This window comes from Streptomyces sp. NPDC046876 (genome assembly GCF_040645035.1).
GTDB lineage: Bacteria > Actinomycetota > Actinomycetes > Streptomycetales > Streptomycetaceae > Streptomyces.
The window spans coordinates 1-48,935 of record NZ_JBEYXK010000050.1 but is presented as its reverse complement, the minus strand read 5'-3'; the positions used below and the strand labels follow the sequence as shown (position 1 = coordinate 48,935).

The 48,935-nt window shown below is 73.0% G+C and carries 49 protein-coding genes and 1 tRNA gene; 27 read left to right on the top strand and 23 right to left on the bottom strand.

Annotation, left to right across the window (positions count from 1 at the left end; translation table 11 throughout):
- Positions 1-241 precede the first annotated feature (241 nt).
- Positions 242-1,462 carry an aminotransferase class V-fold PLP-dependent enzyme gene (locus ABZ924_RS24070; RefSeq protein ID WP_361913368.1) on the top strand — a complete coding sequence of 407 codons (1,221 nt, stop codon included), beginning with the start codon at positions 242-244 and terminating at the stop codon, positions 1,460-1,462.
- Here ABZ924_RS24070 and cobF read toward each other — a convergent pair.
- Entirely contained in the window at positions 1,449-2,201 is a 753-nt protein-coding gene (gene cobF / locus ABZ924_RS24065) for a precorrin-6A synthase (deacetylating) (protein ID WP_361913366.1), read from the bottom strand. The genes ABZ924_RS24070 and cobF overlap by 14 nt on opposite strands.
- A gap of 18 nt (positions 2,202-2,219) precedes the next feature.
- Between cobF and ABZ924_RS24060 the strand changes: the two genes are divergently transcribed.
- The 4 genes from ABZ924_RS24060 to ABZ924_RS24045 all read left to right on the top strand — a co-directional run bounded on the left by ABZ924_RS24060 (position 2,220) and on the right by ABZ924_RS24045 (position 5,590).
- Positions 2,220-2,975: a (Fe-S)-binding protein gene (locus tag ABZ924_RS24060; RefSeq protein WP_361913363.1), complete on the top strand. Its 756-nt coding sequence runs from the start codon at positions 2,220-2,222 to the stop codon at positions 2,973-2,975.
- 119 nt (positions 2,976-3,094) lie between these two features.
- Positions 3,095-4,543, top strand: a complete 1,449-nt coding sequence (locus ABZ924_RS24055; RefSeq protein ID WP_361913361.1) for a lactate utilization protein B — start codon at positions 3,095-3,097, stop codon at positions 4,541-4,543.
- Positions 4,540-5,184: an LUD domain-containing protein gene (locus tag ABZ924_RS24050; RefSeq protein WP_361913358.1), complete on the top strand. Its 645-nt coding sequence runs from the start codon at positions 4,540-4,542 to the stop codon at positions 5,182-5,184. Before ABZ924_RS24055 ends, ABZ924_RS24050 begins: the two co-directional genes overlap by 4 nt.
- A gap of 4 nt (positions 5,185-5,188) precedes the next feature.
- Positions 5,189-5,590 carry a VOC family protein gene (locus ABZ924_RS24045; protein ID WP_361913355.1) on the top strand — a complete coding sequence of 134 codons (402 nt, stop codon included), beginning with the start codon at positions 5,189-5,191 and terminating at the stop codon, positions 5,588-5,590.
- A 1-nt stretch (position 5,591) separates the two neighbouring features.
- Here the strand turns inward: ABZ924_RS24045 and ABZ924_RS24040 are convergent, their stop codons facing one another.
- Positions 5,592-6,005, bottom strand: coding sequence for a DUF309 domain-containing protein (locus ABZ924_RS24040; RefSeq protein WP_361913352.1), 414 nt, complete (start codon positions 6,003-6,005; stop codon positions 5,592-5,594).
- A gap of 211 nt (positions 6,006-6,216) precedes the next feature.
- Here ABZ924_RS24040 and ABZ924_RS24035 point away from each other — a divergent pair.
- A tRNA-Pro gene (locus tag ABZ924_RS24035) sits at positions 6,217-6,290 on the top strand.
- Between the two features lie 781 nt (positions 6,291-7,071).
- Here the strand turns inward: ABZ924_RS24035 and ABZ924_RS24030 are convergent.
- Positions 7,072-10,626, bottom strand: coding sequence for a hypothetical protein (locus ABZ924_RS24030; RefSeq protein WP_361913349.1), 3,555 nt, complete (start codon positions 10,624-10,626; stop codon positions 7,072-7,074).
- A gap of 289 nt (positions 10,627-10,915) precedes the next feature.
- Between ABZ924_RS24030 and ABZ924_RS24025 the strand changes: the two genes are divergently transcribed.
- The 4 genes from ABZ924_RS24025 (at position 10,916) to ABZ924_RS24010 (ending at position 13,250) form a co-directional block, all read left to right on the top strand.
- On the top strand, positions 10,916-11,080 hold the full coding sequence (locus ABZ924_RS24025) for a hypothetical protein (protein WP_361913346.1): 165 nt from the start codon (positions 10,916-10,918) through the stop codon (positions 11,078-11,080).
- A gap of 829 nt (positions 11,081-11,909) precedes the next feature.
- Positions 11,910-12,188: a DUF6571 family protein gene (locus tag ABZ924_RS24020; RefSeq protein WP_361913343.1), complete on the top strand. Its 279-nt coding sequence runs from the start codon at positions 11,910-11,912 to the stop codon at positions 12,186-12,188.
- Between the two features lie 8 nt (positions 12,189-12,196).
- Positions 12,197-12,688 (top strand): hypothetical protein, encoded by a 492-nt coding sequence (locus tag ABZ924_RS24015; RefSeq protein ID WP_361913340.1) that lies wholly within the window; start codon positions 12,197-12,199, stop codon positions 12,686-12,688.
- 214 nt (positions 12,689-12,902) lie between these two features.
- Positions 12,903-13,250 (top strand): hypothetical protein, encoded by a 348-nt coding sequence (locus tag ABZ924_RS24010; protein ID WP_361913338.1) that lies wholly within the window; start codon positions 12,903-12,905, stop codon positions 13,248-13,250.
- Positions 13,251-13,496: 246 nt separating this feature from the next.
- On the opposite strand, the gene ABZ924_RS24005 is transcribed toward ABZ924_RS24010, so the two are convergent.
- Positions 13,497-14,027 (bottom strand): DUF6221 family protein, encoded by a 531-nt coding sequence (locus ABZ924_RS24005; protein WP_361913335.1) that lies wholly within the window; start codon positions 14,025-14,027, stop codon positions 13,497-13,499.
- A gap of 158 nt (positions 14,028-14,185) precedes the next feature.
- Positions 14,186-15,418 carry an MFS transporter gene (locus tag ABZ924_RS24000; protein WP_361913332.1) on the bottom strand — a complete coding sequence of 411 codons (1,233 nt, stop codon included), beginning with the start codon at positions 15,416-15,418 and terminating at the stop codon, positions 14,186-14,188.
- Positions 15,419-15,742: 324 nt separating this feature from the next.
- Between ABZ924_RS24000 and ABZ924_RS23995 the strand changes: the two genes are divergently transcribed.
- The 6 genes from ABZ924_RS23995 to ABZ924_RS23970 all read left to right on the top strand — a co-directional run bounded on the left by ABZ924_RS23995 (position 15,743) and on the right by ABZ924_RS23970 (position 20,456).
- The gene (locus tag ABZ924_RS23995) at positions 15,743-15,931 is read left to right on the top strand and encodes a hypothetical protein (RefSeq protein WP_361913374.1); all 189 of its coding nucleotides are present in this window, start codon (positions 15,743-15,745) and stop codon (positions 15,929-15,931) included.
- Positions 15,928-17,388 carry a condensation domain-containing protein gene (locus ABZ924_RS23990; RefSeq protein ID WP_361913329.1) on the top strand — a complete coding sequence of 487 codons (1,461 nt, stop codon included), beginning with the start codon at positions 15,928-15,930 and terminating at the stop codon, positions 17,386-17,388. The genes ABZ924_RS23995 and ABZ924_RS23990 overlap by 4 nt, the downstream gene beginning before the upstream one ends.
- Positions 17,389-17,449: 61 nt before the next feature.
- Positions 17,450-18,325 carry a diiron oxygenase gene (locus tag ABZ924_RS23985; protein ID WP_361913326.1) on the top strand — a complete coding sequence of 292 codons (876 nt, stop codon included), beginning with the start codon at positions 17,450-17,452 and terminating at the stop codon, positions 18,323-18,325.
- Positions 18,312-18,590 carry a phosphopantetheine-binding protein gene (locus tag ABZ924_RS23980; protein ID WP_361913323.1) on the top strand — a complete coding sequence of 93 codons (279 nt, stop codon included), beginning with the start codon at positions 18,312-18,314 and terminating at the stop codon, positions 18,588-18,590. Before ABZ924_RS23985 ends, ABZ924_RS23980 begins: the two co-directional genes overlap by 14 nt.
- A complete protein-coding gene (locus tag ABZ924_RS23975; RefSeq protein WP_361913320.1) occupies positions 18,577-19,455 on the top strand; it encodes an aminoacyl--tRNA ligase-related protein in 879 nt (292 codons plus the stop codon). The genes ABZ924_RS23980 and ABZ924_RS23975 overlap by 14 nt, the downstream gene beginning before the upstream one ends.
- Positions 19,452-20,456 (top strand): agmatine deiminase family protein, encoded by a 1,005-nt coding sequence (locus ABZ924_RS23970; RefSeq protein ID WP_361913317.1) that lies wholly within the window; start codon positions 19,452-19,454, stop codon positions 20,454-20,456. Before ABZ924_RS23975 ends, ABZ924_RS23970 begins: the two co-directional genes overlap by 4 nt.
- Positions 20,457-20,529: 73 nt before the next feature.
- Here ABZ924_RS23970 and ABZ924_RS23965 read toward each other — a convergent pair whose 3' ends face one another.
- Positions 20,530-21,015 (bottom strand): VTT domain-containing protein, encoded by a 486-nt coding sequence (locus ABZ924_RS23965; protein WP_361913314.1) that lies wholly within the window; start codon positions 21,013-21,015, stop codon positions 20,530-20,532.
- Positions 21,016-21,225: 210 nt separating this feature from the next.
- Positions 21,226-23,181, bottom strand: a complete 1,956-nt coding sequence (locus tag ABZ924_RS23960) for an amino acid transporter (RefSeq protein ID WP_361913311.1) — start codon at positions 23,179-23,181, stop codon at positions 21,226-21,228.
- A 306-nt stretch (positions 23,182-23,487) separates the two neighbouring features.
- Here ABZ924_RS23960 and ABZ924_RS23955 point away from each other — a divergent pair, with 306 nt between their 5' ends.
- Positions 23,488-24,993: an amino acid permease gene (locus tag ABZ924_RS23955; RefSeq protein ID WP_361913308.1), complete on the top strand. Its 1,506-nt coding sequence runs from the start codon at positions 23,488-23,490 to the stop codon at positions 24,991-24,993.
- A gap of 13 nt (positions 24,994-25,006) precedes the next feature.
- Here the strand turns inward: ABZ924_RS23955 and ABZ924_RS23950 are convergent, their stop codons facing one another.
- The 3 genes from ABZ924_RS23950 to ABZ924_RS23940 all read right to left on the bottom strand — a co-directional run bounded on the left by ABZ924_RS23950 (position 25,007) and on the right by ABZ924_RS23940 (position 28,676).
- A complete protein-coding gene (locus tag ABZ924_RS23950) occupies positions 25,007-26,866 on the bottom strand; it encodes a potassium transporter TrkA (protein WP_361913305.1) in 1,860 nt (619 codons plus the stop codon).
- A gap of 114 nt (positions 26,867-26,980) precedes the next feature.
- Entirely contained in the window at positions 26,981-27,700 is a 720-nt protein-coding gene (locus tag ABZ924_RS23945) for a sigma-70 family RNA polymerase sigma factor (RefSeq protein ID WP_361913302.1), read from the bottom strand.
- A gap of 145 nt (positions 27,701-27,845) precedes the next feature.
- On the bottom strand, positions 27,846-28,676 hold the full coding sequence (locus ABZ924_RS23940) for a hypothetical protein (RefSeq protein WP_361913299.1): 831 nt from the start codon (positions 28,674-28,676) through the stop codon (positions 27,846-27,848).
- A gap of 256 nt (positions 28,677-28,932) precedes the next feature.
- On the opposite strand from ABZ924_RS23940, the gene ABZ924_RS23935 reads away from it, so the two are divergent.
- Entirely contained in the window at positions 28,933-30,150 is a 1,218-nt protein-coding gene (locus ABZ924_RS23935) for an MFS transporter (RefSeq protein ID WP_361913297.1), read from the top strand.
- Positions 30,147-31,235 (top strand): sugar ABC transporter permease, encoded by a 1,089-nt coding sequence (locus ABZ924_RS23930; RefSeq protein ID WP_361913294.1) that lies wholly within the window; start codon positions 30,147-30,149, stop codon positions 31,233-31,235. The genes ABZ924_RS23935 and ABZ924_RS23930 overlap by 4 nt, the downstream gene beginning before the upstream one ends.
- Here the strand turns inward: ABZ924_RS23930 and ABZ924_RS23925 are convergent.
- Complete coding sequence (locus tag ABZ924_RS23925; RefSeq protein WP_361913291.1) at positions 31,222-32,412, bottom strand: acyl-CoA dehydrogenase family protein; 1,191 nt, start codon at positions 32,410-32,412, stop codon at positions 31,222-31,224. The genes ABZ924_RS23930 and ABZ924_RS23925 overlap by 14 nt on opposite strands.
- Positions 32,413-32,635: 223 nt before the next feature.
- Here ABZ924_RS23925 and ABZ924_RS23920 point away from each other — a divergent pair, with 223 nt between their 5' ends.
- Positions 32,636-34,453, top strand: a complete 1,818-nt coding sequence (locus ABZ924_RS23920; RefSeq protein ID WP_361913288.1) for a CoA transferase — start codon at positions 32,636-32,638, stop codon at positions 34,451-34,453.
- Positions 34,450-36,114 carry a class I adenylate-forming enzyme family protein gene (locus ABZ924_RS23915; protein ID WP_361913286.1) on the top strand — a complete coding sequence of 555 codons (1,665 nt, stop codon included), beginning with the start codon at positions 34,450-34,452 and terminating at the stop codon, positions 36,112-36,114. Before ABZ924_RS23920 ends, ABZ924_RS23915 begins: the two co-directional genes overlap by 4 nt.
- A gap of 85 nt (positions 36,115-36,199) precedes the next feature.
- Here the strand turns inward: ABZ924_RS23915 and ABZ924_RS23910 are convergent, their stop codons facing one another.
- From ABZ924_RS23910 to ABZ924_RS23900, 3 genes are read right to left on the bottom strand one after another with little or no spacing between them, the layout of a single operon-like run.
- Positions 36,200-37,024, bottom strand: coding sequence for a zinc ABC transporter substrate-binding protein (locus tag ABZ924_RS23910; RefSeq protein ID WP_361913283.1), 825 nt, complete (start codon positions 37,022-37,024; stop codon positions 36,200-36,202).
- Positions 36,982-37,848, bottom strand: coding sequence for a metal ABC transporter permease (locus ABZ924_RS23905; protein WP_361913371.1), 867 nt, complete (start codon positions 37,846-37,848; stop codon positions 36,982-36,984). Before ABZ924_RS23905 ends, ABZ924_RS23910 begins: the two co-directional genes overlap by 43 nt.
- Before the next feature lie 38 nt (positions 37,849-37,886).
- Complete coding sequence (locus ABZ924_RS23900; RefSeq protein ID WP_361913280.1) at positions 37,887-38,522, bottom strand: ATP-binding cassette domain-containing protein; 636 nt, start codon at positions 38,520-38,522, stop codon at positions 37,887-37,889.
- 199 nt (positions 38,523-38,721) lie between these two features.
- On the opposite strand from ABZ924_RS23900, the gene ABZ924_RS23895 reads away from it, so the two are divergent.
- Complete coding sequence (locus ABZ924_RS23895; protein WP_361913277.1) at positions 38,722-39,057, top strand: antibiotic biosynthesis monooxygenase family protein; 336 nt, start codon at positions 38,722-38,724, stop codon at positions 39,055-39,057.
- 84 nt (positions 39,058-39,141) lie between these two features.
- Here ABZ924_RS23895 and ABZ924_RS23890 read toward each other — a convergent pair whose 3' ends face one another.
- The gene (locus ABZ924_RS23890; RefSeq protein ID WP_361913274.1) at positions 39,142-40,242 is read right to left on the bottom strand and encodes a glutamate--cysteine ligase; all 1,101 of its coding nucleotides are present in this window, start codon (positions 40,240-40,242) and stop codon (positions 39,142-39,144) included.
- 147 nt (positions 40,243-40,389) lie between these two features.
- On the opposite strand from ABZ924_RS23890, the gene ABZ924_RS23885 reads away from it, so the two are divergent.
- The gene (locus tag ABZ924_RS23885; protein ID WP_361913272.1) at positions 40,390-40,716 is read left to right on the top strand and encodes a plasmid stabilization protein; all 327 of its coding nucleotides are present in this window, start codon (positions 40,390-40,392) and stop codon (positions 40,714-40,716) included.
- Positions 40,717-40,776: 60 nt separating this feature from the next.
- A complete protein-coding gene (locus ABZ924_RS23880; RefSeq protein ID WP_361913269.1) occupies positions 40,777-41,742 on the top strand; it encodes an LLM class F420-dependent oxidoreductase in 966 nt (321 codons plus the stop codon).
- A gap of 24 nt (positions 41,743-41,766) precedes the next feature.
- Here the strand turns inward: ABZ924_RS23880 and ABZ924_RS23875 are convergent, their stop codons facing one another.
- The 8 genes from ABZ924_RS23875 to ABZ924_RS23840 form a co-directional block, all read right to left on the bottom strand.
- Positions 41,767-42,771: an iron-containing redox enzyme family protein gene (locus tag ABZ924_RS23875; protein ID WP_361913266.1), complete on the bottom strand. Its 1,005-nt coding sequence runs from the start codon at positions 42,769-42,771 to the stop codon at positions 41,767-41,769.
- The gene (locus tag ABZ924_RS23870; protein ID WP_361913263.1) at positions 42,768-43,073 is read right to left on the bottom strand and encodes a CDGSH iron-sulfur domain-containing protein; all 306 of its coding nucleotides are present in this window, start codon (positions 43,071-43,073) and stop codon (positions 42,768-42,770) included. Before ABZ924_RS23870 ends, ABZ924_RS23875 begins: the two co-directional genes overlap by 4 nt.
- Positions 43,057-43,749 (bottom strand): HemK2/MTQ2 family protein methyltransferase, encoded by a 693-nt coding sequence (locus ABZ924_RS23865; protein WP_361913260.1) that lies wholly within the window; start codon positions 43,747-43,749, stop codon positions 43,057-43,059. The genes ABZ924_RS23870 and ABZ924_RS23865 overlap by 17 nt, the downstream gene beginning before the upstream one ends.
- Before the next feature lie 34 nt (positions 43,750-43,783).
- Positions 43,784-44,548 (bottom strand): metallophosphoesterase, encoded by a 765-nt coding sequence (locus tag ABZ924_RS23860; RefSeq protein ID WP_361913257.1) that lies wholly within the window; start codon positions 44,546-44,548, stop codon positions 43,784-43,786.
- The gene (locus tag ABZ924_RS23855) at positions 44,545-44,799 is read right to left on the bottom strand and encodes a hypothetical protein (protein WP_361913254.1); all 255 of its coding nucleotides are present in this window, start codon (positions 44,797-44,799) and stop codon (positions 44,545-44,547) included. The genes ABZ924_RS23860 and ABZ924_RS23855 overlap by 4 nt, the downstream gene beginning before the upstream one ends.
- Entirely contained in the window at positions 44,796-45,224 is a 429-nt protein-coding gene (locus tag ABZ924_RS23850) for a hypothetical protein (RefSeq protein WP_361913251.1), read from the bottom strand. The genes ABZ924_RS23855 and ABZ924_RS23850 overlap by 4 nt, the downstream gene beginning before the upstream one ends.
- Positions 45,225-45,502: 278 nt before the next feature.
- Positions 45,503-46,774 carry a cytochrome P450 gene (locus tag ABZ924_RS23845; RefSeq protein ID WP_361913249.1) on the bottom strand — a complete coding sequence of 424 codons (1,272 nt, stop codon included), beginning with the start codon at positions 46,772-46,774 and terminating at the stop codon, positions 45,503-45,505.
- Positions 46,775-46,880: 106 nt separating this feature from the next.
- Complete coding sequence (locus ABZ924_RS23840; protein ID WP_361913246.1) at positions 46,881-47,036, bottom strand: DUF6131 family protein; 156 nt, start codon at positions 47,034-47,036, stop codon at positions 46,881-46,883.
- Between the two features lie 156 nt (positions 47,037-47,192).
- Between ABZ924_RS23840 and ABZ924_RS23835 the strand changes: the two genes are divergently transcribed.
- The 3 genes from ABZ924_RS23835 (at position 47,193) to ABZ924_RS23825 (ending at position 48,801) form a co-directional block, all read left to right on the top strand.
- Positions 47,193-47,375 (top strand): CsbD family protein, encoded by a 183-nt coding sequence (locus ABZ924_RS23835; protein WP_361913243.1) that lies wholly within the window; start codon positions 47,193-47,195, stop codon positions 47,373-47,375.
- A gap of 176 nt (positions 47,376-47,551) precedes the next feature.
- Positions 47,552-48,112 carry a hemerythrin domain-containing protein gene (locus ABZ924_RS23830; RefSeq protein WP_361913240.1) on the top strand — a complete coding sequence of 187 codons (561 nt, stop codon included), beginning with the start codon at positions 47,552-47,554 and terminating at the stop codon, positions 48,110-48,112.
- Positions 48,109-48,801, top strand: coding sequence for a UdgX family uracil-DNA binding protein (locus tag ABZ924_RS23825; RefSeq protein WP_361913237.1), 693 nt, complete (start codon positions 48,109-48,111; stop codon positions 48,799-48,801). The genes ABZ924_RS23830 and ABZ924_RS23825 overlap by 4 nt, the downstream gene beginning before the upstream one ends.
- Positions 48,802-48,935 lie beyond the last annotated feature (134 nt).

Below are 48,935 nucleotides of genomic sequence, written 5' to 3'. Positions count from 1 at the left end.
CCGGGCTCTGCCCGGACCCGCGCCTCAATCGCCGGCGGGGCTGGAGTTGCCGGAGCTGGGCTTCGAAGCCGCGCGGGGCGGTGGGGCTGGAGTTGCCGGACCCCCGTCACAGGCATCGGGCCATCCGGTGGGGCGACGGGCCAGACCACCCTGGCGGAATTGGCTCTTCACGGCTGCCGCGCGGCGCCCGATCATCCGGGTAAAGGACGACCGCCCCCGCCCTACCCCTCCCGGAGGACCCGTGACCGAGCCGCGCAACCCGATCCGCACGACACCCGCCACCGCGGCCACGGCGGCCACCGTCTTCCCGGGCGGCCCGGCCCTGTTCCGGCTGGACCCCCGCATCGCCCACCTCAACCACGGCTCGTTCGGCGCCGTCCCCGTCCCCGTCCAGGAGGCCCAGGCGGCGCTGCGCGAGGAGCTCCACGCCGACCCCGACGCCTTCTTCATCGGCGCCGCCGACCGCATCGCCGCCGCCCGCGCCCGGGTCGCCGCCCACCTGGCGGCCGGCGGCGCGGCGGACGGCGCGGCACACGCCGCGGCCGACCCCGACGGGCTCGCCTTCGTCTCCAACGCCACCGAGGGCGCCAACCTCGCCCTCGACGCCATCACCTTCGACGACGGCGACGAGATCCTGGTTACCGACCACGGCTACGGCACCGTCACCGCGGCCGCCGCCCGCCGCGCACCCGTCACCACCGTCGGCCTGGACCCGTGCCTCCCGGACGAGGACGCCGTCCGCGAGACCGTGCTGGCCGCACTCACCCCCCGTACGAAGGTCGTCCTGCTCGACCACATCAGCTCGCCCACCGCCCGGCTCATCGCCTCGCCCCGGCTGCTCGCCGAGCTCAAGGCGCGCGGCGTGACCACCGTCGTCGACGGGGCCCACGCCCCCGGCATGCTCGCCGACCCGCTCGCCGGCGGCGCCGACTTCTGGTTCGGGAACCTGCACAAGTGGGGCTACGCCCCTTCCGGCACCGCCGTCCTCGCCGTCGCCCCCGCCCACCGCGGGCGCGTACGGGCCCTGGTCCCCTCCTGGGAGGACGCCCACGGATTCCCCCGCTCCGTCGAGAACCGGGCCACCGCCGACTACACCGGCTGGCTCGCCGCCCCCGAAGGCCTGGACCTGCTCGCCCGGCTCGACGCCGGCAAGGTCCGCGCCCACAACAGCGCGCTCGCCGCCCACGGTGCGGCCCTGCTCGCCGAACTCCCCGGGATCACCCCGCTCCCGTACACCGAGGGCCTGGCCATGCGCTCCCTGCGGCTGCCCCCCGGCTTCGCCGAAACCCCGGACGCCGCCCGCGCCCTGCGCGAGCGGATCGCCGCCGAGCACGGCATCCGGGTGCTCGTCTGGCCCTGGCCGGGCGGCGGCGGCATCCGCGTCTGCGGGCAGCTCTACAACCGCCCCGAAGAGTACGAACGCCTCGCCGCCGTCCTGCCGGCCTACCTCAGGCGCGCCTGAGCAGGTACGTGTCCATGATCCAGCCCTTGCGGGCGCGGGCCTCGGTGCGGAGCTCCTCGATCCGGCCGGCGACCTCCGCCAGCTTCCCCTGGACCAGGATCTCGTCCGGGGTGCCCACGTACGCACCCCAGTAGATGTACAGGTCCTGGTCGAGGTGGGCCGTGAAGGCGTGCCGGGCGTCCAGCATCACCACCACGTCGTCCACGTCGCCCGGCCAGCCCTCGGCCAGGCGCCGGCCGGTGGTGATCTGGACCGGCCGCCCCACCCGGTTGAGGGTGGTGCGGTGCCGGGCCAGCAGCGAGGAGATGCTGCTGATGCCGGGCACGACCTCGTGCTCGAACGCCACCCGGCCCCGCTCCAGCACCTCGTCGAGGATCGCGAGGGTGGAGTCGTACAGGGAGGGGTCGCCCCAGACCAGGAACGCGCCCGTCTCGCCGTCCGCCAGGTCCTCGGCGATGAACCGCTCGAAAATCTCGGCCCGCGCGCTGCGCCAGCCGTCCACCGTGGGCGCGTACCGCTCCGGGGTGCGGTCCCGGTCCGGGTCGCGGCCCTCCACGAGCCGGTGGCCGGGGCGGGCATGCGCATCGAGCATCGTGCGCCGCAGTCCGGTCAGGTCCGCCTTCTCCTCGCCCTTCTCCAGGATGAGGAACGCGTCCGCCGCGCCGATCGCCTTGACCGCCTGGAGGGTCAGGTGGTCCGGGTCGCCCGCGCCTATGCCGATCACTGAGAACTTCTTCACCCGGCTATTCTGCCCGTCATGCGCGCCGCCCTGTTCGTCACCTGCGTCAACGACGCGCTGTACCCCCGGACCGGCATCGCCGTCGTACGCCTGCTGGAGCGGCTCGGGGTCGAGGTGGACTTCCCGGCGGCCCAGAGCTGCTGCGGTCAGCCCCAGTACAACACCGGCTACCGCCGCGAGAGCGAACCGCTGCTGCGGCGCACCGCCGAGGCCTTCGCCGGCCACCGGTACGTGGTCACCCCGTCGGGCTCCTGCGCGGCGATGCTCCGCGCCCACTACCCGCGCATCGGCGCCCTGGCACAGCGGGAGGGCCGGGGCTCCGAGTTGGCTGAGCTGGCAGTGGACCTGGCCCCGCGGGTGCACGAGCTGACGGAGTTCCTGGTCGACGTCCTCGGGGTGACGGACGTCGGCGCGTACTTCCCGCACACCGTCACCTACCACCCGTCCTGCCACGGCCTGCGCCAGCTCGGGCTCGGGGACCGGCCGCGCCGGCTGCTCGCCGCCGTGAAGGGCCTGGAGCTGGTCGAGCTGCCGGGCGCCGGGGAATGCTGCGGCTTCGGCGGCACCTTCGCCGTGAAGAACCCGGACGTGTCCGCCGCGATGGGCACCGACAAGACGGCCGCCGCGGCGGCCACGGGAGCGGAGGTGCTGTGCGGAGCCGACAACTCCTGCCTGGCCCACCTCGACGGCATCCTGCGCCGCAGCGGCACGCCGCTGCGGACGCTGCACCTCGCCGAGATCCTGGCCTCGACGGAGGAGGAACCGTACGCATGACGGACAGCACGGACAGCACGGACAGGGCGGACGGGGCGGACAGGGCGGACGGAACCGGAACCGGAACCGGAATCGGAATCGGAACGGGGACGGGGACGGGGACGGGGACGTTCGTCGGTATGCCGGCTTTCCCCGCCGCCGCGCGGGAGGCGGTCCACAACGAGGTCCTGCGCGCCAACCTGCGGCACGCCACGCACACGATCCGGGACAAACGGGCCCGCGCCGTCGCCGAACTCGAGGACTGGGACCGGCTGCGCGCCGCCGGAAAGGCCGTCAAGGACCACACCCTGCGCCATCTCGACCGCTACCTGCTCCAGCTGGAGGAGGCGGTGACCGCCGCCGGCGGCACCGTCCACTGGGCGGCCGACGCCGCCGAGGCCAACCGGATCGTCACCGGCTTGGTCCTGGCCACCGGCGAGCGGGAGGTCGTCAAGGTCAAGTCGATGGCCACCCAGGAGATCGGCCTCAACGAGGCGCTGGAGGCCGCCGGGATCGCCGCGTACGAGACCGACCTCGCCGAGCTCATCGTGCAGCTCGGCCACGACCGCCCCTCCCACATCCTGGTCCCGGCCATCCACCTCAACCGCGGCGAGATCCGGGACGTCTTCGTGCGGGAGATGGGCCGCTGGGGCCGCCCCGCCCCCGACGGGCTCGGCGACGACCCGCGCGAGCTGGCCGAGGCCGCGCGCCGCCACCTGCGCGAGAAGTTCCTGCGTGCCAAGGTCGCCGTCTCCGGCGCGAACTTCATGGTCGCCGAGACCGGAACCCTGGTCGTCTTCGAGTCCGAGGGCAACGGCCGGATGTGCCTGACCCTCCCCGACACCCTCATCTCGGTCGTCGGGATCGAGAAGGTCGTCCCGACCTTCCGCGACCTGGAGATCTTCCTCCAGACGCTGCCGCGCTCCTCCACCGCCGAGCGGATGAACCCGTACACCACGATGTGGACCGCCGCCGCGGACGGCGACGGCCCCTCCGCCTTCCACCTCGTCCTCCTCGACAACGGCCGCACCGACACCCTCGCCGACGAGGTGGGCCGCCAGGCGCTGCGCTGCATCCGCTGCTCCGCCTGCCTGAACGTCTGCCCCGTCTACGAGCGCGCCGGCGGACACGCCTACGGCTCCGTCTACCCCGGCCCGATCGGCGCCGTCCTCAGCCCCCAACTGCGCGGCACCGCCAGTCCCGTGGACGCCTCGCTGCCGTACGCCTCCACCCTGTGCGGCGCCTGCTACGAGGTGTGCCCCGTCGCCATCGACATCCCCGAGATCCTGGTCCACCTGCGCGAACGGGTCGCCCAGGGCGGGCCGGTGACCCGCGAGGGCCTGCGTACGGTGATCCGGCCCGCCCGCGGCCACGCCGCCGAGCGGGCCGCGATGCGCGCCGCCCGGCTGCTGCTGGACCGCCCGGGCGCGCTGCGGGCGGGGGAGCGGCTCCTGGCCCGGGCCCGCAGGCTCCGGCCGCGTCGGCTGCCGGGGCCGGGGCGTGCCTGGACCGACAGCCGCGAGCTGCCCGAACTCCCGGAGCAGCCGTTCCGCGACTGGTGGGCCCGCGAGCGGGGAGGCCGCGCATGAGCAGCAAGGACGTCATCCTGGCCCGCATCCGCCGGGCCCTGGCCACCCCGGGGGCCGGGGCGGACGCGAACCCGGCCGTCCCGCGGGACTACCTCCGCGTGCACGGCGAGCGCACTCCCGCCGAGGCCGCGGACCTGCTCGCCGCCAACCTCACGGAGTACCGGGCGAAGGTCCACCGCACCGACGAGGAGGGCCTGCCGCTGCTGCTGATGCGGCTGCTCGCGCAGCGGGGGTCGGATACGGTCCTCGTACCGCCGGCGCTGCCCCCGCACTGGCTCGCGGCCGCCGACGCGACCCGCATCCACGACAGGGCGGTGTCCACCCCGTACGAACTCGACGCCGTGGACAGCGTGGTCACCGGCTGCGCCCTCGCCATCGCCGAGACGGGAACCATCGTCCTGGACGGCGGCCCCGACCAGGGCCGGCGGCGGATCACCCTGATCCCGGACCACCACATCTGCGTGGTCCGCGTCCCCGCCCAGGTAGTGGACTCCGTCCCGCAGGCCCTCGAACGGCTGGACCCGAGCCGCCCGCTGACCTGGATCTCCGGCCCGTCCGCCACCAGCGACATCGAACTGGACCGGGTGGAGGGCGTCCACGGTCCCCGCACCCTGGAGGTCGTCCTCCTCGGCGCACAATAGCGGCATGCCATCCCACATCGCCCTGACCGCCCTCGTCGTCCACGACTACGACGAGGCCGTCGACTTCTACACCCGCGCCCTCGGCTTCACCCTCGTCGAGGACACCCCGCGCCCGGACGGCTCCCGCTGGGTCGTCGTGCGCCCGCGCGGGGCCACCGAGTCCGCGCTGCTGCTGGCCCGCGCCAAGAACGACACCCAGCGCGCCCGGGTCGGCGACCAGACGGGCGGACGCGTCGGCTTCTTCCTCCACACGGACGACTTCGCCCGCGACCACGCCAGGATGACCGCCGAGGGCGTCCGCTTCCTGGAGGAGCCGCGGCACGAGCCGTACGGCTCGGTCGCCGTCTTCGAGGACCTCTACGGCAACCGCTGGGACCTGCTCCAGCCCGCCCCGGACGCCGGCTGACCTACTCCTCCTCCCCGGCGGGCGGTCGTACGCCGGGGAGGAGCCGGGGCGCCTCGTCGGCCGCGTCGACCTCCCGTCCGCCCTCCACCCGCACCGCCAGTTCCCGCGCCCAGCGCACCAGCCCCGGCACGTCGATCCCGTACGCGGCACCTTCCGCGCCCGACCCGTCCAACCCATCGGCCCCGCGCCGCAGCAGCCGCGCCCCGCCGACCGCGTTCCCGCGTGCGGCGTGCGTCAGCCCGACCGCCAGCTGCGCGAGCCCCCGCCAGAGCGGGGCCGCCTCCTCGGGCCCCGACTTCCAGGCGTCCTCGAACACCTCGTGCGCGTGGAACGGCATCCCGGCGTCCAGCAGCCGCTGCGCCTCCGCCACCGTCTCCGCCGGTGTCCGCACCAGCCCCTCGGGCTGACGCGCCACCCCCGGCTCCCCGTAAGGCAGCGGCCGCCCCAACCCGTCCCGCGGCCGCGCACTGCGCGCCCGCCCCTCGGCATCCCGATCCCGTCCGCTCACCCCGCCATCCTGCCCCGCCCCGGATACCCGTGCATGCGCACCCCTCAACGTGCGGTAATGTTCTGCATGTGCCGCCGGGACGGGAAGCCCCCAAACGGGCAGAACGCCGGAAGCACAACGGGACGTGGCGCAGCTTGGTAGCGCACTTGACTGGGGGTCAAGGGGTCGCAGGTTCAAATCCTGTCGTCCCGACTTGCGAATACGCAGGTCAGAGGCCGTATCGGAAGCATCCGATACGGCCTCAAGATCGTTTTGGGGACCAGTTGGGGACCTGACCCTCTTGGATGCGCTTGTGGCGCACCTTGACCGGGTCAAGGTGCGCCACAAGCGCATCGGCGCCGCAGCTGATTGACGCCGACGTGATCGGGCGCGACGACTTCCGACGGACACTCGAACGCATCCGACTCGAGGTCGCCCGGCTAACCCCACTGTGGACTTCCGTGGAGTAGCCCTGCGGCATTCGTCGTCGGCGTCACGCGGATGCCCTTCCGGCAAGCTTTCCTCCGGTCTGCTGGCCCATTCCCAAGGTGTCATCTTGGGGTGCAGACATCCGTGCCGCCCGCCCACCGGGATTTGGGCAGGGCCTTGTCGTTCATGTGCTCTTGGAGCGACACGGCCGTCTCCGCGTGGAACGGAGGAAGGCCCGTTGCCGCCAACGCTGTGGAACTCGGCAGGGTGGAGCGCGGCCTCGGGGCGGTCAAACGATGCTGTTCAGCTGGCCAGCGGAGCCAGCCGTTCAAGCAGCTCGTCACGTGATTCTGTTCTATCTGCTCCAGCTCACGGAGCGCATCGCTGCGGACGGTGGCCCTGGTCGGTGGGAGCAGGTGGTGGAGGAACTCGGGAAACCTCGCTTCCAGGCCGAGCTTGCGCTCGGAGATCTGGAGCGAGGCTGACATCGAGGCCAGCCAGGAAATCCGCTATCCGCAGGGGCTCGTCGGCCGTGAGCACGGTTGGCGCCTCGACGTAGTGCCTCTTAGCCCGGGCCCGTCCCGCCGCCCCTGGCGGGACCACGCCAGATTTCCCGGATCGTCTCGAGCGAGCCCAGCAGTCCGGCGTCCCGCACCACGGGCCGCAGGACGTCGGCGTCGCTCGCGCGCATCCGGAGCACGTCGGCCGGCCGCAGAGTCAGCAGGAGTGGCTCGGCATGCGCGCCAAGCCACTCCTGCTGTCCCAGTTCATGAGCCAGCCGCAGAAGTCCGATGACTAGCCCCGGGTCCCGCGTGTCCGCGGGCAGCTCCTCGAGCAGCCTGCGCCCCCGCTCCAATGCCGCGCTCCCCGGGCCCCACACCCCCTCCGCCCAGATCTGGGTGCTCCCCGCCTCCCTCAACATCTGCTGCAGGCGTTCCTGCGGTCCGCGGGACAGCGCCGCGTAACGGCGAAGGTGGCCGACCAGGGCCTTGAACTCCGCTTTCTCCTGCTCCGGATCCACCCGTTCCAACCCGCGGATCACGTACGCCTCAAGCACGGGCCAAAGTGCTCCCCATAGGGTCCCGTCGCTTGCGGCACCCGGTCGGATCACCTCAACGAGGAGAGACTGGACGATCTCCTCCGGCAGCCAAGCGGCGTCATGGACGAGGTGGCGTACGAGGAAATCCGTGACGGGCGGGCGCTCCGGCTCGGGCAGGTGTCGCAGCACATTCAGGACATCGGCATAGTGTGCGGCGAGAGGTTGATGCGCGTCCCGGCACAACAAGCCCAAGAGGGCGTGCGCCCCCGATACGGCCCGCTGCTCCTGGTCGACGCGGTACGTGCGAAGGGTGTTTGGCAAGCTCCGCAATAGAGGTGCCAGAGCGTGGAGTACGTGCTGCACGTCCGTGTCGCATAGGAGGGACAGCCGCCTGGTCAGATCGGCGGCGTCCACCCCTCGTGCGTCGTGGTAGGTGGCCGGCCCCAGCACACTGCGGCGTAGGATCCAGGACACGTCGCCCGCGAGTTCGGTGGTCCCCTGAAGGGAGATCTGTAGGTCGCCCGTGCGTGTGCCGTCGGCTGGGGTGGCGGCTCTCTCCACAGACACCGAACGGGCGAAGGCTTCCCAGGACGCCTCACCGAACTGGGAGCGCCAGAACTGTGCGCATCGCCACCACCGCTCGACGGGATCCGCGACCGCCAGGAAGTCCGCGGCCCGGACGCCGTCTTCGACGACAAGGGCGAGCAGGAGGAGGTTCGCCTCGTAGACCGCGTCCTGTTCGGTGCGCCTCCGAGGGGCTGGACGGTACGTGACGTCGGACAGCCCGTCACTGGCGCGGTCGTCCGTGTGGAACAGGGTCCGCAGGAGCCCCGGCAGGCCGCGGTGCCAGCGTGGTCCAGATGGTCCCGCCAGTTCCCGGAGGGTGTCGAGGACTTGGGTGCGGTCGCTGAGCGGGACGAACGACAATAGGGCTCGGAGCACCGCGTCGTCGCCCCCCGCCGCCGCGCCCCGCTCAGCTCCGGCGCGCATCCGTCCCAGCTCGTCGCAAACCAGCCGGGCGACCAGGTACTCACCGAACGTCGCATGCAGGAACTCGTACGAGCGCAGGCGTTCCTCCGCGACCACCGCCTGCGCCTCGTGTACGAAGAAGAACCGGCCGAAGAGCAGAGCGGAGCCGGCTTCGCCGAGCAGACCGCCGAGATCGTGATCCGCTTCGCCCGCCGTAAGGCTTTGGCTGCGGCGGTTGAACATCCCGATAGCGATCGCGCCCAGTCGCCCGAGCTCCTTCTCGACCGCTTCGGCTTCGGCAGAAGGTGGCAGCGGGTCGTCGTGTTTGACGACCTGGCGTCGGACGAACTCCACCAGGAGCCGCTCGTATAGATCGACGCGGCGGATGTCCCGGCCGCCCAGGCGACGGAGCGAATTCCCGGTCGCGTCGTACAGTGCGAGCATGAGTAAGAGTAGGGAATGGCGCGCCAGATCCCGGTACGGGCGCACCACGTCCCAGGAGAGCGGTTCGACGTTGTGTGCGGCGAAGTAACGCCGGTTCGTTGCCTGCCAGACCTCCAGCCAGCAAACGATGCGCGCGTCGTCGAAGGGCTCAAGGCGGAGGACCGTAGCGGCCGTGGGGGTCAGTACCTGGTCGGCGACCACGGTTCGGCTCGTCACGATGAAGATGACCGGTCGGCCCAGTTCGTATTCGTGCTGCTGGAGTTGCTCGATACTCCTCAGGTACCGCCACTGCCTGCTCATGTCGAGCCGGCCCGCGCCTGCCTGTAGCAGCTCGTCCAGCCCGTCCAGCAGGACGACTCGGACGGCCTCACCGGAGGGCAGCGCGTCCGGCCAAGTCGCCCGGCACCCGGACGATCTGAACAGGGCCCACTCGAGTTGTCCTTGGACGTCGAGTTCGGCAGGAACGTGCCGGAGCTCGACGTGCAGGCACGAGAACTCAGATTGCGGTAATCGGGCCGCGATGAGCTTCATGAGCAGTGACTTCCCCGAGCCCGGGTGGCCGAGCACCAGCAGGGGCGCCTGGGTGGCCTGGTGGCTGAGGAGGTGTGCGGCAAGGAATCCCGCGATGTCCTCTCTGAGGGGTCGGCCCTCCCACCAGGTGTCGGCGGACAGCCGCCAGTCGGCCGGGGGGCCGGCCACGCGGAAGGCCGGGTTTACGTAGCCGGCTGCCAGGGAGGGAATCACCGGCCCCGCCCCGTCAGCAGCGGCGATCGGCGCACGAAGCAGTTCTCGTTGCCGCGCGGTGGCCGGGTCGGCGTGTGCGAACTCCTTGAGGTGCACGCCCAGTCCGATGAGGCCGACCCGGTCCGCGGTCGCCTGCTGCCTCTCCGCCTCTTCGTCAGGGTCGTACGTCTCCGAGGTGAGGCGCAACTCAGGGGAGTCCCAGGTGACCGCGGCGTGCAGGGCCTCGTAGCGGCGCAGGGACAGGTGTGCGAGTTCGTCAGGTGACGATCCGCTGTAGCCGCCGAGTGCCATGAGGTCGGCGGATGCCGCGTAGGCGGTTGCGATCTCGGCACGGAGCTCGGACGGGGATCGGACACGGGTGGATCCGAGCGCCACCCGGCCGAGCTCTTCGAGCACCTGGGCCTGGAGGTCTACCTGCACCGTCGCCTCAGCCTCGCGTACGGCCCCGAGCCGCCCGACCGCGTCGCAGAATGCGCCTACGAGGAGGACCACGTCCGCCGCACACAGTAGCGCTGTCCTCGCGGTGCCACTGCAAGCACGGACCCGGGCGCCGAAGCTCTTGAAGAGTCTGGGTAGCTCGCTGGGCCCTGCACCGACCAGCCTGAGCGGTTCGAGGATCTCCGCGTCTATGCCCTTGAAACCGTCCTGATGCCCCACCAAGACCTTGACGGCTGATTCGAAGTCGAACGGGACGGCCTCCGGCAGCTCGATGGGTAACCGCTCCTGGGCATGCCTAGGCCGTCGGCGTCGCTGGCCCTCCGCCGTTTCCTCCAGTTCGGCGAGGCGTGCGCGCCACCACGCCGGGTCCAGGACGAGGCCGGGCGGGGGGTGGGTGCCTACCCGGTTGCGGCAGTGGTTCACGATAGGCAGGATCTCGTCCAGTTGGGGGGCCCTCGCGCGCTGGCCGTTCAGGAGCATGGACACGGCTGAGTCGCTCCGGTTCAGCACCCGGGCGAGCTCCGTCTGTGACACACCGCAGCCGCGCACGGTGCGGCGGAGCGTGGCGCAGAAGTCCGCCACGGCGCCCGTTGCATCCCCCATGCGGCACCCCCCGTTTCCGCTGCCTTTGGGAAAACCTTCGCCAGCGTATGACGTGACCTGCACTGATGCCACCGTCTTCGGCTTTTTTCAGCGATCGGTCCCATGGGAGCGCGGTGGTCGCAGACTCGGACCCCGGCCGCACTTGGCGGCCGTCCGAGAGGAAGGAACCTGCGTGCGCTGGCTGACCTCACACGCGATCGTGCTGCTTGCCCTGATGTTCATGGCGCTGTTCACCGGCGTGGTCCTCCCGGCAGTGTGGTCCTCGCGCCCGGCTCGCCGCCGTGCTGCGGCGGCCGTGCTGAGCCAGATCCTGATCACGGTGCGGCGGCGCCGTTGACGTGACGGACCTTCAGTGGTGGGCCGGGCGCCTAGCACTGAGATGCGCGTCCCCACGGTTTCGTGCGTGCGGGGCCCTCAAGGCCGGAGTGGTCGCGTACCTGTGCTGTGGCTGGTTTGCCGTAGCAGCCGCCAGTGGGGTAGCGGCGGTCCCTAACGCCCGGCTGCGTCGCGAGGGACGCCGAGTGCAATACGTCGGATGCTGGCGTGGGGGTGGGGCCAGGAGGTCGAGGGCTTGCAGGAGTGCGGGATGGAGCGGGGTGTCGCTTGCGCTGTGCGCTGCGGTCTCGGCCGCGGTGCGACGAATGGTGTAAGGCGGGGTCCTTCGCGAGGTTCCGGATGGTGTCACCGTGATGGTCGGCACGGCGCACAGCGAGGATGGCGCCCGCTTGCTGTGCGCGTCTGTCGGTGGGCGCGGCCAGGAGGCCGGGATCGATCGTGTGTGTTGCTGATGCAGGAAACCGGGTCAGAGTGATGGCCGCGTCGTAGATGTCCGAACGGGTGTCGCTGCATAGCAGGGTTACTGCCCGGTCTCCTCAGCTACAACGGTCGCGAGGACCAGGAGGCGGTGCTGCTGCTCGCCGGCAGCCTGGAGCACGGCGGCCGCGACGGCTCGGTCTCCGCGACCGACGCCCGCCTCTACAGGCCCTGTCGGGCACCCTCGCGACCGCCACCCAGCCCGACTCGCCGAACGGATCCCCGGGCGGGACGACGTCGGCCTGGACCGACCGACTCATCGGCCTGGCCCCCGCGACGGCAACGGCCTGCCGAACCAGCACCCCGGGCAGCTGAAGGGCGGAGCGGCCGGCCTGAGCGCGCTCGCCGACCTGATGGCCGCCGACGCCGGAGACAAGCCGTACGACCCGAAGGACCCCAAGGACGACCCGTTCTGCAAGGGCAAGGACGACCCGGTCTACAGCGAGGCGTTCCCCAGCGAGGTCGGCGACAGCATCCGCGAGTGGGAGACGAACGACAAGGATGCATACGACGGCATCATGAAGAACTGGCAGGGGACGCAGGAAGACCCGATGAAGGGCCTCCTCAACGCGATGAGCCGCAACCCTTCCGCCGCCACTCACTACTTCGACCCCCACACCACGGACAACTGAAGTACTTCATGGAGGACGGTGACTGGCCGGGCGCCGAGGAGGATCCGGAGCTGCGGGCGTGGATCAAGCAGTTCTCGGCCGTCCTCGGCCACATCGACGGAGTGCGCGGCGACGCCATCTACGACCTCGGCCAGGCGCAGAAGGACGCCAACAGCTGGAACGAGATGATGAACTTCCACGGCATCGGAGCCCCGCTGACAGCCATCCCGGTCGCCGGCGACGCCATCCAGCGGTCGGTCGACGTCGCCACGGCCGAGTACATGAACGGCCTGAACGCCAAGGTCGACGCCGAGACCCGCAACAACATGATCAACCACTACGACAACGGCGAGCGTGAAATGTACGCCGTGCTGCGCCAGACGGCCAAGGAGCGCGGTCCCAGCCCCTCGGAGCTGGACGCGAGCCCCGGCGAGTACGAGGACGGTCTCCGGCCAACCGCGCAGCAGTGGTACCAGAACGGGATCAAGGACGCCGACAGGAAGATGGGTGAGCGCTACTGATGAACAAGAGGTGGCTGCCGCTGACCACCGTCCTGGGCGTCGCCACGGTCGGCGTTCTCGTGGCGACCTTCTGGCCTGATCACGAGGAATCGCGACCTCCGGAGACCCTGTGCTTCGGGTCGCTCAGTCGGCCGACGGCAGAACTGATCGACGACGGCCAGGGGGTGTCGTCAGCGCAAGCGAGTGGGAGCGGAAGGGCTCGGGCGACCATTCCGTGTTCAAGTCGTGCAACGTAGAGCGCGACACCGAGGACAGCTCCTCACCTCGCGGTGTCTACGGACTGACCGTCCAAGACACCAAGAGCGCCCTCGGACTGCCGAAGGGCGCGATGCCCCTCGACTCCGGATTCACCGGCTGGGCGCTGCCCGACAGGGCCGAGGCCAAGCTGCCGGCCGGGTGCGCCTCCCGCATGGGCTCGACCGCTCCGTATATCACCGTGACACTCAGCGCGCCCTCGCAAGCCGAGAAGAAGGGCATCATGGATCGGGACACGGCGATCCACCACAGCGCCACGGTGATCCGCGAGGTGGCCATGAACCTGGCGCGGAAGACGGGCTGCTGAGGCAAGGACGGGATGCCCCGCCGCATGCCGAAGGCCCGAGGGCGGGGCATCCCACGTGGCCGTGCCCACGCTGCGGTGAGCAGTCGGTAGTGCCCGACGTTCGCAGCGCAGCAGCGCCGGACCAGCCCCTCACCTTCTGCTTCAACTGCGGTGTCGACGCGCAGCGCGCGGCCTCCGCAAGGCGGCTTTCTGCCCGTAGCGCACTTGGCCGACTGCACGGTCCACGTGACTTGGGGGGCGCGGGGACTACGGCTGTTGGCGCAGAGTCCATGAGACGTCGTAGTCCACGTGATCGCGGTAGGCCATCACCAGCGCCTGTACCGCCTGACGGAGGGCGTCGCGTGCGGGGCCGAGTGCGGCTTGTTCGTATTGATCCAGCACCATACGGCGGGCTTCGATGTTCGCCACGGCTGACATCGGCCCCCAGGTGGCGATCTGATCGGCAACAACCCGCAGCGGACAGGCGACAACCAGCTCGTCGTGGTCGTCGACGACCCTCTGGCTGCGAGCCGGCCAATGCCGCCAGTGGGTGATACCCGCGGCTCCGGCAGTGGCCTCTTCCTCGTCAAGGCGAGCAAGAAGGAACGCGACCATCGGCTCGTGGTCACGTTCATCGGGGTTGGCCGAGAATCTGCGGGGGCCAAGGGCCGGGTCATCGTCGGGGCAATAGGTAAGCCAGCCGTTTTCGCCACGGACCAGAATGCCGCCACCAGGCGGTACGTAGGTCGCGCACAACTCGGCGGCGCACAGAGCGCCGTACCTATTGCTGGCTGCCATCCCGTCACCCTCCCCGAGTAATCCGGTGCGCCGTCACAGTAGCTGGTTCTCCTGGCCCCGCATCCTTCGAGGAAGGAGAGGGGAACGGATGCTCTGGAACGCGGGCGGAGGTCCTCACCACTACGACCCGGTCGGATGCCGATCCGCCGGCTGCGAGGTCAGGAGTTGCCGCCGCCGCGGTTCAGCGATGCGGGGGCGGGGGCGGGTGCACCGGCCGGGTTCGGTTCCGGGGCCGACCCGGCGGGCAGGCCGGACGGGATCCGGCTCGCCGCGACGGTGATGAACAGCGCGACGCCGATGGCCGTGGCGATACCCGTACGCAGCGAGCCGGCCTCCGCGACGAAGCCGATGAGCACCGGGCCGACGAGCAGGCCCGCGTAACCGATCGCCGAAACCTGGGCGATGGCGGCGTCGGAGCGGCCGGGGACGACCGCTCCGGCCAGCGACATGCACAGGGGTACCACGATGCAGACGGCCAGGCCGGTCAGCCCGAACCCGGCGATCGCCCAGGCCGCGGAAGGCGCCACGACCACGAGGAGCACGCCCAGGGCCGTCGTGGTGCCGGCCGCCGCGAGGAGCGGGCGGGTGCCGAACCGCAGGCGCAGCCGGTCACCGAAGAGCCGCCCCGTGAACGTGGCCACCTCGTACAGGGGGTAGGCGAGGGCGGCGACCGCCTCCGTCGTGTGCAGCTCACGGGTCAGGAGCAGGCCGCTCCAGTCCGCCACCAGTCCTTCGAGGAGGAGGGCCATGAAGGCGACGGCGCCGATCAGGTAGATGATGCCGGGCAGGTTGCGGCGCTCTTCGGTCTCCTCCTCCTCGGCCGGCTCGTCGAGGTACGCCCAGCCCACCGCCAGGGCCGCCGGCAGGGCGACGGCCGCGACGCCCAGCACCGAGGCGGTGTACGGCACGTCCAGCGCGGCCAGCAGCACGGCGAGGAGGCCGCCCGCCACCGCGCCGGCGCTCCACCCGGCGTGGAAGCCGTTCATCAGCGGCCGCCCGGACCGCCGTTCGACCAGGCTGCCCTGCGCGTTCATCATCGCCTCGGCCACACCGGACGTCACGCCGAACCCCGCGGCGGCGGCGAGCAGCAGCGGGAACGAGGGGCTCAGGGCGATCAGCCCGACGGACACCGTGACCAGCGGTGTGCCGATCCTCAGCAGCACCCGGTTCCCCAGTGCCGCGACGATCCAGCGCATGCACTGCATGGTCAGCGTCGCCGCGACGCCCCAGGACAGGATGACCAGCCCCACATCGCCCGTGTCGAGGCCCAACTTGGCTGCCAGTCCCGGGAGTCTGGCGGCCAGGATGCCGTTCACCACGCCGACCAGGGCGAAGGTGCCGACGACACCTCGGTGGGCGCGCCGCAGGGTGCTTGCCGGGGAACTCTGCATGCTCCGTCTTCCTGTGTGCTCATACGGCCAACTGCCAAGCACGTCAAGGCTGCACGGCAGGATTTCTTCTTGATCGGAAGTGTGCCGGAAGGCTTGCGCTGATTACTAGATCATCTCGTAGGATCTTCGCACCGGACATCGAGGGGAGTGGGACAGGTACGGCTGCCACCAGCAGCCCATGACACCTTGCACCCCCATTCACGCCCCATTGATCCGGATCCCCCCACGCGTCCCGGCATCCCCGCATGCCCCCGCGCATCCCCGTGATCCAGCCGACACCGCGGCGCCCGTACGAGGGCCGCCGCGTGAGTGAAGGACGAAGGATTGATCTCCCGACTGCACGACCCCGCCTCGCCGGGCTTCGACAGCGACAACCACTCAGGAATCCACCCGGACGTCCTGGCCGCCCTCGTCACCGCCAACGAGGGCCACCAGGCGTCCTACGGAGAAGACGCCTCCACCGAACGGCTCCAGCACGTCTTCCGCGACGACACGGGAACGGTGACGAGGTGAGCACACCCGTGAACGCCGACCGCGACCGCGATCGCGACCGTGACCGCAGCGGACAGCCCCTCCCCGCGCGGGTCCGCCGCGCGCCCTTCAAGGGCGAGCGTGCCGTCGAAGCCGGGCTGAACTGGAGCCAGCAGGAGATCTGGGCGCTGATCGAGAACTCCGCGCCCCGCGACCACGTCTACAACGTGGTCGAGTCGTTCCGCGTACCGCCCGCCGTCCGCCCCACCGAGGACGAGTGCCTCGACGCGCTCTCGTTCTTCCTCTCGCGCCACGAGGCGCTGCGCTCGGTCTTCCCACGGAAGCCCGACGGCCGCGTCATACAACGCGTCCTGGCCGAGGGCGAGTTGCCCGTCGAGTTCGTGGACACGCCGACGGCCGAGGGCGAGGAGATCGCCGCCCTCGAGGGGTTCTTCGCCACCAGGCGGTTCTCCTTCGCAGACGAACTGCCGCTGCGCCTGGTGCTCCTGGTCACCGAGGGCCGGGTGTGGGGCGGGGTGTACGTCTTCTCGCACATGGCGGTCGACTGGTACGCCCTCCAGTACCTGGCCGAGGAGGTCGCCGCGTACTTCCGAGGCGGCCGTACGCTGCCTCCGCTGCCGCCCGGCACGATGACCTCGGTGGGCCTGACCCAGTGGCAGGAGTCGCCCGACGGCATCCGCAGGCGCGACCGCACCCTGGCCCACGTGGCCTCGCTCTACCGCGACCGGCCGCCCCTCGGGCTGCCTCCCGCGGTCGCGGACCTCCCCGACGAGTCGGCCTACCGGCAGGCGGCCCTCCGCTCGCGGGCCGCCCAACACGCCGCCGCCCGCATCGCGGAGGACACCGGCCTGAGCATCGCGGGGGTCATCGTCGGCGCGGCGGCCCTGCTGCTGCGCGACCTGACCGGAAGCGACCGCATCGACCTCCACCTCACGAGCTCGCAGCGCTTCGGCCGGGACAGCCGCACCACCGTCGCCACGATGATGCAGGAGAGCTACTTCTCGGTGGACCTCACGGGCGCCGACCTGCTCCAGGCGGTCAAACGGTCCTGGCTGTCCGCCATCACCGCCTTCCAGAAGTCCGGGTGCGACGCCTACAGCATGAACCGGCTCCTCGCCGAACTGGGCGGCGGCCCGGAGGCACCGCTGAGCTTCTCCTACTGCATCAACGACCGGCGCACCCTGCCCGCGGACGCAGCCGTACGACGGGACGCCCCAGCCGCCGACCTGCTGCCCGACACCGTCCTCACCTGGCTCCCGGTCACCGAGCAGGAGCCCTTCTACCTCATCGTCGACGACGGAGAGGAACACGGAGGGGAAGACGGAGGGGAAGACGCAGGCGAAGCCGGCGAGCACGGCCGCGCCTACCTCGAGTTCTCCCTGACCTGCGACATCCGGCACGTCACCGAGGACCGCATGGAGTCCTTCCTGCGCGAACTGGAGCGCTCGCTCGTCGCGCTGGCCGACTCCGCCGCATGACCGAGGCCGCCACCCGGGCGGCCGAACCCGTACCAGTACCCACCCGAAAGAACGCAGCACCATGGACGATTCCGGCTTCAGCACCATGCTCGCGCGCCTCTCCGAGAAGTCGCGTGACGAGTACTACAACCCGTACACCAAGTTCACCTGGCCCGACACCGTGCCCGAGGACCAGTGGTGGATGAACCCCGACTACCTCACCGTCTCCGGCACCGGCCTGATCGATGACGACAAGACGCTGAAGGCACTGGCCCGCTACGAGACGGTCAACTTCTTCAGCCTGCACGTCCACGGCATCCGCGAGCTGATGATCGAGGTCGCGAAGCGCATCCACACGCCCGACTTCGCCGAGTACAACGAGTACCTGCACCACTTCATCGGCGAAGAGAACGCCCACATGTGGTTCTTCGCAGAGTTCTGCCACCGCTACACCGGCGGCATCTACCCGGAGGCCGCCTCCCCGCTCCGCCGCGAGGGCTTCGGGAACCTGTGGGACGACGTGATCGTCTTCTCCCGGATCCTGATCTTCGAGGAGATCTTCGACTACTACAACAGCCGCATGGGCAAGGACCCGCTGATCCCGGACATCCTCCGCGAGATCCACGCGGCACACCACCACGACGAGAGCCGCCACGTCGCCTTCGGCAAGCAGCTCGTCAAGCGCCTCTACGACCGGGCCCTGGCCGCCGACCCGGACCGCCGCGAGGAGATCGAGAAGTACGTCAAGGACTACATGACGTACTCCGTGCGCAGCCTCTACAACCCGCAGATCTTCCGGGACTGCGGTGTCGCGAACCCCCTCGCGGTCCGGCGCGAGGCCCTGTCGCACCCGGTGCGCGAGGCGTTCCACGTCAAGCTCATGGCCCGGGTCGACCGGTTCTTCGTCGCCAGTGAGATCTTCAGCACCTCTTGGGGGACCGACCATGTCAGCGCGTGAGAACACGACCGCGGCGCACCCGTCCATGGACACCGTCCTCGCCTTCCTCCGCAAGCTCAACGCCTCCGTCGACACCATCGCCTGGGACCGCGACCTCATCGAGGCCCGGATCCTCGACTCGCTGGCCTTCGTCGAGTTCCTCCTGCTCATCGAGGAACTGACCGGCGAGCCCGTCGACCTGGCCACGACGGACGTCAACAACTTCCGCACGCTGGAGCGCATCAACGCGCTGCTCACGGAAGGTGCAGGCCATGCACACGCCTGACCACCCGGGCCTGCGCGCCCCCGTCGACGTCACCGGCGGCCTCGTCACGCTCGGCCCCGAGGCCGTCCGCCTCCGGGCCGCGCTCGACGGCGTGTTCACCGGCTGGGCCGCCGCGGCCGGCGCCGCCCAGGTCCTCTACCCGCCGCTGATCCCGGTCGCCGACCTGGCGCGCTTCGACTACTTCACCAACTTCCCGCACCTCGTGCTCGCCGCGGCAGCGGTCAACACGGACGCGATCGCCGACCTGCCCACGCACCCCGCGGAGCCCGGCACCACCCTCGGCGGCCACCAGCTCGCCGAGGCCGGCCTGGTCCTGCCCTCGGCCGCCTGCTACAACGCCTACCTGTCCCTGGCGGGCAGCCGGCTCGACGAGCCGGTCCGGTTCACCACCATCGCGCAGTGCTTCCGGCGCGAGACGCACTACGAGGGCCTGCGCCGCCTGCACGGCTTCACGATGCGCGAGATCATCGCCGTCGGCGACGCGGAGACGGTCAAGGGCCACCTCACCGCCCACAAGGGCCTCGTCCTCGACTTCGCGGCCCACCTGGGCATCGAGCTCACGACCGAGGTCGCCACGGACCCGTTCTTCGACGCCAACGGCTCACGGGCCGTGATGCAGCGGCTCTTCCCCACCAAGGAGGAGTTCGTCGCCGACGGCGGCCTCGCGATCGCCTCCGTCAACTACCACCGCAACTTCTTCGGCGAGCGCGCCGGCATCACGTACGCGGGCGAAGAGGCCCACACCTCCTGCGTGGCCTTCGGCATGGAGCGGTGGCTGCACGTCCTCGCCGAGCGCTTCGCCGGCGACTGGACCGCCGCCGAGGAGGCCGTGGCGTCCTTCCCCCTTCCGGAGGGGACGCCATGACCGGCTACCTGATGCCGGCCGAGTGGGAACCCCACGAGGCCTGCATGCTGGCCTGGCCGCCGCACGAGTCGCTGTGGGGCGACAGCTTCGGCTCCGTCGAGCGGGAGTACGCGGAGGTCGTCCGGGCCATCGCGGCGTTCGAGCCGGTGATCGTGCTCGTCCTGCCCGGCCGGGCCGAGCGCGTGCGGGCCCTGTGCGAGGTCGACGTCACCATCGTGGAAGTACCCATGGACGACGCCTGGCTCCGCGCGACCGGACCCATCGTGGTCCACGGCCCGCAGGGCCGGGTCGGCGTGGACTTCCGCTACAACTCCTTCGGCGAACGGTTCCACCCGTACGCCCAGGACGACAGGATCACCGAGCGCCTGCTCCCCGTCCTGGGCCTCGAGCGGCGGGCGACCATGACGGTGCTCGAAGGCGGAGCCATCAGCGTGGACGGCGAAGGCACCCTGATCGCCACCGAGCAGTGCGTCCTGAACGCCAACCGCAACCCTCGGCTCGGCCGGGCCGACGTCGAGGCCGAGTTCGAGGCCCTGCTCGGCGCCACCAAGGTGATCTGGCTGCCGTACGGCCACCTCGCCGGCGACACCGACGGACACGTCGACCACGTGTGCCAGTTCATCGGGCCCGGCCGCGTCCTGGTGGAGGCGTGCGGTGACCCCGCGCGCCCCGACCACGCCCGTCTCAAGGCCAACCGCGCCGTCCTGGAAGCCGCCACCGACGCGGCCGGCCGGAGCCTGGAGATCCTCGAACTGCCCCCGCAGCAGCCCGTACGCGTCCACGGCCAGGACGCCGTCGTGAACTACATGAACTTCTACATCGCCAACGGCGGGGTGATCATGCCGCTGGCCGGCACGGGCAGGGACGCCGAGGCCCTGGAAGCGGCCGCCAAGGCCTTCCCGCACCACCGCGTGGTAGGCGTCGAGGCCGCCACCCTGGCCACCGGCGATGCAGGAATCCACTGCATCACCCAACAACTCCCGTCCCCCCGAAAGGGGTAACCACCCGAGACCGGCCCACGCCGGCTCTGCCCCACCGGGAAGGCAGAGCCGGCACAGGCCTGTCCACCGTCCCTCACGATTCCTCGGCCACGGTGTCACCGGGGGACAGTGCGGCAGCCCTCCTGCGGCGGTACACCACCACCCCGCACCCGACCAGGGCGAGAACGACCACGCCGGACACCCCGACGGCCGTCCGCTCGGCGAACAGCCTCCCCAGCACTTCGAACACGCCGAGCCCCGCGGTCGCGTAGATCAGCGCCCAGGCCGCTCCGCCCAGGAACAGGGCGGGGAGGTAGCGCGACAACGGCATCCGCATGCTGCCCGCGATGAAATTGGCGGCGGTCTGGAAACCGACGGTCAGGAAGGAGACGGCCACCACCGGCGCGCCCCACCGCTGGATCGCCCGCTCGGCGCGCCGGAACTTCGCCGAGGAGGTCCGCTCGGCGAACCTGCTGCGCCGGGCACCGGCGCCCGCGAGCCACCCGACTGCGAACGTCCCTCCGGCGCGGAGCAGGACGATGAAGTACAGGGCCCCGGCAGTGAGCACGATCCTATCCACGACGCCTCGTCCCGAGCACCGGGCCGGAACCCGGGACACCCGTCACCGGCATCGGCGTGCGGCCCCAGCCGGGCGCACGACGTACATGAGCGCGCTCACGGTCTCTCACCTGCGCCTGCCTCTGCCCGTTCCGTCCTATGGGTGCCACCGGCGCCACCGGGACCCGAACCTGCCCGCCCGCACGCCAAGCAAGGCAAGCCTAACCGAGGCTCAGCCGACGTGGACGCGGGGGCGGCGGTCGCGGTCGGGTTCGGCTTCGCGCAGGACCTCGCGGGTGACCGGGGCGATCTCGCCCTGGCCGAAGAGGAAGAAGCGGAGGAAGTTGGCGAACGGATTGCCCTCGGTCCACTCGAAGTAGATGTGCGGGCGGACGCCCGTGAGGTCGCGGGCGTGCAGGAGGAGGGCTGCGAGGGCGTTGGGGACCGAAGAGCTCTCCACGGTGAGCACGCGGAAGCGGTCGTGGAGGACCTCGCCGCGGACGGTCAGCCCGGCCTCGAACTCGGACGGGTCGGTGACCGTCACCTCGACGAAGACGAAGTCCTCCGTCGAGGGAATGTCGTTGTCGGCGCGGATCTGCTCGCTCTTCTCGCGGTACTCGGCCACGTCCCGCTGGTCCGGCTCGTTGGCGATGAACCGGGGCGTACGGCGGGCGATGTCCTGGACGAACCGCTCGGCCATGTCGTCGAGCTCGACGTGCGTGACGCGCAGCTCGAAGGCGCGGCCGAGGCGCGACAGGAGCGAGACGAGGATGATGCCCGCGATGAAGCAGGCGCCGATCTTCACGCCGTCCGGGCGCTCGATGACGTTGACCACGGTGGTGTAGAGGAAGACGGCGGAGATGACGCCGAACCCGATCGACCAGCCCCGCTGCCCGGCCTTGCGGGCCGAGATGGTCACGGCGATGGCGGCCGAGCAGATGAGCACCAGGACACCGGTTGCGTACGCGCCGCCCTGGGCGTCGACGTCGGCGTCGAAGATCCACGTCACCAGGAAGGCGACGAGGGTGAAGACGATGACCATGGGGCGTACGGCCCGGGCCCAGTGGGGGGCCATGCCGTACTTGGGCAGGTAGCGCGGCATCAGGTTGAGCAGTCCGGCCATGGCGGAGGCGCCGGCGAACCACAGGATGCAGATGGTCGAGACGTCGTAGACGGTGCCGAAGGTGTTGCCGAGGTATTCGTGGGCCAGGTACGCGAGCGCGCGGCCGTTGGCCTTGCCGCCGGACTCGAACTCCTGGTGCGGGATGAGGACGGTGGTGATGAAGCTCGTGGAGATCAGGAACACGCTCATGATCAGGGCGGCCGTGGTCAGGAGCTTCCTGGTGTCCCGGATCCGGCCGGCGGGGCTGGTCTCGCTGTCCCCGGGCTCTCCCTTCACGTGCGGCATCACCGCCACGCCCGTCTCGAAGCCGGACAGACCGAGCGCCAGCTTGGGGAAGACGAGCAGCGCGACACCGATCATGACGAACACGTTGCCGTGCTCGGCGGTCAGGGCGGCCGCCCAGTCGGTGACGACGTGGCCCGCGGTGATCACGTGCCACAGGCCGTTGACCACGACGACCACGTTCAGCGCGAGGTAGATCCCGACGAGCGCCACGGCGACGCCGATCGCCTCCAGGAAGCCCTTCAGGAACACCGCGCCGAGCAGGGCGACCAGGATGAGGGTGATCAGCACCTGTTTGTCGTGCAGGGCCGACTCCAGGTGCGGGTTCTCCACCAGGTGGGTCGATGCGTCGGCGGCCGACAGGGTGATGGTGATCAGGAAGTCGGTCGCGGCGAAGCCCAGCAGCGTGAGGACGAAGAGCTTGCCCTTCCAGAAGGAGAGCAGCCGCGAGAGCATGGCGATCGAACCCTCGCCGTGCGGACTCTCCTGCGCCACCCGGCGGTACACGGGCAGCGCCCCCGCCAGCGTGACGATCACGAGCACGATCGTGGCGACGGGGGAGAGCAGCCCGGCGGCCAGCGCGGCGATACCGGGCTGGTAGCCGAGGGTCGAGAAGTAGTCGACACCGGTCAGGCACATCACCCGGTACCAGGGCTGGCCCTCGTGGCCGGTTGCGGGCTCCGCTTCCTTCGGCCGGGACGGCTGGCCCTTGCCCATGTCGGACAGCCCTTCCAGCATCCACGCACGGAGCCTGCTGCTCCGTGTGTCGGTCGTGGTGGCCATGGGTGCTCCTGGGCTGCTCGCTGACGGTGGAAATCCGGCCGTTCTCGTACGGCCGAGCCAGCGTAAGCAGGCCGGATCGCGCGAGCCGCGGCGAGAGCGTCAGGAAAGCGTCAAGATCCGCCCTTCGGAGGGTCGCGTTCCTCACATCGGCCACGACGGCCACGGACACGGCTGCCTCCGGCCGCGTCCATTCGGGCGGTCGGTCGTGTACGTCGGCCGCCGGGGCATGGGGCGGCGCCCGGGAAGAGGACACTGGGCGGGGCCCTGCCGCTGCCCACGGAACCGGAGCGGCCGAGGAGAGGCGAGGTGGCCGACGTGGCGCAGGCTCCGACGGACCCCCGGAACGGCGAGGGCGGCGACGGCGGCGCGGACGACGCGGATTCCGTCGAGCTCGGGGGCTACCGCCAGGAGCTGAAGCGGAGCCTCGGCTCCTTCCAGGTGTTCGCGATCTCGTTCGCCTTCATCTCGGTCGCGGTCGGCATCTTCGGGACGTACGACGACGTGCTGAGGACCGCCGGGCCGGTCGGGATCTGGCTGTGGCCGGTCGCGGGTGCGGGCCAGATCCTGGTGGCTCTGGTGGTCGCGCAGTTCGCGGCCCGCATTCCGCTCAGCGGCTCCTCGTACCAGTGGGCCTCGCGGCTGGCCACCCCGAAGGTCGGCTGGGGCTTCGGCTGGCTCTCCTTCTGCTTCCTGGCGGTCGCCGTGGTGGCCATCGACAATGCGCTGGCGAGCCAGGCGTTCATGCCGCTCGTCGGGATGGGGCCCGACGAGGACGCCGCACGGGTGATCACGCTCGTGGTGCTGCTCGTCCAGACCGTGCTCGCCATCGTCTCCACCCGCATCGTCAGCATCATCAACACGGCGGCCGTCGGGGTGGAAGTGGCCCTGGTCGTGGTGGTGTCGATCGCGCTGGCCGTCGCCGTGCTGGTGACCGGGGACGGAGCGGCGGGCAACCTCACCTCGCGCGGGATCGCCGCGCACGCCCCCGACTACTTCGCCGTCGGCGGCGGCCTCATGCTCGCCATGATCATGGGCCTGGCCACTCTGGTCGGCTTCGACTCCGCGGCGAACCTGGCAGAAGAGGCCAAGGACGCGCACCGCACCGTTCCGCGCGCGATCGTGGGATCGGTCGTGGCGGCCGCGGTCCTCGGCATGCTGTTCCTGATCGCGCTCACCGTCGCGATCGAGGACGTTCCCCGGATCTCCGCCAGCGGCTCACCGGTCGCGGCGATCATGCGGGACCAGCTCGGTCCGGTCATGGAGCGGGTGCTGCTGGTCGCCATCACGTTCGCGTTCTTCGGCGCCGGGGTCGTGGCGATGGCGGCGTGCGCGCGCCTCGTCTTCGCGATGGCGCGCGACGGGCGCTTCCCGGCCCACCGGCTGATGCGGCGGGTCAGCCCGCGGACGCGGACGCCGGTCCCGGCGACCGTCCTGATCTTCGTGCTCGGGGTGGTCCTGATGGTCGCGCTGCCGGGCGCCGCGCTGCTGGAGCTGATCACGGCATCGACGATCCTCCCGGCGCTCATCTACGGCGCGACGATCATCCTCTACCTGGCGGTGCGCGGGCGGCTGGACCGCAAGAAGGGCGCGTTCGACCTCGGACGTCTCGAGCTGCCGGTCGCGGTCTCGGCGCTGGTGTGGACGCTCGTCGCGCTGTTCGTGCTGGTCTCCCCGAGGGAGGCCCTGGTCTCCGTCGTGGTCGTGGCCGGTCTCCTCCTGGTGGGCGGGGTGTTCTTCCTCGTCATGCTGACGGTGGACCGCGAGGTGCTGGAGACCGAGCCGGGAGAGATGAGCGAGGTCTTCCGTCCCTGACCCGGGGGCAGGGTCAGTTCTCGGCCAGGACGATGACGTGGTCGGCTTCGTCCAGGGTCAGCGGCAGGGTCCTGGACGGGTTCAGGCGGACGCCGTAGCGCGGGGCCCTGTCGCCGTCGCCGGCGATCCGGTAGCCGATCGCGGTCTCGCCCCGGCGCCGGGCGGCCTCCACGACGGTGGCGAAGTTCGCCTCGGTCCCCGTACGCAGGTAGTCGCCGGCGGGCTTGAGGTAGATCTCGGATCCGGCGGGGTCGAAGAGGTCGGCGAGGACCGCGTGCAGGTCGCCGTTCTCGGCGAGTTGGGTCAGCAGCAGGCAGATCAGCTTGGTGCTGACGATGAAGTCGTCGGCCTTGGTGACCTGGGCCACCTCCCGGTTGCTGTCGTCGTTCATCTCCGTGACGATCGAGTACGGGTCGCCGAGGCTGACCTCGATGTCGCGCAGGTGCAGGAGCGTCACCAGGGTCCGGTCGTCGGCGAGGTCCGGGTCGATGCTCTCGTCCGAGAGGACGATGATGTGCTGGTACGTGCCGAGGTCCAGCGCTTCGAGCGACCGCCGGACGGTCGGGTCGCAGGCCTTGTACCCCACCGTGAGGTTGTCGCGTCCGGCCTCCAGGGCCTCGTCCGGGCGGCGGGGCGCGGCGACGTCGATGATCGAGCCCGGCCTGACCAGCTGGTCCAGCAGCCTGATGATCTTCGGCGCGCGGGAGTTCCAGCCGATCATCAGGGTCCGGTCCGGGACCGCCCGCCGGCTCGGTGTGGAGACCACCGCCGCGTCGACGACGGCGGGCGTGTCGTCGGTCAGCTTGATGAGGAGGTCGTCCTCCGCGATCACGATCATGCTGTCGTCGGGGCCGATCGGTGTGTCCATCGCGGGGTTGACCAGCGTCCGGCCGTCCGGGCCCTGCACCCCGATGGGGACGCCCAGTTCGTAGCGGTCGAGGGCCTCGCCGTACGTGCAGCCGGCCAGCGCCGGCTCGCGGCGTATGTAGATCTCGTTGCCGAAGAAGCTGAGCAGTTCGTCGCACACGGTGGACAGGCCGGTCTGCCGGTGCGACTGCACGACGAGCCGTACGGCGAAGTCGTCGGCGTCGATGACCAGGCCGGTGTCGCCGGCCGCGAGGCGGGCCACCGCGAGGTTGTCGGAATCCTGCACCGCGGCCACGACGTGGGGCCGGGTGCCGGTCCACACCCGGTTGTTCAGCAGGAGCAGCGTCTTGATGACGTTGGTGTCGCGGTCGTCGCCCACCGGGGGCAGCACCATGATCGCTTTGGCGGTGTCGGGGCTCACCAGCTCCAGGTCGTCCCGTTTGAGCGGGTTGCCCGAGCGGCAGATGATGCGGGTCTGACCGGTGTCGGGCACGCGCAGGCGGAGCTGCTCCTCCATGTCGACCTTGTCCCGGTCGGCGAGGACGACCACGCAGGACCTGCGCTCGCTCTGGTTGGCCTCGACCAGCTCGGCGACCACCGTGAACACCTGCTCCGACCAGCCGAGCAGGATGGTGTGGCCGCGTTCGATGATGCGCGAACGGCCCTTGCGCAGCCGCTGGATCCTGGCGTCGAGCCCGGTGGTCAGCACGCCGATGAGCGCGCTGACGATGAAGATCCCGCCGAGGGTGGCGGCCAGCATCAGCGCGAGGAACACCGGGCCGCCGGTGTCACCGCCCATGGTGCCGGGGTCGAGCGTGCGCAGCATGCTCATCCAGGCCACGCCGGCCCAGCCGCCGTTGGCCTCGGTGTCCTCCTCGGTGAGCAGCACCACCAGGGCGGTGATCACGGTGATCAGGGAGACCGAGGCGAGGGCCAGCCACGCCATGAGCGCGGAGACGCCCCGGTCCATGGTGGCGTCGAACCAATACCGCAGCCGGTCCCACACCTTCGCAAGCCCCCTGTTTGCCCCACCGTCCGCCCCGCGCAGACGGAACGGATCATCCCACGGGGCGGAGCGGCGGCGCGCCCCGGCACCGCCGCCCCTGACGTCGCGGCCGAGTCAGGCGGGTGTGGCCGCGAGGCGGTGTCCGCGGGAGGTGCGGGGTGCTCTCCCGGCGCTCCGGCCCTGCCGGGGAGGGGTGCCGGTGCCGGGCCCGTCCGGGGCCGGATCCGGCTCGGGGGCCGTCAGGACGGCCACGAGCGCGAGGCGGGCCCGGGCCACGCGGGAGCGGACGGTGCCCACCGGGCAGCCGGCCGCGGTCGCCGCCTCGGCGTAGTTCAGACCCAGCAACTGCGTGAGGACGAATGCCTCCCGCCGTTCGGCCGGTATGCCGGCCAGGAGTTCCGCCAGGGCGATGCCGTCCTCGAAGCCGGGGACGCCGTACGGCTGGCTCTGCTCCGCCGCCGTCTGCCAGTCGTGCCGGCTCGACAGGCGGGGGCGGGCGGCGGCGTGGCGGAGGCTGTCCACCACGGTGCGGCGGGCGATCGACAGCAGCCAGGTCCGGGCCGAGGAGCGGCCCTCGAACCGGGGCAGGGCGGCCAGCGCGCGCAGGAAGACGTCCTGGGTGAGGTCGTCGGCGGCCTGCGGGTCGGCGCTGAGGTAGGCCACGTAGCGCCACACATCGCGGTGGAGTGCGCGCACGAAGCGGTCGGCCTTGGCCGGGTCGCCGTCGCGGGCTTCGAGGGCCAGCCGGGTCACGTCCGCGTCGGAGTCCGGGGTGTGCCGGGACGACGGCGTGCGGCCGGCAGGACGGAGCTGGGTGGGCAGGGCAGGAGTCATCGCCACAAGGTCCTTACGGGCAAAAGGAGTTCCGGTCCCGCGTACGGCGGGGCCGGTGAAGGGGGGTACGGCCTGCCGGAGGGCATGGCCGATGCCCGAGGCGCGACGGAGCGGAGCCGTCAGCGTGCGCTCGGGGAGCCGGCTGTCACAGGACAGCGGTTCCCGTCGGCGGACCCCGTGAGGTGAGGGCGTGGACGAGGAGGAACGTCCGCAGCGTCCGGTCGCGGCGGGTCCGCCGGACGTGGACGCGGGGGCGGTGCGGTGTCGGCGCGAGGAGGCCGAACAGCACGCGCAGGGGCGCCCAGAGCCGTCCGGCGAGGGCGCGCAGGGCGCGGAAGGCGGCCTGCTCCGCGTAGGCGAGCCAGAGCCCGCACAGCACGGCGGCGAGCAGGTGCGCGGCCAGCATCCCCGTCGGCGACATGCCGGCCATGGCCCCCGCCATACCGGTTGGGCCCGCCATACCGGCCGGGCCCGGCATGCCGGCCATGCCCACCGCATCGGCCATGCCGGCCGTGTCGTGGCCGGACGCCATGGACGCCGTGGAGCCCATGGAGGCCATGTCGTTCAGGGCGTGGTGCGCGTGGGCGCCCACGGCGGTGGTGCCGGGCGGCGGCCGGTCCACGAGCGTGCCGAGTCCCGCCCCGTCGAGGATCCTCCGGGCCTCGCCGCCGGACGTCCCGGCTCCCGCGCCTGCGCCGCAGGTGAGGTACGCGGCCCACTGCCGGGCGAAGGAGGTCCCGGCCCGCAGGGACGGGTGGAGCAGCGACTGGACCAGGGAGAACGCACCGTGGAGGACGGCCTGTACGGCCACCGTCGCGGTGGTGACGGCGAACAGCCCGCGTTCGCGGCCCGCCAGGGCCCAGGCCGCTGCCGCGGTCCCGGCCCAGGCCGGGGGCAGCGCCCACCAGGGCACGGCCGTACCCGACATCAGGAGGTGGCCGGTGGCCGCGAGCAGCACACAGACGACTGCGAACATCGCAGCCCGTGCGGCTCTCGAACAGTGGCCCGGCTTCATGGCGCGTTCATCTTCGCACCGGGTCTGCGCGCCGGGCAGGGGGGTGCGCACTTCATGACAAGTCCTCATGTCCGGTAAGCGTTCGCCGACTTGGCGTGACAGGCTCCTGCTGCGATGTGGCGCACGGCACAGCCCGAAGACGGGAACCGCAGGGCCCGGCCGTCCGACTGACTGGCGAGTCGGGCGGGTTGTGCACCCTCCGGGAAGGGAGACCCCTGTGGCAGCACAGTTGACGGCGGCGCCGCCGCGTTCGGCGGGCCGGTCGGACCGGTGGCTGACCGCGCTCCTCACCTGCGCCATGGCGTTCTCGATGCTGCAGCTGTTCCTGCTCGGGGCGCTGGGGCCACGACTGGTGGCCGACCCGGGCGTCTCGCCGGGGGTGCTGGGGCTGACGACCACGACCGGTTTCGCCGTGGCCGCCCTCCTGTCCCCGGCGGGCGGCCGGATCGTGGACCGGATCGGCCCGCGGCGCTCCCTGGTCCTGCTGCTGCTCCTCTCCGCAGCCGCCCTCGCCCTCATCGGGGCAGCACCGGGCGCCGGCCTGCTGCTCGGCGCGGTCGCGCTGGGCGGCGTACCGCAGGCCCTCGCCAACCCCGCCACCAACAAGGCGGTCCTGGCCGCCGTACCGGCTGCCCGGCGCGGCGCGGTGACCGGCCTGAAGCAGTCCGGGGTGCAGCTCGGAGCCTTCGCGGCCGGGCTGCCGCTCACGGCCCTGGCCGGCGCCGCCGGGTGGCGGGCCGCGGTGTGGACGGCCTCCGGCGGTGCGCTGCTCGCGGCCCTCTGGGCGCTGCGGTCCCTGCCGGCCGATGCGCCGCCGGCCCCGCCCCCCTCCCGGACGGTGCTCGCCGCGCGGGGCATGGTGGCCTGGCTGGCCGCCTTCTCGCTCTTCCTCGGCGCCGGCATCGCGTCGATCAACACGTACCTGGCCCTCTACGGCGTGCAGCGGCTGGGCCTCGGCCCGACCGCGGCCGGCGCGCTCGTGGCCGTCCTCGGCGCGGCGGGGATCGCCGGCCGGGTGGGCTGGTCCGGAGCGGCCCGCCCGGGGCGCGCCGAACGGCTCCCGGCGCGGCTCGCCTGCGGGGCCGTGGGGGCGGCCGTGCTGCTGGGAGCTGCGCAGCAGGCGGGACCCCTGGTGTGGGCGGGGGCGGTGGCGGTGGGCGTGTTCGCCGTGTCCGGCAACGCCGTGTCCATGGTGCTGGTCCTGCAGCGGGCCGCGCCGGGGCGGGCCGGGCAGGATTCGGCTCTGGTCGCGGCGGGGTTCTTCGCCGGATTCGCCGTGGGGCCGCCCGCGTTCGGGCTGCTGGCCGGGCAGGGCCGGTACGGGGCCGGGTGGCTGCTGGTGGCGGCGGAGTTCACCGCGGCGGCGGCGGTCGCGTTCCTGTGGGCCCGGCGGGACCGGCGCAGCCGCGCCGAGCAGGGGGAGGCCGGCGAGTGAGCCGCGGCGACCGGGCCGGCCGCGCCCTGGCGGCCGTGCTGGAACGGGCCGCGGTGACCGCGGCGCAGGTGGGCTCCCGTTTCCCGCTGTACGCCGATCCCGCGGACGGGACGTGGACGACGACCGGCCGCGGCTCGTGGGCCGGCGGCTTCTGGGCCGGACTGCTGTGGCTGCGGGCCCGCCACACCGGGGAGGAGGCCGACCGGCGCGCCGCCGCCGCGTGCACGGCCCGCCTCGCGCCCTGGACGGAGGCCGACACCGCGACCCGCGGCCTGATCTTCTGGTACGCGACCGCTCTGGCCGAGGACGACGGCGAAGCCGCCGCACTGCGGGCGCAGGCCGCCAAGGCCTGCCTCGCGGCCCACGACCCCGTGACCGGGATCGTCCCCTGGGGCGACGCCTTCGGCGGGCCCCGGATGCTGGCCCGCGTGGACGGCGTACCCGGGACGGTGCCCCTGCTGGCCGAGGCCGGCCCCGCCGGGGCGGCCGTCGCGGCCGCACATCTGCACCGGCACCTCGACCTCTGCCTGGGCCGGCCGGGCCGACGGCAGCCGCCCGCCTGGCGGTTCGACGGCTGGGACGGAAGCTGGCAGCCGTGCGAGGAGCCGCGGCCCGGATGGAGCCGCGGCTCCGCCTGGCTGCTCCTCGCGGTCGCGGACGCCCTCCTGGACCCGCGGGTCGCCGTACACGGGCGGCAACGGCTCATCGACGCCGCCGGACAACTGCTGGCGCAGGAGGGGGTGTTGAGCGGGGACCGGCTGGTTCCCCCGGCCGGAGCCCACGATCCGGACGGCCCGCTCGACTCCTCGGCCGCCGCGATCGGCGCGGTGGCCCTGCTGAAGCTCGCCCGCGTGCCCGCGGCGTGGTCGACGGCCTGCTCCCGCCGGGGTGCCGCGGTCCTGAGCCGACTGGCCGGGGCCCATCTGACGGGCCCGGGCGGCCGCCGCCCGGCAGGCATGCTGCTGGACGGCTGCTACGACGCCGACAAGGGCCTGGCCGTGCGGCACGAGCTGATCTGGGGCGACTTCTTCCTGGCCCTGGGACTGGCGTCGCTGACCGGACTCGTCGACCTCACCCGCTTGTAGCGCCGGTCCGGGCCCCCGGCTCGTAGCCGCGCAGGACCCTGCGGGCGACGGAGGTGATGTGGAGTTCGTCGGGGCCGTCCAGGATGCGGGCGGCCCGCCCGCCGCGGAAGAGGCCCGGCAGCGGGGTGTCCGGGCCGAGCCCCGCCGCGCCGTGGACCTGGATGGCGGAGTCGGTGACCTGCTGGAGCATGCGCGCGGCGGCCACCTTGGCGAGCCCCACCTCGGTGCGGGCGTCCTGCCCGGCGGCGATCAGCGCCACCGCCTCGTGCACCAGGGGCCGGGTGGTGCGCAGGGCGAGCAGGGCGTCGAAGACGTGCTGCTGGACGAGCTGGTGCTCGGCGAGCGGACCGCGGGAGCCGTGGCGCTCGGCGGCCCGCGCACACATCAGGTCGAAGGCCCGGCGGGCCTGGCCGAGCCAGCGCAGGCAGCGCAGGGTGCGGCCGAGGGCCAGCCGTTCGCCCGCGACGGACAGGGCTTCCCCGGGGGCGCCGATCAGATGGTCGCCGGGCACGCCGACCCGGTCGAGTTCGATCTCGTACTGGCCCGCCGCACCGAGGACCGGGAGCTCGCGGACGACCCGGAAGCCGGGGGCGCCGGTGGGGACGAGGAACAGGGAGAGCCCCTCGCGGTCCCCGGGCCGGCCGCCGGTGCGGGCCAGTACCGTCACCAGGTCGGCGGCGGCCGCGCCGGAGGTGAACCACTTGCGGCCGGTGATCCGCCAGCTGCCGTCTGGCAGGAGCTCGGCCCGGGTGCCGGTCGAGAGGGGATCGGTGCCGGGGGCGTCCGGCTCGGTCATCGCGTAGCAGGTGCGCATCGTGCCGGCGACCAGCGGCGCCAGGTACTCCTCGCGGACGCGGTCCGTGGCGTGCCGCTCCAGCATCGTGACGTCGAGGTACGGGGCCGAGCCCAGTGCGGCGGGCCCGTGGTCGCTGGCGCCCTCGGCCTCCGCCAGCTGCGCGTACGCGGCGAACGACAGCCCTCCGCCGCCCCGTTCGGCCGGAAGGGGCAGGGCCCATAGCCCCTCCTCCCGGGCCCGGTCGCGCAGTTCGGCCAGGGCGGCCGCGGCCGCCGGGCCGCCGGCGTCGAGCACCGGCTCGTACGGGACCACCCGCGTGCGGACGAACCGGTCGACCCGGTCCCTCAACTCCGCCGTCCCGGTCAACTCCGCCACCGTCACTGCGTTCCTCCTTGTTCCCGGGAGTCTCCCGGCGAGGCCGAAATGGGAGTCCTCCGGCGGTCCCGCGAGCTCCCGGGAAGGGCCGGGAACTCCTGGGAACGCCTGTCCGACTGTCTGTCCGTGGAACTGGTCGGGCGCGGACGCTCCCGGGTTCCCGCATACGCGTTCCCGCGTTTCCGTACGACCTCGGCGACGGCCCCCGTCCCGCCGGTAGAGGAGAGGCATGGCGTCCCCGGCAAGCACGCAGACGGTCCGGCCGCTCGACACCCTGCGCTGCGGGGCACCGCGCCCCGACCCCTCGGGGCCCCCGCAGCTCGCGGGTCTCGTCGCCGACCGCCTGCGGCTGCTCGGCGCCCGGGAGGATCCGGCAGGGCAGCCGGATCCCGCCGGCCCCGTCACCCTCACCGGCGCGGGCTTCGAGCCCGTCCGCGCGAGCGTCACCTGGGGCGGCCCCGGCAGCGGTCTCGTCGACGAGGCCACGGTCCAGGCCGCCACCGGCGTGATGGCCGTCCACGGCCGGCGCGACGGCAGCCCGCGCGGTCTGGCCGCCGACTACGCGGCCACGGCCACCGCCGTCCTGGCCGTGCAGGGGCTGCTCGCCGGGCTGGTCGGGCAGGCGCGCGGCGCCGCCGTGTCCCGGGTCACCACCGGCGCGGACCGGGCCGGTCTGCTCGCCGTGTCCCAGTACCTGGCCGCGGCCGGAGCCGACGAGGGCGAGGCGGCCGAACTCGCCCCCGGCGGACCGCCCTTCACCGCGGCCGAGGGCACCCTCTTCGAGCTGGAGACGCTCGACCCGGGCGCCTGGGCCGCCTTCTGGCGCGCCCTGGACGCGCCCGCCGACGCGATGCGGGCGGGCTGGCGGCCGTTCCAGTTCCGCTACGCCACCGCGTGCGCCCCCTTCCCGCCGGCCCTCCACACCGCCACCCGGGCGCACCCCCTCGCCCGGATCCGGCAGGCCGCGGGGCTCGCGGGAGCCGAGGTGTGCGTCCTGCACACCCTCGCCGAGCGGCTCGCGGAGGCCGACGGCGCGGCCCCGTGGTCGCTGCGGCCGCTCGAAGCCGGCTCCCTCCCGGCGGCCGGGGCCGCCCCGGCGCCCGCCACACCCCGACCCACCCCCGCACGGCCGCTGGCCGGCCTGACCGTGCTCGAGGCGGGCCGCCGCATCCAGGCGCCGCTGGCCGCACACCTGCTGGGCCTGCTGGGCGCCGAGATCGTACGGATCGAGCCGCCGGGCGGGGACCCGCTGCGCGGTATGCCCCCGGCCTGCTCCGGCGTCTCCGCGCGCTGGCTCGCCCTCAACCGGGGCAAGAAGGCCGTGGAGATCGACATCAAGTCCGGGGCGGACCGCCGCCGGCTGCGGGACATGGCGGCGCAGGCCGACGTCTTCCTGCACAACTGGGCGCCGGGCAGGGCCGCCGAGCTCCGCCTCGACGCCGAGGACCTCGCCCGGGCCAACCCCGCCCTGGTGTACGCGTACACCAGCGGCTGGGCCGACCGGCTGGGCGGCGCCCCCATGGGCACCGACTTCATGGTCCAGGCCCGCACCGGCGTCGGCGAGGCCGTCCGCCCCGAGGGCGAGCCCCCGGCCCCCTCGCTGATGACCCTCCTCGACGTCCTCGGCGGGCTGCACGGCGCCGAAGCCGTCCTCGCCGGGCTGCTGCTGAGGGAGCGCACCGGGCGCGGCGTCCGCGTGGACTCCTCCCTCCTCGGGGCGGCCGACACCCTCACCGCACCCGCCCTGGCGCGGGCCGCACGCGGGGAGGATCCCCGCCGTCCGGCCGGCTTCCGCCGACCGCTGCCGACGGCCGACGGCTGGATCGCCCCCGCGGACGCGAGCGCCGCCGGCGCTGCCGCGGCCGGCCGCGCACTCGCCGCCCTCCCCACCGCCGAGGCACTGGCCCGGCTGGAGGGGCTCGGCCTCGCCGCGACCGCGGTCACCACCGACCTGTCCGACCTGCACCACGACCCGCGCTTCGCCGGCTCGATCAGCCGCGACGCGCACGGTGCGCCCGCCGTTCCCGACCCCTGGAGCCTCGTGTGACCGTAGCCCTGCACGATCTGCTGCCCGCCGAACTGCGCCGCTCCTGGGCGGCTGACGGGACCTGTCCCGACCTCGACCTCTACAGCCTCTTCCGGGCCCGCCGGATCGCCGACCCGCACCAGACCGCCGTCCTCGACGCCAAGGGTGCGCTCTGCTACACCGCCCTGGACCGCAAGGTGCGCGCTCTGGCCACCGGCCTCGCAGAGCTCGGCATCCGCCCGGGCGACGTGGTCGGCGTCCAACTCCCCGGCCACCGGAGCGCCGTCATCGCCGACCTGGCCCTGGCCGCCCTCGGCGCCGTCGCCCTCCCCTTCCCCGTCGGCCGCAGCGCCCTCGAAGCCGCATCCCTGCTGCGCCGCGCCGAAGCCGTCGCCGTGATCGCTGCGGTCGAGCACCGCGGCGAGCGGCCCGCCGCCGGCCTGCACGCGCTCCTGCAGTCCGTACCCTCCCTGCGCCACGTCGTCGCCGTCGGTCCCGGGACCGTCCCGGAGGGGACCGTCGCCTGGTCCGGGCTGATGCGCTGCGACCCGCGGGCCTTCGTACCCGCCCGCCCCGACCCGGACGGCGCGGCCCGCATCCTCGTCTCCTCCGGCTCCGAGGCCGAGCCCAAGATGATCGCGTACTCGCACAACGCGCTCGCGGGCGGCCGCGGCAACTTCCTGGCCTCGCTCATCCCCGACGGGAAGCCGCCGCGCTGCCTCTTCCTGGTCCCGCTCGGCTCGGCCTTCGGCTCCAGCGGCACCGCGGTCACCCTCGCCCGGCACGGCGGAACCCTGGTCCTGCTCGACCACTTCACCGCCGACGCCGCGCTCGCGGCCGTACGCGCACACGAGCCGACGCACGTCCTGGGCGTACCGACGATGGTCCGCATGATGCTCGAACGCCTCGACGCGACGAGCGATCCTCTGCCGGCGCCCACCGCCCTCGTCCTCGGCGGCGCGCCGCTCGACGAGACGACCGCCGCCGCAGCCGCGCAGGCGTTCGGCTGCCCGGTGGTGAACCTCTACGGCTCCGCCGACGGCGTCAACTGCCACACCGGGCTCGCGCACACGGTCCCGCCCGCCTACGGCCGCGGAGTCGTCGCCGGCCACCCCGACCCGCGGGTCGCGGAGATCCGGATCACCGATCCCGACAGCCACGAGGCCCTGCCGGACGGCGAGATCGGGGAGATCGTCTCGCGCGGTCCCATGACCCCGCTGTGCTACGTCGGCGCCCCCGAGCTCGACGCCCGCTACCGCACGGCCGACGGCTGGGTCCGCACCGGCGACCTCGGCTACCTCGACTCCGACCGCGTCCTGCACGTCGTCGGCCGCCTGAAGGACATCGTCATCCGCGGCGGCGCCAACATCAGCCCCGCCGAGGTGGAACGCGCCCTCGGCTCGCACCCGCAGGTCCGCGACGTGGTCTGCGTCGGCGTCCCCGACCCGCTGATGGGCGAACGCCTGGCCGCCTGCGTGGTGCCCCGCGGTCCGCTGGCGCCCACGCTCGCCTCCCTCGGCCGGCACCTGACGGCGCGGGGCACGGAGCGGCGCAAGCACCCCGAACGGCTCCTCGTGGTGGCGCAGATACCGCTGACGGCGGCCGGCAAACCCGACCGGGCGGCGCTGCGGGCCCGGCTGGCCGGGGACCCGGAGCCGGCGCCCCTCGCCCAGGCCGGCTGAGGCGGGGAACCCGGGGGCGGGCACGCCCGGCGTGCCCGCCCCTGCAGGAGCGCCGGCGACCGCGGTGGCCGCCGCCGACCGCCGGTCAGGAGGCGCCCATGGCCTTCCTCAGCTCGGCCGCCGCGTTGCGGTAGACCGGCAGCAGGTCCAGGTCCGGACCCGGGTAGTTGACGATGGCGACCTGCCGGGCCCCGGAGTCGGGCAGGACGGTGCCGGTCGACATGTGGGCGTTGTCCAGGACCAGGGCCGGCTTCTTCGCCGAGAGTTCGGCGAGCTGCGCCGGCGTGACGGCCTCGGGACCGTACGTGCCGACCGGGGTGGCTCCGGCGAGCTTCGCCGACCAGGCGGTGAAGACCTGGGTGACCGCGGTCGGGCTCGTGCCGCCGGGCCAGGCCGCCTTGAGCTCCTGGTTCAGCCGTACGTACTCGCCGTCGAAGCCGGCCTTCCACTGCGTGGCGGCGTCCGCCGTGCCGAAGAGCCTGCCGAGCTTGTCGACCTCGGCCTTGACCTTGTCCGGGTCGTTGTCGAGGCCGACCTCGACGAGCTTCGCCTTGGAACCCGCGGCCTCCTTGATCTTCGCCGCGTACGGCTCGAAGGGCGCGTAGAGCACGAAGTCGGCCTGGGCGACGGCGGCGAGGTCGGAGGGCTTCGGGTCGTAGTCGGGGGCGTGGTGCACCGACTGCGGCACGATGACCTTGACGTCGCGGGCACCGGCGGCCCGGGCGAAGGCCCCCTCCCAGGTGGTGGTGACGACCACCCTGGGCTTGCCGGCCTGCGCGGGGCCGTCCGCAGCAGCGGAAGAGGAGGACGAGGACGCCGTACCGCTGCCGCAGCCGGTCGCGAGGGCCAGTGCGGCCGCGGAGGCGCTCAGTGCGAGGGGGGAAGGGATGCGGACGCGGGTGCGCGCCATGGGCGGGTTCTCCGTTCGGATGAGAAATGGACGCCGAGGACGACCGCCCCCGCCGTCAGGACGAGGACCGGCCCGGGCGGCCAGTCCAGCCACAGGGCCAGCAGGAACCCCGTCAGGTTCACGGTCAGGCCGATGCCGATCGCCCAGAGGGTGATCGAGGTCAGCGAGCTGCCGAGCCGGCGTGCGGCGAGGGCGGGCAGCAGGGTCAGGGCGTCGACGAGCAGCGCCCCGGTGAGCTTGATGGCGCCGGCGACCGCGATCGCGACGAGCACCAGCAGGGCCGCGGTCAGGGCGCGGACCGGAACGCCGGAGCACTGGGCGAGCTCACGGTCGTACAGGAGCAGGCCGATCTCGCGCCGCTTGCGGACGAACAGGGCCGGTACGACGGCGGCTAGCACGCCGAGCACGACGAGGTCGGGGGTCCCGACGGACAGGATCGACCCCCACAGCAGGGAGAAGGCCCCCGAGGCGTTGACGCCCGACACGGCGAGCAGGAGCAGCGCGGCCGCGATGGCCAGGCTCATCAGCAGGCCCATGGCGCCGGACAGGCCGTCCGGCGTACGGGCGAGGGGGGCCACGCCCGCCCCGGCCAGGGCGCAGGCGACCAGCGCGCACAGCATCGGGTCCAGCCCGGTGAGCAGGCCGACGGCGATGCCGAGCAGGGCCACGTGCATCATCGCGAACCGCACCGGCATGATGTCGAGCCCGACGATCACCACCCCGACGACCGGGAGGCCGATCGCGGCGAGCAGGAGGGCCGCGCCCGCGCGCTGTACGGGCAGCAGCTGGAGCAGCGTGCCGAGGTCGGCCGTGGCCAGGGTCAGCGGATCCGCGGCGAGGGTCAGCGGATCCGCGGCGAGGTTCACCGGACCTCCCGCAGGCGGCCCGCGGCCATTTCCAGGACGCGGTCGCAGCGGTCCGCGAGCGCCCGGTCGTGGGTCACCACCACCAGGGTCACGGGCAGCGAGGAGAGGACGTCCGCGGCCTCGGCCTGCCCGTCGAAGTCGAGGGCGGCGGTGGGCTCGTCGGCCAGCAGCACCTCGGCCCCGGCGGCCACGCAGCCCAGGGCCCGGGCCAGGTACATGCGCTGCAGCTGCCCGCCGGAGAGCGTGTGCAGGGGCCGCCCGGTCAGCGCGCCCACCCCGAGCCGGTCCGCGGCCCGGGCGGCGTCCGCCGGGGCGGCGCTGCTCGCCAGCAGTTCCGCACCGAGCAGCGGGAAGCGGCCCCCGGCCGGCTTCTGCGGGATCCAGGCGCACGCGCGCCGCCGCCAGGCCCACTCCGCCGGGGAGCGCGTGTCGCGGCCGCCGACCAGGATCGAACCCGTCACCTGCCGGTGCAGGCCGAGCACGGCGCGCAGCAGCGTGGTCTTGCCCGAGCCGTTGGTCCCGGTCAGCGCCACCCGCTCACCGGCGGCGATCTCCAGGTCCACGTCGGCGACCGCCTCCACCCGACCGTGCCGGCAGGCGACCCCCCGCATCCGCACGTCCAGCCCGCCCATCCACACCCTCCGGTCGTCCGCGGGCGTCCGGCAGCCGCCGCCGTCGCCCCACGGGCCAGTAGTCGGCGGGCCCCGGCCGGGAGTTCCCGGGATCCGGAACCTTTTCCGCCGACTCGTGCGCCCGAGCGGGCGGCACCGGATCGGGGGATTCCACGGCATGCCCGGTATCCGCGGCCGCGGTAAGGGGAGAGATGGCTCCATGACCGTTACTGCATCCATCGACTCCAGCCGCCCGGTCGCGACGCTGATCAACGTGTTCACCGTCGCGCCCGAGCGGCAGCAGGAGCTCGTCGCGCTCCTGGCGCACGCCACGGAGACGACCATGAAGCACCAGCCGGGCTTCATCTGCGCCAACTTCCACATCAGCCAGGACGGCGAGCGCGTCATCAACTACGCGCAGTGGGAATCCGAGCGGCACTACCGCGCCATGCTCGCCAACCCCGAGGCCCGCGTCCACATGGACCAGGCCGCCGCCATCGCCACCGACGTCCAGCCCCGGCTCTTCGAGGTGAGGTCCACCCACAGCAGGGCGTAGCCCGCACGCCCACGGCAGGGCGTAGCTGCGCACGCCGCGGCCGCCGCCCCGGCGGCTCCGCGCCCGGGGGCGGCGGTCCGGCCCTCACACCGCTTCGGTGGCCGCGGCGAGGGCGTCGACGACCTCGGAGAGGTGGCCGTGGCGGCGCAGGGCGGCCCGCTGCCGGGTAGCCCCGCTGCCGTTGCGGCGCAGCCGGGCCAGGAGTTCGGCCACCAGCGGGAGGTCTCCGGCAGCCTCCAACCCGGGCGCCGCGCGGGACACCAGCCGGTCCACCAGCACGCCGGCGGGCAGCTGTTCGCCGCTGACCGGGTCGAGCCCCCATCCGGTGAGGCCCTGGGCGGCGGCGAGTTCGTGGGCGCAGCGCAGCCGCCGATTGGGCACCCGAGGCGGGGGCCGGTCCTCGGCCCCCTCGGCCCGCAGGCTCTGCCCGAGGCCGCGCACCAGCGCCGCGACGAGGACCACGGTGTCCAGGTCGGCGTTGGAGTCGGCGACGCGGATCTCCAGGGTCGGCACGTGCTCGGAGGGGCGGGCGTACCAGTAGACCATCCGGCGGTCCATCAGGACCCGGCGCTCGACCAGGGCGCCCACGTGGGCCTCGTACTGGGCCTCCCGCAGCACCGGCGCCGGGCCGACGGTGGGCCAGCGGGCGAAGGTCTTGAACCGCCAGCTCTCGAAGCCGGTGTCCCGGCCCAGGCAGAAGGGCGAATTGCCGGTGAGCGACTGCAGGACCGGCAGCCAGGGCCGCATGTGGTTCGCCAGGGCCAGGGCGCACGCCCGGTCCATGCTGCCGATGTGGACGTGGCAGCCGCAGACCAAGCCGTCGTACTCGCCGACGAACGCGGCGAACTTCCGGGCCATCCGCTGGTATCGGTCGGTGTCCGTCACGGTCAGGGGCCGGACCGGCGGCACCACGGGCGTCCCCGTCGCCACCAGCCGGCAGCCGGACTCCCCGGCTGCGGCGACGGCCGCACGCCGCAGCCGGACCAGCTCGGTCCGCAGCGCCTCGGTGCAGGCCACCGGCTCCGTGCACACCTCCACCTGGGCGGTGAAGAACTCCGCCTGCACCTGCGGGCCGACTTCCGCGGCAGCCGCGGCGATCACCGTGGGAGCGCACTCCGCCGGACGCCTGCTGACCCCGTCCACCAGCAGGAACTCCTCTTCCACCCCCATCGTGAGCACGGTCATGACCCACTCCTCGAACCTACTGCTGCGCTTACCCCTGCACGCCCCCGTGCAGTCCCCCCGCCGGCAAGTCCGGAGCCCCGGGGCGCGTGCGGGACCGGCGGCCGGGTAGGCGCCGGGCGACCACTCGGACTCCTCGCGGGAGGAACCATGCCGCGCAGTTGGAGCAACAAGAGGGAACGCCAGTACGAGCACATCAAGGAGAGCGCCGAGGAACGCGGCGAGAGCGAGGAGCGGGCCAAGGAGATCGCGGCCCGCACCGTGAACAAGGAACGGGCCCGCGCGGGCGAGTCGGAGACCGCGAGCAAGACGTCCCTGGAGGATATGTCCTCCTCCCGGCGCGGCGGACTGCGCTCCCACAGCGGGTCCCGAGGACCGACCTACGACCAGCTCTACGAAGAGGCCAAGCGCCGGGGCGTCCACGGCCGCTCCGACATGAACAAGGCCGAGCTGAAGAAGGCCCTGGGCGAAGACTGAAGCGGCGCGGCCGCGCACCCGCACAGGTTTCGGCCCGGCGCCAGCGGCAAGGCGCCGGGCATGGTGCACATCGGATACACAATGATGACCGAGCAGGCCGGACCCCGGGACCTCGTGGACCACCTGGTGGGCGCGGAGCGGGCGGGGTTCGACTTCTCCGTGATCTCGGACCACTACTTCCCCTGGCTGGACTCCCAGGGACACGCGCCCTACGCCTGGAGCGTCCTGGGCGCCGCCGCGCAGGCCACCGACCGGATCCCGCTCATGACGTACGTGACCTGCCCGACCTTCCGCTACCACCCCGCGGTGGTCGCGCAGAAGGCCGCCACGATGCAGCTCCTGTCCGGCGGGCGCTTCCGCCTGGGCCTCGGCTCCGGCGAGAACCTCAACGAGCACGTCGTCGGCGCCGGATGGCCCGCCCCCCACGTCCGCCTGGAGATGCTCGAAGAGGCCGTGGACATCATCCGCTCCCTCTTCGAAGGCGGCACCGTCACCCACCACGGCACCCACTTCGACGTGGACAACGCCCGGCTCTGGGACCTCCCCGAGCAGCCGCCGCCGATCGGCATCGCCGCCTCCGGCCCCCGCTCCTGCGAGCTCGCCGGGCAGTACGGCGACCTCCTCGTGGCCGTCGAGCCGAACCGCGGGCTCGTGGACGCCTTCGCCGCGCACGGCGGCTCCGGCAAGCCCTGCGTGGGGCAGCTCGCCCTCTGCTACGACACCGACCGCGACGCCGCGCTGGCTCGGGCCCACGACCAGTTCCGCTGGGCCGCCGGCGGCTGGGAGGTCAACGCGGAGCTGCCCGGACCGGCCGGCTTCGCCGGGGCCACGCAGCACACCCGGCCCGAGGACCTCACGGACGCCATCCCCTGCGGGGACGACGTGGACGCGGTCGTCGAGGCCGTACGCGGCTACACCGACGCCGGATTCACGGACGTCGCCGTGGTCCAGATCGGCGGCGACCACCAGGAGCCCTTCCTGGAGTGGGCCGAGTCCAAGCTGCTGCCGGCCCTGCGGGAGCTGTGACCCGCCCCGTCGGACCAGCGCCCGTCAGCCCCCGCTCAGGGGCACGCGCAGGGCGGAGGCGTCCCGCGCCCAGGCCGTCTCGATGTGTGCGGCGAGCCGCTCCTCCAGCAGGACGGTCGCCGCGCATCCGAACGCCACATCGGCCTCCAGCCGCGGCTCGTCGGCGAGCAGCCCACCGATGACCTCGCGGCGCACCACCTGCTCGTGGACGGCGTCGGCCTCGACGTGCTCGGCGTAGAAGTGCTCGGCGGCCGGGCCCGCGCCCAGGCGCCGCATCGCGCGGGCCATCCGGCGGGACCCCGGTGAGGAGGTCACCTCCACGCAGGCGAAGTGCCCCACCAGAGCCCCGCGCAGGGCCCGGTGCAGCCCGAGCAGGGACATCAGGTTCACGGTGGCGAGCAGGGGCGCCGGGGCGTGCTCCAGGTACGTGCCGTACGCGGGGTCGAGGCCGAGGTCGGCCATGAGCTCGGCGAAGAGGCGGGCGTGGACGGCTTCGGCGCGCCCGGCGCCGAACTCGTCGTACTCGACGGCGACCATGCCGGCCTTCGCGCGGCCGGACAGGCGCGGGACGACCCACAGGTGGGGGTCCGCCTCCTTGAGGTGGTAGAGGGAGCGCAGGGCGGCGTACTCGCGCAACTGCCAGAGCTCGCCCTCCTCCTCGAGGTAGTGGCTGATGCTGTGGACCGGTGAGACGGGCTCGGTGAGCAGGGGGCCGAAGGCCTCCTCGACCCGGCGGGGCGCGCCCCGCAGCTCGGACCGCAGCGCGTGCAGGACCGCGTTCTCCAGGTCGCGGCGCAGGCGCAGCAGGTCGGGGTCCCATTCCCGCTCGTCGTCGACGCCGTCGAGGCCGCGGTAGTGCAGCTCGTACAGCAGGTAGAGGGCGAGTTGGACGTCCTCGCCCCAGGGGTCGGCACGGGTCAGGACCGCCGTGGGGCACACGGGCAGCCGGCCAGAGCGCAGCGCGTCCAGCAGGGCCTGCGAGAGCGCGCCCCGGGCGGGGACCAGGCCGGGGCGACCGGGGTCGGTCACGGTTCACTCCTGTCGTCGGGCTTCGGGGCATCGGACGCGGGGGCCTGGGCTTGCGCGCCCGGCGCCGCGGCGTCCCGGCGGCGCGGGCGGTGGCTGGTGTCGCACCAGGGCGGGGTTCGGCTCCGGCGGCAGGTGCACAGGGCGACCACGAAGCGGTCCGAGCGGGCGACCGTACCGTCCTCCAGCACGACCTCCACCGGGCCCTCGACGAGCACCGGGCCGTACGGGTCCACGGTGACCCGGCGCGCCGGCCGGGACGGGTCCGGGGCCGGGCCGGGGGCGGGGTCACGGGCAGCAGGCACGGATGATCACCAGCTCTTCCCAGGCGTCGCCCGCCTCGGCCAGCCCCCGGCTCTCCAGCCAGGCCCTGCGCGAGCGGAGCACCGGACCCCACGGCACGGCCGCGCGCTGCACGATCCGCGCGGAGAGGCCGGCCCGTTCGAGGTTGCGCACGGTGGTCTGCGGCCCGCACATGCCGGAGTGCACCAGCAGGAGGACGCCTCCGGGCCGCAGCAGCGCCGAGGCCAGCTCGCAGATCCGGTCGATGACCAGGCGCCCCGTCGGGCCGGCGTCCCACGCGCGGGCGGGACCGCGGGCCGGCGTACGGGGCTCGGGGGAGGGGACGTAGGGCGGGTTGGCCAGGACGAGGTCGAAGCGCTGGCCGCGGGTGCGGGCGGCGAAGTCCCCGTGCAGCACCCGGACCCGCAGCCGCCGGCGCAGCGCGTTCACGTACGCGGTGACGACGGCCGCCCAGGAGACGTCCACCCCGGTGACCCGGGCGCCGCGGCCCGCGGCGCGCAGGGCGAGGGCCCCGGTACCGGTGCCGATCTCCATCACGGCCGTGCCGGGCGCCAGCTCCTCCCGGTCCAGGGCCGCCGCCAGCAGGCGGGTGTCCGCCTGCGGGCGGTACACCCCGGGCGGGGCGAACAACCGGGGCCTCGGCGCGCGCCCTGCGGTCGGCGCGGTTGCGGGCATCATCGGGTCTCCTTCCTCGGTGCGGTACGTACCGCGGCTACCCGGAACCCGCAGTGCTACCCGCCACGGCGGGCCGCAGGCGCGGGGTGAGGTGGTACACGGCGAAGGCCCGGCCGATGACCGGCATGGCGACGTTCCGGACCGGGATGCCGCCGCCGGTCATGCCGTGCTCGGTCCCGAGATGGGCGTGGCCGTGCACCGCCAGGTCGGCGCCCTCGGCGTCCATGGCCTCCGCCAGGAGGTAGCTGCCGAGGAACGGGAAGATCTCCGACGGCTCGCCCGCGAGGGTGTCCGGGACCGGCGCGTAGTGCGTGAGCGCGATCCGCAGGGTGCTGCCGGAGGCGCCCAGCCCGCCCAGTGCCCGGCCGAGCCCCTCCGCACAGGACCGGGTGTAGCGGATGAACGCCTTCATCTCCGGTTCGCCGAACTCGCTGCCGCTGCGCCCGGCGAAGCCCCCGCAGAAGCCCTTCGTCCCGGCGATGCCGACCCGCGCCCCGTCGAGGTCGAGGAGGACGCCGTCACCCTCCAGGACGTGCACGCCCGCCGCGCACAGCTCCTCGGTGACGGCCGCCTCCTCGCCGCTCTGGTAGTCGTGGTTGCCGAGCACCGCGACCACCGGCACCGGCAGCCCGGCCACCTCGGCCGCCACCACCCGGGCCTCCCCGCGGGTGCCGTGCCGGGTCAGGTCGCCGGCCAGGAGCAGCAGGTCCGCGCACTCGCCGAGGGTGTCGAAGGCGGGCCGCAGCGTCCCGGCGCTCTCGGGGCCGAGGTGGATGTCTCCGACGGCTGCGACGCGGGTCATGACAGCTCCTCGACGTGGTCGGGGGGCTGGGGCCGGCACACGGTGAGGTCCTCGTACCAGTCGAAGCCGGCGAGCTCCTCGCGGGCGAGGCGCAGGACGGCCGCGCGGGTTCCCTCGTCCGTGACGCAGCCGCGCAGGACGGCCCGGCTCCCGTGCATCTCGATCTGCACGCTCAGCTCGGCGGCGTCCTCGCTGGCCAGCCGGTCGCGCAGGTGCTCGATGCGGTATTCGATGATCTCGGCCGTGTTCATGGGTGGTGCTCCGTCCTGTCCGGGCGGTCGATGACGTGGAGCCTGTCGAGCAGGTGGAGGAACGCGTCGGCCAGCGGCGCGTCGCGGTGGTCGCGGTCGAGGCGCGCCCAGTCGATCTGCTCGCGCAGCATCCGGGCCATCGGCAGCAGGTCGCCGAAGTCGCAGTAGTGCTCGCACAGGGCGGTGAGGCGGCCGTCCATGAGGTCGGTGGGGGAGAGCACCGGCATCCATACCGAGTCCACCGGCTTGACGGTGGCGCGCTCCAGGAGCGCCGTGCTGACCGGGCGCCGGGCCAGTTCGAAGATCAGGTCGATCTCCTCGCCGCCCGAGCGGCCCTTGACCAGCCAGTCCTCGGGGGCGCGGCGCATGGCGATACCGCCGTCCTCGAGGGCTTTGATCGCCTCCTCGGCGTCCTCGGGGCGCACGCAGAAGTCGGTGTCGTGCTGGAAGCTGGCGGGCAGCCCGTGGGCGAAGGCCGCGACGCTGCCCGCCAGGGCGAAAGGGGTGCCCGGACCGCTTGAGCAGTGCGGCCACCTGCTTCGTGGTTTCCAGGATCGCCTGCGTGTGGTCCTTGGGCAGCGGGTCCCCGGGCGGCTCGGGGGGCTTCAGCCCTCCCGGCGTCGGCAGTACGCCGGGGCGGCGGGGGTCGCGGGTCTTTCGACGGGTCATGGAGTGCCTCACGTGGGTGACGCGGTGGTGCCGCTCAGGGGCCGGGGCCGGGTCCGGGGCCGGGGACGATGACCACACCGCTGCGCGGCCGCGTCGGCATCCGGTGCAGCGGGATCCGCAGGTCCTGCCCCTCGGGGACGGTCCAGGAGCGCCGGGCGAGGTCCGCGGCCAGCGCGGCGACCAGCGCCACGGTGATGTCCTCGCCGGGACAGCGGTGCCCGCTGCGGGCATCGCCGCCGCCCTGGGGGACCAGTACGTCAGGCCCCGGCGGCCGGCCGTCGAAGCGGGCCGGGTCGAAGCGGCCGGGCTCGTCCCACAGCGCCGGGTCGTGGTTCTGGCCGTACAGGTCGAGCAGGACCAGGCTCCCGGCCGGGATCCGCTCGCCGTTGCGGACCAGGTCGGCGGCGGCCTCACCGCCGACGAACGGCGCGAACGGGTAGAAGCGGCGGACCTCGTGGGCGAAGGCCCGGGCCCGCGCGCCGCCGTTTTCGCGCAGCGCGTCGGCCTGCTCGGGCCACCGGTGCAGGGCGTGTGCGGCGAACGCCGCGAACCAGGCCACGGCAACCGTCGGCCGCACGACGTTCAGCAGCTCGACGGCCGCGGTGTGCGGGTCGAGCAGGGCCCCGTCGGCATCGCGGTGCCGGGCCACCGCCTCCAGCACCGACGGCTCTCGGGCGGGATTCACGGACGCGGGTGCGCCCTGCGGGCCGTCCTGGTACCGGGCCCGCTCGACCAGACGCGCGAACAGCCTCTCCTGGCGCCGCCGCGCCCGGCGCGCCCGCCAGTGCCGCGGCCCGGGGGTGCCCCAGCCGTCGACCATCGCCACGCAGTCGCGTGCCGTGCGCCGCACGTCCCGGTCGGACAGCGACAGTCCGGCCCAGCCGCACACCGCGCGGGCCAGCACCCGGCTCGCCGCGTCGAACACGCACAGCTCCCGCCCCCGGGAGCGGGCCAGCTCGCGCCGCCACAGCGTCAGGACCCGCTCCGTCAGGGCCGCCACCCGCTCCTCGTCCATCAGCAGGCCGGTGAACAGCGCCTTGCGGGCGCGGTGCGCGGGGCCGTCGAGGGTGTGCACGGCGCCCCGCCCGAACAGGGTGTCCAGGACGGGTCCCGGCAGGGCCGACCGGCGCCGGATGTGCTCCTCGTCGTAGAAGAAGCCGACCGCGTCGGGCCCGGACAGGACGTAGGCGCGCCGGCCGAGGAGCCGCACCCGGACCGGGTCGGCTCCGGGGCTGCGACCGCGGCCCGGCCGCCACGCGTAGCCGCGGGTCAGCAGGGCCATGGTGCTGTCGGGGAAGGAGTTCATGATGCGCGGCTACCCGCCCTCGGCGTCGGTATCCACGTTCGGGAGCTGCGCTCCTGCAGCGTGTCCTCCGGCGGCTCGGACGGGTAGCCGGGACGGTACGGGTTCGTCAGTAGTAGTGCTTCCGGCCTCCGACGGCGTGCCCCACGGCGCCCAGCACCCACAGGATGAGGCCGATCACGAGGAGGATTATGCCGATCGTCCAGAGGATCGAGATCCCGAAGACGAAGCCGAGGATGAGAAGAATGAGCCCCAGGATAATCATGGGTACCTCCTGGCACCTGTCGGACGGGGGACCTTGATGCGTCTACCACGTGCGCGGCTTCTCATGCCTGTGAGCACGGTCGGGGTTTCGGAGCATGGGACCCCCCGTCCGGGGTAGCCGCCAGGCGATCGGTACGCCGCACGTCAGGAGGCCACGATGGGCAAGCTGAAGGGCAAGGCCGAACAGGCCAAGGGAAAGACGAAGGAAGAGATCGGCTCGATGGCCGACGACACGGGCATGGAAGCGAAGGGCAAGGCGGAGAAGGCCAAGGGACGCATGGAGGAGTCCGCGTCCGACACCGCGGCCCAGATGAGGAAGATCGGCGAGAAGAAGCGCTGAGCGGACCCGTCGCGGCGGGCACGGCCCCTGGGGCGCCGTGCCCGCCGTTCCGTGCCCGGGTATCCCGGCGGCCCGGAGTTTCGGCGCATGACGGCGGGGACCCGGGGCAGGCGCCCGTGAAGAGCGTCCGGGCGGACGGCCCGGACCCGCAGCCCAGGAGACCCAGGAGGTAGGCCATGGGACACGGAGGAGACGTGGTGCGCGAGCTCACCGCCGACCACGACGAGGTCAAGGACTTCTTCACCCGCCTCGGGACCGAGAAGGACCCCGACCGGTGCCGTGAACTTGCCGACCAGCTGACCATCGAACTCGTCCGGCACTCCGTCGCGGAGGAGCAGTACCTCTACCCGGCCGTCCGTGAGCACCTGGACGGCGGCGACCGCATCGCCGACAAGGAGATCGCGGACCACTCCCGTGTCGAGGAGATGCTGAAGAAGCTGGAGGACCTGGACCCCGCCGGAGCCGCATTCACCGGCTGCGTGAACGACCTGCGCACCGAGGTACTCGCCCACATCAAGGACGAGGAGGAGAACCTCTTCCCGACCCTGCGGCACAACTGCCCGCAGGAGGCCCTGGACGACCTCGGCGACCGCATCCGGCGCGCCAAGAAGCTCGCCCCGACCCGGCCGCACCCGGGCAGCCCCTCCACACCTCCCGCCAACAAGCTCCTCGGCCCCGGCCTTGGCCTGGTGGACCGCGCCCGGGACCTCATCAGCGGGCGCGGCAAGGCGGTGTGACCGTGCCGCGCGCCACCGGGACACGACCTGCCGGCGACACGGCCGCCGCCGACGGGTACGACGCCCGTCCCTACCTGCCGGAGCGCGGCGGTCTCGCCGCGCACCGGCGGGCCGCGGCCGACTGCCGGGGCTGCCCGCTGTACGAGGGCACGACGGGAACGGTCTTCGGGGCGGGCGACGCCTCGGCCCGGCTGATGCTGGTCGGCGAGCAGCCGGGTGACCAGGAGGACCGCCGGGGCGAGCCCTTCGTCGGGCCGGCCGGCAGCCTGCTGCGCCGGGCGCTGGACGATGCGGGCCTGGACATCGACGCCGCGTACGTGACGAACGCCGTCAAGCACTTCAAGTTCGTCCGGCCGTCCGGTGGCGGCAAGCGCCGCATCCACAAGCAGCCGACCCTGCGCGAGCTGTCGGCCTGCCGGCCCTGGCTGGCCGCCGAGCTGCGGCTGGTGGACCCCGAGCTGGTGGTGGCCCTCGGGGCGACCGCGGGCCGGGCGCTGTGGGGGAGCGGCTTCCGGGTGGGGGAGCGGCGGGGCCTGCTGGTTCCGCTGCCGACGCTCGACGACGGGGCGCTGCACGGGCAGGGCCTGGCGACCATCCACCCCTCGGCGGTGTTGAGGGCCGAGGACCGCGAGGCCCTCTACCAGGGCCTGGTCTCCGACCTCCGCACGGCCGCCCGAGCCCTGGGCTGACCCCCGGGGCTCGCCCGGCCGCACGCCGCCGGCCTTGGCCCCGCCAATCCAGCCTCGCCGGCTTTCGTAGCCGGGGCCTGCAAATCCAGCCTCGCCGGCGTTTGAGGCGCGGGTCCGGGCGGAGCCCGGTGCCC

Bases quoted from the DNA above. Each gene is read 5' to 3' on its own strand.
- ABZ924_RS24045 (WP_361913355.1), top strand. From the start codon at position 5,189: ATGCCATCCCACATCGCCCTGACCGCCCTCGTCGTCCACGACTACGAC.
- ABZ924_RS24020 (WP_361913343.1), top strand. From the start codon at position 11,910: ATGGCCGCCGACGCCGGAGACAAGCCGTACGACCCGAAGGACCCCAAG.
- ABZ924_RS23920 (WP_361913288.1), top strand. From the start codon at position 32,636: ATGGCGTCCCCGGCAAGCACGCAGACGGTCCGGCCGCTCGACACCCTG.
- ABZ924_RS23865 (WP_361913260.1), bottom strand. From the start codon at position 43,749: ATGATGCCCGCAACCGCGCCGACCGCAGGGCGCGCGCCGAGGCCCCGG.
- ABZ924_RS23900 (WP_361913280.1), bottom strand. From the start codon at position 38,522: ATGGGCGGGCTGGACGTGCGGATGCGGGGGGTCGCCTGCCGGCACGGT.
- ABZ924_RS24015 (WP_361913340.1), top strand. From the start codon at position 12,197: ATGGAGGACGGTGACTGGCCGGGCGCCGAGGAGGATCCGGAGCTGCGG.
- ABZ924_RS23910 (WP_361913283.1), bottom strand. From the start codon at position 37,024: ATGGCGCGCACCCGCGTCCGCATCCCTTCCCCCCTCGCACTGAGCGCC.
- ABZ924_RS23835 (WP_361913243.1), top strand. From the start codon at position 47,193: ATGGGCAAGCTGAAGGGCAAGGCCGAACAGGCCAAGGGAAAGACGAAG.
- ABZ924_RS23980 (WP_361913323.1), top strand. From the start codon at position 18,312: ATGTCAGCGCGTGAGAACACGACCGCGGCGCACCCGTCCATGGACACC.
- ABZ924_RS23975 (WP_361913320.1), top strand. From the start codon at position 18,577: ATGCACACGCCTGACCACCCGGGCCTGCGCGCCCCCGTCGACGTCACC.
- ABZ924_RS23985 (WP_361913326.1), top strand. From the start codon at position 17,450: ATGGACGATTCCGGCTTCAGCACCATGCTCGCGCGCCTCTCCGAGAAG.
- ABZ924_RS24060 (WP_361913363.1), top strand. From the start codon at position 2,220: ATGCGCGCCGCCCTGTTCGTCACCTGCGTCAACGACGCGCTGTACCCC.
- ABZ924_RS24000 (WP_361913332.1), bottom strand. From the start codon at position 15,418: ATGCAGAGTTCCCCGGCAAGCACCCTGCGGCGCGCCCACCGAGGTGTC.
- ABZ924_RS23945 (WP_361913302.1), bottom strand. From the start codon at position 27,700: ATGACTCCTGCCCTGCCCACCCAGCTCCGTCCTGCCGGCCGCACGCCG.
- ABZ924_RS23970 (WP_361913317.1), top strand. From the start codon at position 19,452: ATGACCGGCTACCTGATGCCGGCCGAGTGGGAACCCCACGAGGCCTGC.
- ABZ924_RS23885 (WP_361913272.1), top strand. From the start codon at position 40,390: ATGCCGCGCAGTTGGAGCAACAAGAGGGAACGCCAGTACGAGCACATC.
- ABZ924_RS23845 (WP_361913249.1), bottom strand. From the start codon at position 46,774: ATGAACTCCTTCCCCGACAGCACCATGGCCCTGCTGACCCGCGGCTAC.
- ABZ924_RS23855 (WP_361913254.1), bottom strand. From the start codon at position 44,799: ATGAACACGGCCGAGATCATCGAATACCGCATCGAGCACCTGCGCGAC.
- ABZ924_RS23940 (WP_361913299.1), bottom strand. From the start codon at position 28,676: ATGTTCGCAGTCGTCTGTGTGCTGCTCGCGGCCACCGGCCACCTCCTG.
- ABZ924_RS24050 (WP_361913358.1), top strand. From the start codon at position 4,540: ATGAGCAGCAAGGACGTCATCCTGGCCCGCATCCGCCGGGCCCTGGCC.
- ABZ924_RS23860 (WP_361913257.1), bottom strand. From the start codon at position 44,548: ATGACCCGCGTCGCAGCCGTCGGAGACATCCACCTCGGCCCCGAGAGC.
- ABZ924_RS24055 (WP_361913361.1), top strand. From the start codon at position 3,095: ATGCCGGCTTTCCCCGCCGCCGCGCGGGAGGCGGTCCACAACGAGGTC.
- ABZ924_RS23880 (WP_361913269.1), top strand. From the start codon at position 40,777: ATGGTGCACATCGGATACACAATGATGACCGAGCAGGCCGGACCCCGG.
- ABZ924_RS23960 (WP_361913311.1), bottom strand. From the start codon at position 23,181: ATGGCCACCACGACCGACACACGGAGCAGCAGGCTCCGTGCGTGGATG.
- ABZ924_RS23840 (WP_361913246.1), bottom strand. From the start codon at position 47,036: ATGATTATCCTGGGGCTCATTCTTCTCATCCTCGGCTTCGTCTTCGGG.
- ABZ924_RS24005 (WP_361913335.1), bottom strand. From the start codon at position 14,027: ATGGCAGCCAGCAATAGGTACGGCGCTCTGTGCGCCGCCGAGTTGTGC.
- ABZ924_RS23830 (WP_361913240.1), top strand. From the start codon at position 47,552: ATGGGACACGGAGGAGACGTGGTGCGCGAGCTCACCGCCGACCACGAC.
- ABZ924_RS23890 (WP_361913274.1), bottom strand. From the start codon at position 40,242: ATGACCGTGCTCACGATGGGGGTGGAAGAGGAGTTCCTGCTGGTGGAC.
- ABZ924_RS23895 (WP_361913277.1), top strand. From the start codon at position 38,722: ATGACCGTTACTGCATCCATCGACTCCAGCCGCCCGGTCGCGACGCTG.